The sequence below is a fragment of the Sinomonas terricola genome (assembly GCF_034931225.1).
Taxonomy (GTDB): Bacteria; Actinomycetota; Actinomycetes; order Actinomycetales; family Micrococcaceae; genus Sinomonas; species Sinomonas terricola.
Genome location: NZ_JAYGGQ010000002.1, coordinates 170237 through 227907, shown reverse-complemented (window position 1 = coordinate 227907; position 57671 = coordinate 170237). Strand labels below are relative to the sequence as shown.

Sequence of the window (57671 nt, the reverse complement as noted above, 5' to 3'; positions counted from 1 at the left end):
TCCCGGGGACGAGGGACATGCGCAAGGCGCCCTGAGCTGGGGTGACCTCCGCCCGGGAGTCCGTGCCGCCGTCGTCCGTACTGCCCTCGCCAGAGCCGCGCCGCACGTAGGCGACGGCGGTGACCCGCTGGGGCCTGTCGAAGCTCGAGCGCTTGCGGTTCCGGGCGAAGATCTGCCCCAGTTCGCCCTTCCCCGTGCAGACGAGGACGAGGTCGCTGCGGGTCGCGTAGTCCTCGAGCATCCGGACCGAGACCTTCTCGATCCGGAAGTCCCCGCCGCGGGCCACGAAGTCTTCGATCCATTGGGCGCACTTGACGCGCTGGTCGATCGAGAGGGCGGGCCGGTCGAGCGGCGCGGTCCACGCGATCGGGTCGCGCCCCGAGGCGCCGGCCACGCTGAGTTCCAGTGCTCCGATGCCGACGGCGGCGCGCTGGGCCGCATCGACTCGCACCTCGCGCTGGACGTCGAGGGCGCCAGAGAAGACGCATTGGCTCGAGGTGATGGAACCGGTGCGGATCTGCTCGGCCGAGCGATCGGAGATGAGGGTCACGGCGTAGCCGAGCTCCTGGAGCGCGAGGGCTGTCTGGGCGCCGGCCTCGCCGGCTCCAACGATGGTGATGCTGCGCATTGTCTTTGCTTTCTCGTTCACGCTTGCGGCAGGGCGGCACCCTGAAGGCTGTCGAGATACCGCGCCGCGGAATCCGGATCCATGAACCACTCGAAGAAGTCCGGCGGGAAGTCGAATCCGTTGACGAAGCGGCCGGCAATTTCCGGGACGACGCCCGCGGCCCCGAGGAGATTGAGGACATGCTCGGGCGGAGGCGCGAGCAGCGCATTCGTCCAGCCCGCGACGAATTGGGCGTAATCCCAATAGCGTTCGAACACGGATTGCTGGAATTCGCGGGTATAGGGGAGGTCGCCGTGGGCGACGATGGAATTCAGGTACGACGCCGCGCACTTCGAGGCGTTATTAGAGCCCTGCCCCGTGATCGGGTCATTGAGGACGACGACGTCGGCCATCCCCAGCACCGTCCGACCCGAGGGGAGCGTGGCGAGCGGGCGGCGGATGGTCGGGGCGAAGCGTCCCTGGAGGATGCCGAGGTCGTCGGTCAGGCGGACGTCCGAGCTGCGCTCTGCCTCCCACGGGAGGTAGGTCTTGAGGATCTCGAGGGAGTTCGCCAGGTGCTGCTCCGGTGTGAGGCTCTGCCACGAGTCCATCGGTCCGCCGGGGATGCCCTCGAACACCATGATGTCGCACGGCCCCGAGACAGTGAGCGCGGGGAAGGTGAAGTATTCGCCGACTGCCGGGATGAGATTGAAGGCGACGGCGGAGTACTCGTCCCGCGGGCGCATGCCGTGCACATAAGTGAGGGCGAGGGCGCGCTGGGGCGCGTCGTACGTGCTGCGTTCGGCGTCGCGCTCGAAGAGCCGCGCGATCTCGCCCTTTCCGGCCGCGACGAGAACGAGCTCGCTCTCCTGGGTGTAGCGTTCGAGCTCCTCGACGCCCGCGTCCTCGAACACGAGCTCCCCGCCGCGCTGGACGAAGGCCTCCATGAAGGCGGGGAACTTCACGCGCTGGTCAATCGACTGGGCAGGCCGGTCGAGGCGATGGGCCCAGTCGATGGCCTTCACCCCGGGCGCTTCCGCCGGGGCCACGGTGAAGCCGATGCCGTCGACGGTGGGGGCGTCCGGCCAGAGGTCGAGGCCGAGCTTGGCCTCGTGGGCGAGGGCCTGCCCGAACATGCATTGGCTCGAGGAGACGCGCCCGCCGGCAATCTCCTCGGGGGTGCGATTGCTGACGATCCGGACGGTGTAGCCAGCGTCGAGCAGGCCGACGCCCAGCTGGAGGCCGGACTGACCGGCGCCGACGATGGTGATGGAGCGTTGTGCCATGGGGAATCCTCGTGGTCGATGGGTCGGGGTGTGGGGCTCGTGGAGTCTAGCGGGCGCCGTATCAGCGGCTTGGGGACTTTTGCGATTCTTGCGCGGCGGCAGCTGCGGCGGCTTCGCGCTCGCGGTAATCCGCCCAATGCTGGTGTGCGAGACGACGGGACATCACGGAACTCACCTCCCGTCCGCTGGGACGGCCTGCGCCGCATCTTTCACGAGGAGGGGGATCGCGGGTTCGTTGCGCTCCGGGCCCAGGGCCGAGTACCCGCCGTCGGCCGCCCAATCGGCACCGGTGACGACGGACGCGGCGTCCGAGGCCAGGAAGGCGACGACGGCGCCGACCTCGCTCGGGCGGCCGACCCGCCCGAGCAGGTGGAACGGGGCCGCGACCGAGTCGACGTGGGCGGCGTCGCCACGGCTGAGGGTGTCCATGACCTTGGACCACGTCCAGCCGGGGCTGACCGAGTTGACCCGGATGCCGTCGGAGGCGAAGTCGGCGGCCATGCTCCGCGTGAGCTGCACGAGAGCGGCCTTGCTCGCGGGGTAGAGCCAGCGGCCGGTCTGGGCCACGGAACTCGAGATGGACGTGAAGTTGACGATCGAGCCGTGGCCCGATTCCGTGAGGAGTTCTCGCACCGCCCGGGCGACCATGACGGCGCTCACAACGTTGACGTTGAGCGAGCTCAGCCAGTCCGCCCGGTCAGAGTGCGCGCCGTCGTCGAGATACGAGCACGCAAGGTTCACGAGGACATCGAGGCGACCGTAGTCCTGCCTGAGGGTTTCAGCGAGCGCCGCCAGGGCGCCGTCGTCCGTGATGTCGGTGAGGCGGAATTCCACCGAGGGGTGGAGCGCAGCCTCGCCGCCGCCTTGCGCGTCGATGTCGGCAATCACGACCCTCGCCCCCTCCTCGACGAGAGCGTCGACGACGCCCCGACCGACGAGGGTCGAGCCGCCCGTGACGAGGGCTACGCGGCCTTCCAGAGTTCCCATCTCAACCTTCCTGACATGTGACCTGTGCCATACTTGGCCTAATCACGACGCTACGTGCGCGCTGTCAGACGCTCTATCCGAACCGCGCAGCGGGTGTCCGATTCGCGCAGAGCGGCCCATCTGCGCAGGTGGCTGCACGTGCAAGTGGCAGGAGGCTTGGAGGCCCTTCATGCTTTCCCCCACGCTCCGGTTGCCCCGTCCCGACCAAGTGCTCGACCGGCGATCGACCCTCTCTACGGTCGACGCCGACGAGGCGCAGAAGACGATCGAGGATCTCTTCTGCGCCCATCGCCTCACGCCGCTCGACCCCGGCGGGCGCGTGGATCTCACGCTCCGCTCCGCGACGACGGCTAGCGTTGGCGTCCACCTGCTCGACTACGGGGCCGACGTGCGCATCAGCCCGCGCGCCCTTGAGAACTTCTTCCTCGTGCAGATGCCGCTTCAGGGCAGGGCGACGATGGACTGCGGGAACGAAACCATCAAATCCGACGCGCGCCTCGCGACCCTTCCGCCGATTGACCGCGACTTCTCCATGGTGTGGGAGGCGGGAACGCCGCAGCTGATCCTGTACGCGTCACTTCCGGCCATGGAGGAGGCCGCGCGGCGGCTCTTCGGCGCCGAGCTGGCAGCGGGACTGCGGCTGGGCCACTCGCTGGACCTCAAGAGCCCGTCTGGACAGGCTCTCCTCCGGGCCGCGTTCGAGTTGCACGACGCCCTCAACAGTGCCGATTCCGCGGCCGCGCCCTACGCGCTGAAACTCCTCGAAGAAGCCGTGCTGCAACGCTGGCTGCTCGCAGTCCCAAACAATGTCTCACTCGCCCTGGGCCAATGGGACGGCGGGCAGGCGACGACGGCTGCCGGTTCGGGCACGAACACAGCGTCGAGCGCGGCGACGGCGCGGCTCGTCAAGCGCTTCACCGAGCTTCTCGAACGCCATTCGGCCGAGGACGTCATGGTGTCCGAACTCGCCGAGGCCCTCGGGGTGCCGCTCCGGACGCTGCAGGCGGCCGTCTCGGCCGAGACCGGATCCACGCCGATGGCGCTCCTGCGGACGTCACGGCTTCTGCGTGCTCGCAGGATGCTGCAGGAATGCGAGCCGAACGAGCAGAGCGTCACGATGATTGCGCAGGACTGCGGATTCGCGCATTTGGGTCGCTTCGCGCAGGCCTATTACGCGGCCTTCGGCGAATTGCCGTCGGCGACGCTGCGGAGCTAGAGGCGCACTTCGCGACGCGTTACCTCGTGGTCCTCGTGGTGACCGAGGCGAGGCCTTGGTCCTCAGCGACGGGACGCTTATTTTGTCGGTCCCTTCGGGGAGACTCGTTCCATGATCGTCGAGGAGGTTCTGAGCCCCGTGGAGGGGGACCGCGTTTGCGCGGGGCCGTTGGGCGCGGGGCCGTTGGGCGCGGGGCCGTTGGGCGCGGGGCCGCTGGGCGCGGGGCCGCTGGGCGCGGGGCCGCTGGGCGCGGGGCCGTGGGGTGCCGATCCGTTGGGGGCCGTGGGCTGGGACTTCTACGGGGACCCGTTGGCGCGGCCGGTTGAGCCCCCGGCCGTGGACGCGTCCGTCTTCGAGGCGTTCGACGTTCTGGGCGAGGGGGACCCGGAGGCGGAGTTTCTGTGGGAGGCGGCGCTTGCCCCGGCGGCGATCATGGCACGGGCGCGGGCAGAGCGCGCCGACGGTCTTGTCGCTGAGCTGGAGCGCATCGACGCGGCGCAGGCGCGGCTCGAGGCCCGCAAGGCGATCGCCCTCGCGGCGCTGACCGCGGCCGTGGGGGGCTCCTCGGAGGACCCCGCGCGCAGGCTGGACGCGCCCACGGTGGCCGCGTCGGAGCTGGCCGCGGCCCTGCGGATCTCCCAGCGCACGGCGTCTGCCGCCGTCGCCGAGGCCCTCGCCGTCACCAAGGCTCCCTGGGCGCCGGTGCTGGCGGGAATGTGTTCCGGGGCCCTGCCGCGCCGCCGCGCGGCCGCGATCCTCGACGCCGCCGCTCCCGTCCCGCCGGAACGGCTCGACGAGTTCGCCGCCGAGGCGGCGGCCATCGCCAACCCGCCCGACCCGGAGGGCATCCCCACCCAGGGGGCGCTCAGGCGGCGGCTGCGCCGCCTCGCGGAGAAGCACGCGGGCGAGCCCCTGGAGGTGCGGAAGGAGAGGGCGGCAGCCCACCGGCGGGTCGACCTCGAGCCGGACCACGACGGGATGTGCTGGCTGAGCGCGTACCTGCCGCTCGAGGCCGGGGCTGCCATCGACACCCGGCTGGAGGCCATCGCCCGGTCCCTGCAGGGCCCGGGCGAGGAGCGCACCCTCGGCCAGCTGCGCGCCGACGCCCTCGCGGACCTCCTCGCCGGCACGGAATCCTCCCCGCTCGGGGGCGTGCGCACCGAGCTGATCGTCACCGTCCCGGCCCGCACCCTCACGGGCGGGGCCGACGCCCCGGGGCAGGACGGCGCGGGGCAGGACGGCGCGGGGCAGGACGCCCGGGGGGAGGACGCACCGGGGGAGATCGTGGGGTACGGGCCGATCGACGCCGGCGCGGTGCGGCTCCTGGCCGCCGAGGCCGCGACGTGGTCCCGGCTCTGCGTCGAGCCCGGCACCGGCGCCCCGCTCGCCCTGGGCAGGCGGCGCTACACCCCGACCCCGGCGATGCGCCGCTTCCTCGGGGCCCGCGACCGGACCTGCCGGTTCCCCGGCTGCGACAAGCCGGCGGCCGCCGCCGAGGCGGACCACACCCGGGAATGGTCCGACGGCGGCGCGACAGACACGGGCAACCTCGCCCTGCTGTGCCCGCAGCACCACCGGCTCAAGACCCTCGGGCACTGGGAGGTCCGCCAGGCCGGCACCGCCCCCGCCGACCCCGCAACCACCCGTGTCCCAGACGCCCCCGCCGACCCCGCACCCCCCGACGTGCCCGGCACCCCCAGCGCCCGCACCGCCAGCCGGGGAGCCTCCCCGCCGCCCGGAACCCGCGAGCCGCCCGGGACCCTTGAGTGAACTGCGCCCTCGGGCGCAGATACATCACCTACCCCGAAGGCGACCCACCGCCGCCCTTCTGATCCGCACCTTGCTGTGGGGTCGATGCCCTCCGCCGTCGATCGTCTAACGTTGTCGATCCTCTGGGTTGACGATCGTCTGGGCTGATATCTTCTGGATTGAGGGCCGGGCCTAGTGCCGCGTTCGGCTCAGTGTGGCTGAGGGAGCCTCCCCGAACTTCTCGATGTAGTAGGCGGCGAATCGCCCCAAATGGGAGAACCCTGTTCTGGCCGCGACGGTCGCCACGGTGAGGCGATCGGCGAGCCTTCGGTCGAGCAGAAGCGAGCGCGCGCGGTCGAGGCGCATGTCCCTCAGGAGCTGTGCAGGACTCGTGCCGAGATGCTCGGCGAATGCGGCGTGGAGCTGTCGCGAGCTGACGCCTACCGCGCTCGCGATGTCGTCAACTGAGAGGCTTTCGGCGAGGTGAGCTTGCATGAGGTTCCGGGCAGCAATGAGATAGCCGGGACCTCGCCACAGGGCCTTCGGTGAGCTCTCGAGCGTGTGCGGCGACGGCCCGATTGACGCGGACAAGAGCGGTGCAAGGCCGAGGACCATCGTCGAGAGAAGCGACGATACGAGGGCAGTGACGGTGAGCTCGTCGGGACGCTCCGAGCTGCTGCCCAGCACGCCACAGGCCTCAAGCCACGCCGCCTCCACGAGGCGCGGCGACGCCAACTTCAGCGGTACCTCGGATGCGAGGGCGATGGGCAAGCGCAGGGGCTTCGACAGGAGCCGCTCGACGTAATCCTCGACAACATCGGCCGCCGCGGAACCGACGAGGGCCCCGGCGCGAGGATCGGGCGCCATCTTGGTGCCGTGCCATGAACTGAGGGCGAAGGGCTCGCGGGCGATCCATTGGTGTCCGTTCGAGTGGACTGCCATGGGCCCGAGAGGCAAGACGATGACGACTTGGCGGCCCGACGGAGGGCTGTCCACGATCACGGGCGCGCCGTAGGCTACGTGGACGAGGCCGAGGGGCCCAAGCTGGAGGCCGTCGGCCGTTCCATTGACCGAGTGCCCCTCTCGAAGCGCCAGCTGATGATGCTCATGCGTGAGGGCGTCCACCGCATCCCGGATCTCGCGGGGCGAATGGGTCTCGGCAAGCGGCCTGCCACCCAAGGGCCGGTCCTGGACGGGACCGGCTAGGGGTGGCAGGCCGTCATGCATCAGGATCTCCTCGAGCGTGCTCACCATCATGCTACGAGGCAATCGTGACAAGCGTCACACCGAGCCTTCGTCTCACACTGCGGCAGCAGGGATCTTTGCCGGCACCCGCACGCCTCGTTTCTCGAGCCGCGGGAGGACCTCCTGGGCGAAGTATTCGAGCTCGCCCGCGTAGTCGACGAACGCGAGCGTCATCCCGTCGAAGCCCGCGCGGTACACGCGTTCGATGGCGTCGGCGACGTCGTCGGGAGTACCGAACATCGGAAGGGACCCGTGCCCCGACGCGAATCGCCCGCGCATCGTGGCCAGCATCTCCGGCGTGAAGGACTGTGCATGCAGGCCCTGCAAGCCCATGAGGTAGTCCACTGCCCCCCAGTCCGCGTTCTCCTCGGCGTAGTAGTGGACGAATCCTTCAGCCTCTGCCTGCGTCGGTCGGCACACCACATGGCCCAGCGTGAAGACTCCGACCGATCGCCCGTAGTCCGCCTGTGCATGAGCCCGGAGGCCAGCCGAGATCTCCGCGCCCGTTTCTGCGTCGGGGATGATCGTGAAGACGAAGTCCGAATTCTTGGCCGCGAATTCTCGGCCCTGGCGTGACGAGCCCGCGTTCAAGACCGGGACCCTTCCGTCCAGTGGCTTGGGTTCGGATTCGATGTGCTGCAGCGAGAAGTAGGTGCCGTTGTGATCGAAGATGTCCTTCCGGGACCACGCATCCCGGACCACGTCCCACCACTCCTGGGCGAATTCATAACGTGCGTCATGCTCTTGCGGCATCGAGACGCCCATCGTCTCGTATTCAGGCTGGTTCCATCCGGCCACGATATTGAGTCCGGCACGGCCTCCTCCTCCGATCTGATCCAGAGTGGCCATCGCCTTCGCGATCGCGAGCGGGTGGGTGAACGCCGTGTGGATCGTCGAGAACACTGTGATCCGCTGCGTCGAGGCAAGGAGCCCGGCCGCCCAGACGATGGGGTCGAGAACGTGGCCGTGGAAATTGGTGTCTCCCTTGTAGCCGATCCAGCGCGCGATCGGCAGCAGGAAGTCGATGCCGGCCTCGTCGGCGAGCTGTGCGAGCCGAAGATTGTCCTCCCAGCTCGCGCTCCACCTTTCGGGGATCTTGGTCACCGCGAGCCCGCCGGAGCAGTTCGGGGAGAAGAGGCCGAGCTTGAACCCTTGGCCGTCGAGAATGCTGCGTGTCATGCGAATTCCTCTGTTCTTTCGGGTGGAAATGAGTAGGCGATTCAGCGCATCGTTCAGCGAGGCGAGATACCCGCGACCTCGCCGACGATGATCACGTGATCGCCGCCGTCGTACGTCCTCCACGTGCGGCAGTCGAGCCTGATACGGCCGGCGTCCAGCGCTGGCGTGCCCAGTGGGGTGGAAATCGTGGTCAGCCCCGCGAATTTGTCGGTCCCCCGGGCGGCGAACCGAGGGATGAGGTGCGCATCCTCGTCATCGAGAATGTGGATGGAGAACGACGGCGCCCCGCACCAGGCCTCGAAGCTGCTCGAGTTGCGGTCCACGCACCATGAGACGAGCGGCGGTTCCAAGGAAACCGACGTGAAGCTGTTCGAGACCAGCCCAATCCGCCCGGACGGTTCGGAGCCGGCCGTGATCACGGTGACGCCCGTGTCCCAGTGGCGCATCGCCTGGCGCAGCTCGAGCCCAGTGACCGGAGATTCAAGGATGGATGTGTCCATGGATCCGATGGTGGCGTGGCTCACACGGGCTCGGCTATCCGATTCGCGACCTCTGCAGTCCGAATCCCGCGGCACGGGATGGCATCTAGCCGTGGATCCTTGCGACTGCTATGGTGATCGAACTCATAGACCTCTTGTGACGATCGTCACAATGACGACACGCACCCACCCCCATCTAGGAGTCCCCATGTCACAGCTGACCGGGCTGCTCGCATCGCTCGCCACGGGCGAGGTGCGTGTAGTCGATCTGACCAACACCCTCTCGAGCGAGACCCCGACCCTGCGCCTTCCCGACCCCCTGGCGAACCTCGTCGACTTCAGCCTCGAGGAGGTCTCGGCCTACAACGAGCCCGGGCCCTTCTGGAAGCACCACAACATCAGCACGGGCGAGCACATCGGAACCCACCTCGACGCCCCGGTGCACTGGGTGACGGGCCGGGGCGGGAAGGACGTCTCCCAGATCGAGCCGTCGCGGCTCGTCGGCCCCGCGTGCGTCCTCGACGTGAGCCGCGAGGCGGCCGCCGACCCCGACTTCCTCGTCGACGTCGAGCACATCAAGGCGTGGGAAGCGGAGCACGGGCCGCTCCCCGAGAACGCGTGGCTGCTCGTGCGCACCGGGTGGGATGCGTACGCGCAAGATCGCGAGCGCTTCCTCAACGCTGATGAAACCGGTTCGCACACGCCCGGCTTCACCGTGGAGTGCGCCCGGTGGCTCGCGGACGTGGCGCCGATCTCCGGAGTCGGCGTCGAGACGGTGGGCATCGACGCTGGCCTCGCTGGCGGAATGGACCCCCTGTTCCCGATGCACTACTTCCTCCTCGGTGCCGACAAGTACGGCATCACTTCGCTCCAGAACCTCGGCCAGCTCCCGGCGACAGGCGCCGTCGTCGTCGTCGCGCCGCTGCCGATCGTCGGGGGAACGGGGTCTCCGGCGAGGATCCTGGCCTTCGTCGAGAGGGCCAGCTCATGACCGCCCAGGCGAACGCCCCGGCTCCCAAGACGGCATCTGCGCCTGCGGGGGAGACGGTCGCGCAACTTGTAGGACGCGCGCTTGCCGAGCTGGGCGCGGGGCACTGCTTCGGCGTCGTCGGCTCCGGGAACTTCGACGTGACCAACGCCCTCATCCGCCACGGCGTCCCGTACACCGCCGCCCGGCATGAGGGCGGGGCCGCCACGATGGCGGACGCCTACGCGCGCATGTCCGGGAAGGTCGCACTCCTCTCGGTTCACCAAGGCTGCGGGCTGACCAACGCGACGACCGGAATTGGTGAGGCAGCGAAGTCGCGCACGCCGCTTCTCGTTCTCGCCGCCGAGACGGCGGGCGCGGCGGTCAATTCGAACTTCACCATGGACCAGCCCGGCCTCGCCCGCTCGGTCGGGGCGTTGTCCCACAGGGTCCATTCGGCCGCCTCTGCGGTCGACGACGTCGTCCGCGCGTTCCGTACTGCACAGAACGAGCGCCGCACGGTGGTTCTCAACCTGCCGCTCGACGTCCAGGCCCAGCTCGCCCCGGGCACGAACGACGTCGTCCCCGTCGCCCCGCCTGCCCCGATGCGCCCGGCCGCCTCGGCCGTCGCCGCTTTGGCAGATCTCATCCTTGCCGCCGAACGTCCGGTGTTCGTGGCCGGGCGTGGCGGCCGCGGCGCCCGCGAGGAGATCCTCGCGCTCGCCGATCACGCGGGGGCGCTCGTGGCTACGTCGGCGGTGGCCAATGGCCTCTTCGCGGGAGATCCGTTCGGCCTCGGGATTTCGGGCGGGTTCTCTTCGCCGACGACGGCGGAGCTCATCTCGGACGCGGACCTCATCGTGGGCTTCGGGTGCGCCCTGAACATGTGGACCATGCGGCACGGCACCCTCATCGGCGCGAGCGCCGCCGTCGTCCAGGTCGACCTCGAGGACTCCGCGCTCGGGGCAAACCGGCCCATCACCCTCGGCGTTCTCGGAGACTCCGCCGCGACCGCGGCCGATGCCCTCGCCGAGCTGCAGCGCCGCGGCGCCGTCCCCGTCACCGGGTACCGCACCTCGGAAGTGAGGGCCCGCATCGCCGCGTCCGCGCGCTGGCAGGACGTCGCCACTCCCGACCTCGGCGGCCCCGGCGCCGACGGCGCAGTGCGGATCGACCCGCGCGAGCTCACGCGCAGGATCGACGAGCTCCTGCCCGCCGAGAGGATCGTCGCGGTCGACTCGGGGAACTTCATGGGCTACCCGAGCCAGTACCTGGATGTCCCCGACGAGTTCGGCTTCTGCTTCACCCAGGCATTCCAGTCGATTGGCCTGGGCCTAAGCACGGCGATCGGTTCCGCGCTCGCCCAACCGCGCCGGCTCCCCGTCCTCGGAACCGGTGATGGGGGCTTCCTCATGGGGATCAGCGAGCTCGAGACCGCCGTGCGACTGCGCCTGCCCCTCCTGTGCATCGTGTACAACGACGCCGCCTACGGCGCCGAAGTCCACCACTTCGCCGAGCACGGGCCCGTCGACGTCTCGACGGTGACGTTCCCCGAGACCGACATCGCCGCGATCGCGCGCGGCTACGGCTGCGAAGCTCTCACCGTCCGCACCGTGGAGGACCTCGAGCCGGTGAAGGCCTGGGTGGACTCGCAGCCCGATCGGCCTCTCGTCCTTGATGCCAAGATCGCGTCCGACAGCGGCGCGTGGTGGCTCGCGGAGGCGTTCAAGGGCCACTAGCCGCCGGCGCGCACGGAAAATGCCTCTCCGGTTGGACATCCAACCGGAGAGGCATTGCCGGCCCATCTCGGAGCCTGGGCGAGAGCACGCTATTGGGCGGCAGGTCCGGGAGCCGGTGACCGTCTTTCATTCGTGCTCGGCGGAATGCGGCGTTATCGCTTGGCCTCCGTTTGTTTTCAGAGACGGGGTTGCCGGCATGCTTCGGCTGTTTCGGAGCCCATCGGCCGCATGGGGGTTCTTGAGAATCCTGCGTTCGTGCGCAAGCTTGCGGTTCATCATCTTGCTCGCCCCCAGACCCAGATCTGCTCGGACTTCGTCGGCCATCCTGCCGACAACACCAAACTAGGGCTGCTTGCCGGCCTCGACTCCCGTCCTTTGTCATTACTGGGCAAAGCCTTGTTCGCAGGGCCAAGTCTTGTGGTTCCCAAGCACGAAGCCTTGGATAAGGGGCGAGGGCCGCTGGTCACGTGCCGATGTCAGCGGCGGCCTTCGCGAGCTTCTCGAGGATCCTCTCGGGCCAGGGAGCAGACTCTTCCGTGCCGTGAGGAACGTGCACGGTCACGTAACGGCCCGAGGCCGCGAGCCGTCGCGGCACAGGCAGGTCTTCCCGTTCGAATGCCTCACCCATCACCTCGAACCGGAACGTCATCGACGAACGCCCCACGGATTCGATCTCGAGGACGGTCGTAGCCTCCTGCCCGAAGTACAGCTTTGAGCGGAAGTCCACTTCGTGATGCACGCGCGGCGCGATGCCGAAATACTCCTCAAGAACCCCGAGCCGCTTGAAGAGCCGTGCCTCCGCCGCTTCGACGCTGCGCATGATGAAGGAGTTGTGGTGGTGGCCGGAGGCATCGGTGTCGGCCCATTCCACCGAGCGGGTGACAGTTTCGCGGATGGCACCAGGCTGGAGATCGCTCATCATCATGTCTCCTTTCGTAGCACAGCAGCCCCGGACCCTTCCGGTCCGGGGCTGCTGGTTTCGGCTTGGCTGGAAGCGTCAGGCGTTGACCGGCTCAAGCGCCTCCCGGGACGAGCGCGGGGTCCAGCGGAGATGCGTGGGGAGCTCGTCGCCGTCGGGCTCGCGCAGGAGCGAGAGCCGCGGGCGCACGGCGTCGGTGCGCGACGACGGGGGCTTGCGCCGCCCTGCCCGGAACTGGGCGGCCCACTCTGCACCGGCGCCGCGGTAGTCCTGCTCGGCGGCCGCGTGCAGCGTCCACTGCGGATCGTAGAGGTGCGTCCTGCCCATAGCCACCAGGTCCGCGCGGCCGGCGAGGAGGATCGAGTTGACGTCGTCGTAGCTCGAGATCGCGCCGACCGCGATGACCGCAACCCCACTCTCGGTGCCGACAGACTGGCGGATCCGGTCTGCGAACGGCGTCTGGTATGAGCGGCCGAACGCGGGCTTCTCCTCCTTGGCGATCTGGCCCGAGGAGACGTCGATGGCGGCAGCGCCGTGGGCGATGAAGGCCCGGGCGATCTCGACGGCGTCCTCCGCCGTGTTCCCGTCCGGCAGCCAGTCGACGGCGGAGATGCGCACCGTGACGGGGCGGTCCGCGGGCCAGGCCGCACGTACGGCGTCGAAGACTTCAAGCGGGAAGCGGAGGCGGTTCTCGAGGCTGCCGCCGTACTCGTCCTCGCGCCGGTTGGAGACTGGCGAGAGGAACGAGGAGAGCAGGTAGCCGTGGGCGGCATGGACTTCGAGCAGGTCGAAGCCGGCCTCGGCTCCCCGGCGGGCGGCCGCGGCGAAATCGTCGCGGATCGCGTCCATGCCGGCTCGGTCCAGCTCGGCAGGCACCTGATTGCGCGGCCCGTAGGCGAGCGACGACGGCGCGACGGTCTGCCAGTTGCCCGCTTCGAGGGGCTCGTCAATGCCCTCCCACATGAGCTTGGTCGAGCCCTTGCGGCCGGAGTGGCCGATCTGCAGGCCGATCTTGGCCGTCGAGGACGAGTGGACGAAGTCGACGATCCGTCCCCACGCGTCCTTCTGGCCGTCGGTGTAGAGCCCCGCGCAGCCGGGGGTGATGCGGCCAGTTTCGGACACGCACACCATCTCGGTCATGACCAGGCCGGCCCCGCCAAGGGCCTTCGAGCCGAGGTGCGCGAGGTGGAAGTCTCCGGGGACGCCGTCGACCGCGGAGTACATGTCCATGGAGGAGACGATGATGCGGTTCTTGAGCTCGAGCCCGCCGAGGCGGAACGGCTGGAACATCGCGGGCCGGGCGGCGCCGTCGCCGTTCCCCAGCGCAGCCTGCGAAGCTGCGAACCACGCATCGACGCGCGCGGCGAACTCGGGGTCGCGGAGCCGCAGGTTCTCCTGGGTGATGCGGCGCGAGCGGGTGAGCAGGTTGAAGCAGAACTGCACTGCATCCTGCGCCGTGTACTGGCCGATGTTCTCGAACCACTCGAGCGAGGCCTGTGCGGCGCGCTGCGTGGATTCGACGACGGGACGCCGCTCCGACTCGTACGCGACCAGAGACGCCTCGAGCGTGGGGTGCTCGTGCAGGCAGGCCGCGAGCGCGAGGGCGTCTTCCATTGCGAGCTTCGTGCCCGAGCCGATCGAGAAGTGCGCCGTGTGGGCGGCGTCGCCGAGGAGGACGACGTTGCCGTGCCGCCAGCTCCGGTTGCGGACCGTCGCGAAGTTGATCCACTTCGAGTTGTTCGCGAGGACTTCATGGCCGGCGAGCTCGTCGGCGAAGATCTCGCGGATCTTCGCGATGGCCGCCTCGTCCGAGACGCCCGGCGGGAAGACCGTGCCCTCAGTCGCGTCGAACCCGGCCGCGCGCCACACGTCCTCGTGCATCTCGACGATGAACGTGGAGCCCGAATCGGAGAAGGGGTACCCGTGGATCTGCATCGTGCCCCACTGGGTGTCCTTGACGAAGAACTGAAAGGCCTCGAACACGAGGTCCGTTCCGAGCCACATGTACTTGTTGCGCCGGACGTCGAGGGAGGGGCCGAAGGAATCGGTGTAGCGCGCCCGGACCTGGGAGTTGACACCATCGGAGGCGATGACGAGGTCGTAGTCGCGGGAGAGCTCGTCGACGTCGGGCGCGAGGGTCGAGAAGCGGACGTCGACGCCGAGCTCGGCGGCCCGCCGCTGGAGGAGCTGGAGGAGCTCCTTGCGGCTCATGGCCGCGAAGCCCTGCCCGCCCACCGTGTGCCGCACGCCGTTGAGCGTGATGTCGATGTCCGTCCAGCGCGCGAAGCGCTCCGACATGTACTCCGCGACGACGGTGTCCGCGTTGCCGATGCCGCCGAGCGTCTCGTCGGAGAAGACGACGCCGAAGCCGAACGTGTCCTCGGCCCGGTTCCGTTCCCAGACGGTCACCTCGTGCGACGGGTCGAGCTGCTTCATGAGGGCGGAGAAGTAGAGGCCGCCCGGGCCGCCGCCGATGACTGCGATCTTCACTGTGGTGTTTCCTTTCAGACCTGGGTGCCGTTGGTTTCGGCGGCCTGCTCGCGCAGGCGGAAATGCTGGAGTTTGCCGCTCGGATTCCGCGGAAGGGCTTCGACGAAGCGGACGTCGCGGGGGTACTTGTAGGGCGCGATGCGGGACTTGACGAAGTCCTGGATCTCCTTGCGCTTCGCGTCGTCGCCGTCGACCCCGTCCCGCAGCACGACGAACGCGCACACGACGGTGCCCCGCTCCGAATCCGGCCGCCCGACCACGCCGCACTCGAGCACGTCGGGGTGCTCGTTGACCGCCGCCTCGACCTCGGGGGCGCCGATGTTGTAGCCAGAGGAGACGATCATGTCGTCGGAGCGCGCCTGGTAGTAGAAGTAGCCGTCGGCGTCGCGGTAGAACATGTCGCCGGTGACGTTCCAGCCGTTCACGACGTAGGAGAGCTGGCGCTCGTCCGCGAGGTACCGGCACCCGGTCGGCCCGATGACGGCCAGCCGGCCGAGCTCGCCCGGGGCCGCCTCGTGGCCTGAGCCGTCGAGGATGGTCGCGCGGTACCCGGGCACAGCGCGTCCCGTTGAGCTGGGCCTGATGTCCTCGCCGGCGGCGGAGATGAACACGTGCAGCAGTTCGGTCGCGCCGATGCCGTTGATGAGCATGAGGCCCGTCTCGTCGTGCACGTGATGCCACGTCTCCTGCGCCAGGTGTTCACCCGCGGATACGGCCTTCTTCACCCCCGCGAGGAGGTCTGCGCGGCCCGCCTTGAGGATCGCGCGGTAGGCCGTGGGCGCCGTCGCGAGGATAGTGACGCCGTTGGCGGCGACGAGCTCGGCGAACTGTACCGGCGTCGCCCTCTCGACGAGGAGCGAGGCCGCCCCGAAGCGCAGCGGGAACACCACGAGGGAACCGAGCCCGAACGTGAACGCGAGCGGCGCCGAGCACGCGAACACGTCGTCGGCTGTGGGCCGCAGGATGTGCCGCGCGAACGTGTCCGCGTTGGCGAGGACGTCACGGTGGAAGTGCATCGTGATCTTCGGGACGCCAGTGCTGCCCGACGTCGGCCCGAGCAGCGCGACGTCGTCCGCCGCCGTCGGCACCGCTTCGAAGACCCCGCTCTTCGCCGCGACCCGTGCGGTGAGGTCGTCTGCGCCGTCGCCCCCGAAGCGGACGACGGCGACCTGGCCGCCGTCGCCGCCCAGCGCGGCGAGCGCCGCGTCGAGATCGTCGGCGAAGCGGTGCTCGACGAGGGCCACGGACGGCCGGGTCCGCTCGATGATCGGCACGATCTCCGTCGACCGGAGCGCGAACATCGTCGTCACGGCGACCCCGCCGGCCTTGAGCGTGCCGAGCCAGGCCGCGACGGTCCACGGGTTGTTGGGGGAGCGCAGAAGCACGCGGTTGCCCGGGACGAGGCCGAGGTCCTCGGTGAGCACCTGTGCGACCTGGTTGGCCCGTATCTGGAGCTGGCCGTAGGTCCAGCGCGTCCCGTCCGGGCCGATCAGGGCCGTCCGGTCGGGCCCGAACTGCTCGACCGCCTGGTCGATGAGAGCCGCTCCGGCGTTGAGCCGGTCCGGGTACTGCACTTCGGGGAGGGTGAATTCGAACGTCGGCCACTGGGACTCGGGCGGCAGGTTGTCCCGCGTGAACGAGTCGACGTGTGCTGAGGGGGAGAGGGCCATCGTGGAGAGCCTTTCGTGATGCTGGGTCAGCGCGAGCTGGGTCCGCGGCCCGGGCGGATCATGGCCTCTTGGGCCACGGTCGCGACGAGTCGGCCGTCGGAATCGAAGAAGCGGCCCAGGCCGAGGCCTCGGCCCGACTGGGTGCCGGCGGCCTCCTGGACGTAGAGGAGCCACTCGTCGGCCCGCGCCGGTCGGTGGAACCACATGGCGTGGTCGAGGCTCGCGGTCACGAGGCCGGGGTCGGCCCACGCGTGGCCGAGCGCGCGGAGCGTCGGCTCGATGATCGTGTAGTCGCAGACGTAGGCGAGAGCCGCGGTGTGGACCTGCCCAATGTCGAGTGCCTCCACCGTCGAGCCGGCGCCGCCGACGGCCCCAGCGGGCACGGCCTCCAAGTCCTCGAAGGCCCGTACCCACACCGCCTGCGTCGTGGTCCGCTCGCCCTCGACCTGGACGTAGACCGGGCCGCGCACGTGGCGCATGTCGAACGAGCGGCCGGACGACCAGTACTCCTTGGCCGCCGGGGTGAGCGTGCCTGCCTCGGGCGTGCCGGGTTCGATGTCCGCGAGGTATTCGGCCGAGGTCGGCAGCGTCTCGGGCGCGGGGAGGCCGGCCGGAAGGGCGGGCGTGAGCTCGGCCCCGTCCTCGGGGACCTGGAATGAGGCGAGCGCCGCGTAGACGGGCTTGCCGCCCTGGTAGGCGCGCACTTGACGGGTCGAGTACCCACGCCCGTCGCGCAGGAGCTCGACTTCATACCGGACCTCGGCGCCAATGTCCACGGGACGCATGAAGTACGAGTGCATCGAATGGAGCCGTCGTTCCGCGTCGACGGAGAGCATTGCTGCCGCGGCGGCCTGGGCCACCATGTCCCCGCCGTAGGCCTTGGGCCACGGGCAGTACTGCGTGGTAGCCCTCCACGCGAGGTCGAAGTGCTCGGGTTCGCAGGGCGTCAGCTCGAGCGCGGCGAGCAGCGTCGAGGAGCCCGCCGTCTCCACGGCGGCGGCCGTCTGGGCGGATTCGCCGGTCATGCCCGCTGATAGCCTTCGAGCTCGGAGTCGTCCACGTCCTCGAGGTTGACGACGATGTTCTCGGGGGTGCGCGTCGTGAGCCAGACGAGCTCCTCGGTGACGGACATGTTCGCCTCGACGTGGGGCATGAACGGCGGGACGAAAACCCAGTCGCCGGCAGTCATATCGGTGTAGTCCTTGAAGCCCTCGCCGAAGTAGATCCGGCCGTGTCCGCGCAGCACGTAGCCGCCGGTCTCGGCCTCTCCGTGGTGGTGCGGGAGGGAACGGTAGCCCGGCTTGTTGGAGACCTGGCCGAACCAGATCTTTGTAGCAGGGGTGTGCTGGATCGAGACGCCCGAGACGCGGACGCAGTCGCCGGACTGCATGGTCTGAGTATCCTCGTGCCCTGCGCGGGTGACCACGGGGATCACGCGCCCGTCCGGCTGTGCGTAGATCGAGTTGTCGCCCTCGGTAACGTACGCGAGCTGCTCGTTGGTGGTCATGGTGTCCTCCTGGGATTTCTGGTCAGTTGAAGCGGATGGTGTTCACGAGCTGTCCGAGGCCCTCGGCCCGCACGACGACCGCGTCGCCGTCGGACAAGTACTGCGGGGGCTGCATGCCCGTGCCGACCCCGCCGGGAGTTCCGGTGAGAACGACGTCACCGGCGCGGAGCGCCGTGAACTGGGAGATGTAGGCGAGAAGGCGCGCCGGGCTGAACACGAGGGTCTTCGTGCTGCCATGCTGCCTGCGCACGCCATTGACCTCGCACGTGATCTCGATCCCGTCGTCGGGGTCGATCGAATCGGCGGTCACGAGCACCGGTCCGATCGGCGTCGTGCCGTCGAAGGCCTTGCCCTGGAACCACTGGAGGGTGCGCTTCTGCCAGTCGCGCATCGAGATGTCGTTGGCAAGCATGTACCCGGCGATCGCCGCGCGTGCCTCTTCCTCGTCGGCTCGCCGGAGCTCCGAGCCGACGACGACGGCGAGCTCGGCTTCCCAGTCCACGGCGGCCTGCGCCTGGGTGGGCACCGCGACGTCGTCGGTCGGGCCCGTGAGCGTGTCGGCGAACTTTGCGAAAAGGGTGGGGTATTCGGGGAGGTCGCGCCCCATCTCGAGGATGTGGTCCGCATAGTTGAGCCCGCAGCAGACGACCTTCCCGGGCGTGGGGAGCGGCAGCCCGAGCTCGGCCTCGTCGACCGGAATCCCGCTGCCGACCGGGGCAGCAAGGGCCGTCACAGCTTCCCATGACCAGTCCGGCCGGGCCAGAAGCTCGCTCAGGTCGGCCGCCGCAAGCCCCATCCACTCGTCGCCCCGCCGCACGGCGGCGGCGGTGGACCCATTGGGGGTTCGGATCGTTGCCAACTCCATGGCTCAGCTCCTTTGGGGAGTATATCGCTTTTGTGACGCTCGTCATCTAAACTCAAGTTAGCACGGCCGTGCGGCTGTGACTAGCCCCACTGACGAGGCGCCCGAGAGGGCGAGGAGGATCCCATGGCAAGCACCATGACGCGCAAGGAAACTGTCAATCCCGCAGCGCTGCCGAAGCCTTCTGGCTACGCACACGGAGTGAAGGTGGGCGACGTCGTCTACCTCGGCGGACAGACCGCGCTCGACGCCGACATGCAGATCGTCCCTGGCGGCATCGTGGAACAGTTCCGGCAGGCGTTCTCCAACGTCCTGTCCACGCTCGCCGAGGCCGGCGGCCGGCCAGAGGACCTCGTCGACGTCACGATCTACCTCACCGATGTGGAGGACTACATGGCCCACGGGCGCGAGATCGGTCAGATCTGGCGCGAGTTGGCTGGGCGCGAGTATCCGGCGATGGCCGGCATCGGGATCACGCGCCTTTGGCAGGAGGAAGCCCTGATCGAGATCAAGGGAGTCGCCGTGATCGGCTCAGGCGGGGAAGCCTAGTCGCCGCTCGAGATGGCGAGGGCCCGTTCGGCATGCTGCCGGGCGGGTCCGGCCAGACGCTCGTGGAGCGTCCTGAACAGGTCCTGAGCCACCACGCCGTGCCAGTCCTCAGGCAGATACTCGACAGGCAACCCCGGGTCCAAGTAGGGCAGCCGCCGCCACTGGGTCAGCATCGAGACGTAGTCCGCGAAGGCGTCTGCGTGCTCCTGGGGGGAAGCAGGCTCCGCCGACGCCCAGCGCTCGCCGACTTCGCGGTGGTTCTCAACGAACTCCACGTACATCGATTCGAGTGCCTCAAGGTCCCACCACGAGGCCACGAGCTCGCGCATCGTCGGGCCCGAGCCGTCATCGGCATAGTCGGCGCGGAAGAATTCAACGTAGCCAGCCGCGCCGGCACGGCCCACCTGAGTCCTGGCCTCGGTCTCGAGAAACGCCGGCGCAATCCAGAGTCCGGGCGTGACCGCGCCGAATCCCAGACGCGTGAGGGCGCTGCGGATCTGATGGCGCAGGTTGCGCTGAGACTCTGGCACGGAGAACGCCGCGAGCAGCCACGGGTCTCCGATGCTGGCCCGGCGGGGGGAGAAGATGCGTTCGTCGCCCTCGTGGAAGATCTCTTCGAGGCCGGAGCCGAGCCGGTAGGCGGCGGCCCCGCCCACTCTCACGCTCTCGAGAACCCCGCGCTTCTTGAGCCGCGAGACCGCCGAGCGAACGCCAGCCGATTCGATGCCGAGATCGCCCAAGAGCCGCACGAGCCCCGCAACAGGCAAGGCGCCCTGGTGTTCGCGCCCATATAGGCCGAAAAGGGTCACGAGCAGTTGCTGGTTTCGAGGCGAAGCAGTAGGCGCCTTCGGCTCCCGTTCGGCCGCGATTGACATGCAGCTAGCCTAGCGGCGACCCAGGGAATCCCCTCGAACGCGCGGCCACCTTCCCCCAACCACTGGCCACCTCTCGCCCGGCGCGCGGCCACCTTCCCCCAACCACTGGCCACCTCTCGGCGGCGCGTGGCCACCTCTCGCCCGACCCGTGGCCATCTCGCGACCCAGATTGGCCGAGTCAGATTTCCCCGACGGGGAGCTTCTTCTCCGCCTGGAACTGGTCCTCGGCGCGGCCGTGCGCCCAGTAGCCCGAGAGCGAGAGGTGGTCCCGCGCGAGGCCACGCTCCTTGAACACGGCTCGGAGCTCCTTCATGGCGCCGCGCTCGCCGTGGGCGAAGACGCTCGGCGTCCCGGGGAGCCACTCGGCGGCGGCCACGGCTTCGGCGAGCACGAGGGTTTCCCCGGCCCGCTCGCCTTCGCGTGAGAGCCAGCGAAGCTCGACGCCGGTGGGCGCCGTGAGGTCGAGGGTGTCGGCGCCCGAGCCCACCTCGATGAACGCGATGCCCTTCGCGTCGTCGGGGAGGGCTTCGAGGGCGGCGGCCACGGCCGGAATGGCCGATTCGTCGGCGGCGAAGAGGTGCCAGTCTGCGTCGGGGTTGGGCGAGTAGGCGCCTCCGGGACCTGCGCACACGAGCCGGTCGCCCGGCTTCGCCGACGCCGCCCAAGGCCCGGCGATGCCCTCGTCGCCGTGCACGACGAAGTCGATCGAGAGCTCGCGGGCGTCGACGTCGAACGACCGCACGGTGTAGGTGCGGGTCACGGGCCACTGCTCGCGGGGGAGCGTCTCCTTGATCGCCGCGACGTCGACCGGTCCGTCGGACCACACGCCGTCAGGCAGCGCCGTCGGGAAGGAGATCTTCACGTACTTGTCCGTGAAGCCGTTGTCCGCGAACGCGTCGAAGCCCGGTCCGCCGGCCACCACCCGCACGAGGTGGGGTGTGAGCCACTCAGTCCGCGCCACGACGAGGTCGAGCGTGGGGCGGGGCTTCTTGGCAGGGGCCGTCGTGGTGCCTGTGGTCATGCGGCCCAGCCTACTGGCTCACGCCCAGACGATCGGCTCCGTGTCCTGTGCCCGGAGCAGTTCGTTCACCCGGCTGAACGGGCGCGACCCGAAGAATCCCCGAGAAGCACTGAGCGGCGAGGGGTGCGCGGAGCAGATGGACGGCGTCGCGCCCAAGAGGGGGAGCATAGTCTGCGCGTCCTTTCCCCACAGGATTGCGACGAGCGGGAGGCCGCGTTCGACGACGGCGCGCACCGCGGCCTCCGTGACCTCCTCCCAGCCCGCCCGCCGATGCGCCCCGGGCTGCCCGCACCGCACGGTGAGCACGCGGTTGAGGAGGAGCACTCCCTGTTCCGCCCATCCCGTGAGGTCTCCCGTGCTCGGTGCGCCGCCGACGTCGTCCGCGAGTTCGCGGAAGATGTTGGCGAGGCTCCGCGGCAGGGGTCGCACGTCGGCCGCAACTGAAAAGCTCAGGCCCATCGCGTGCCCCGGCGTCGGATACGGATCCTGGCCGACGACGAGCACTTTGACCCCGGAGAGCGGCTCGCGGAACGCGCGCAGCACCGCGGGCGGGGGAGGGAGGACGACGGCGCCGCCCGCGGCATCCGCTGCGGCCGTGCGGAGCGCGTGGCGCAGCTGCGGTTCGACTGGGGCGAGCGCGGCCGCCCACTCGGGGTGCATGAGCTCGTCGAGGGGCGCGTCCGCCATCTCCGCGAGGCGCGGTGCTTCGTCGGCTGCCGAGGGCGGGACGGCGCTCCCCGCCTCGGGGAGCTCGAAGAGGGGCTCGGCGTCCATCACGCCCCTCAGTCTCCCATGGACGATCCGACCCGCCCTGGCACGCACACAGCGGGGCACAAATGACATCAATGTAGTTCGCTCCTACACTGGTGGGAGCCGTCACGGGATCGATCCACTCGAAGGGAGCGGCCGACATTGGGCGCAGCGGAGGCACACGAGTTCGTCGAGCACCCCGAGCACCGCGCAGCCGCGCCGGGACTCACGGACCGCGAGGAGCAGATGCTCGCGCTCGAGCGCAACTGGTGGAAGTACGCCGGTGCGAAGGAACAGGCCATCCGCGAGCTCTTCGACCTCTCTGCGACTCACTACTACCAGCTCCTCAACGCCCTCATCGATACGGAGGCCGCTCTCGCCCACGATCCGATGCTCGTGAAGAGGTTGCGTAGACTTAGGTCGTCGCGGCAGCGCGCACGGACGGCTCGTCGCCTGGGCGGCAGCGCCTGAGCCTGCCGCGGTCCCCAGCACAGCATCTGACGAGGACCCACGACGATATGAGCAATTTCCCACGCGACGAATTCGACGATGTGACCGAAACGCCGCGGCGCCAAGGCGTGCACCGCGCGAAGGACAGCGTCCAGCCTCCGCGCCGCGGCGTCGCGTGGGTGATCGTCGCAGCGGCGATCGCGGTCGTCGTGGTTGCGGCGGTGCTCTTCATCGTCCCGAAGTACCTCAGCTCGACGGCGGCGAGCCCAGCGCCGGGCAGCCAGACGTCGTCGTCCGCGTCGGCGCCGAGCGCCTCCGGGTCGCCGAGCGCGACCCCGTCGGCGAGCACGACGCCGACGCCCACCCCGACTCCGACCCCCACCGCGGACCACACCCTTCAGGTGGGCGTCTATAACGCGACGACGACGTCCGGCCTCGGCAACCGGGTCGCGACGGCAGCCCGCAACGCGGGCTGGACGGTCGCGGCGATCGGCAACTGGGGCGGGTCGCAGGTCGCGTCCTCGGTCGTGTTCTATCGGGACGCGAGCCAGAAGGCCTCGGCCCAGGCGCTCGCCGCCGACCTCGGCATCGCCAACGTGCAGCAGGCCCAGCAGCTCGGCTATCCGCTCGCGGCGGTCCTCGGTCCGGGGTACGCGGGATAGTGGCCCTCGCCCTCCGACGCCCTCGCGCCGCGGCCGCCGTCGCGGCCGTGATCGCGCTCGCTCTCGCGGGATGCGGCGCCGGGGACTCGGGCAACGCGCGCCTCGCCCAGACCGAGGCCTCGGGCGACGGCGTGCTGCGCATCGGAATGCTGCTCGACAACGCGGGCGGCCAGGCGTACCTCAACGACGCCCAGCGCGCGGCCGTCGAGCTCGCGGTCCGGCAAGCGAATGCGGCGGGCGGCCACAAGGGACGGCCGATCGAGTTCATCGCGCCCACTCCCTCGACGGATACCGCCACGGCGGCGCGCCACCTCGTCGAGGCGAAGGCGGACGTCGTGATCGGGCCGACCGACTCAAGCCACGCGCCCGCGGCCATCGACGTGCTGGACAAGGCCAAGACGGTCCTCATCTCACCCGCGAATCTCGACGACACGCTCTCGTCCTACCCGAGCGGCGGCTACTACTTCCGCACCGCGCCGACCGAGTCCGCCGAAGGCGCGGCACTCGCCGCGCTCGCGAAGGCGGGCGACGCCTCGAGCGTCGCGATCCTGCGCGAGAAGGGCAGATACGGCGCGGCCATCGGCAGCGCGGCGTCGGCTGCGGCGAAGTCCACCGGCCTCGCAGAGAAGGGGAGCGGCGAATTCACGGGGCACGACGCGCGGGCTGCCGCGGCGTCGGCGCTGGCGGCCGGGGCCGACGCCGTCATCATCGTCGCCCGCGACGATCCCCAGGCGGTCCTCGCGCAGGTGCACGACGGCGGCGTGCCGGGCTCGAAGCTCGTGCTCGCGGACGCGCTCGTCGCCCCCTACGGGACGGGACTCGCGAGCAGCGCGCTCGACGGCGCCCGCGGACTGGTTCCGGGTGTCTTCCCGGCCGCGTCCTTCCAAACGGACATGCTCAAGCAGGCTCCGGGCCTGGCCGACATGACTTTCGCCGCCGAGGCGTACGACGCGGCGTCCCTTGCTATCCTCGCCGCGGCCGACGCGCAGGACGACGGCGGCACCTCGATCGCGTCGCACCTCGTCCTGGTCTCGGGCGGGGCGATCGCCCCCTCAGGGCAGAGCACCGCGCCGCAGCGGACGAAATGCACGACGCTCGCGGACTGCCTTTCGCTCGAGGCGAAGGGGACCCACGTTGACTATGACGGCCAGTCGGGGCCGATCGCGTTCGACGCGAGCGGGGACGTCACGACGGCGAATTTCACGGTCTTCAGGTACGGCGCGGAGAACACGGCACGCCCCGCGGGCACCCAGTCCGTCGCCCGCTGACCCACCGTGGCGCTTGCACTCAACCCTGCCGAGTGCTAATGATTGACCTAGCACTCCCACGGTCAGACTGCTAAGTCGAACGGGTCGCGAGTCCCGGCGCGCCGCCGTCGTCCGCGGGAGGAAGGGAACACCACGCTGAAGTGAGGCGTCAGCGGACCGGGAAGTGACCGGGAAGCAGGCGCCGGCCGTCGCGGGCGCTGCAGCGGGTGAGCTCACAACAGACCGTCCCGAAAGGACAGATTGCCGTCATGGCCAAGATCATTGCATTCGACGAGGAGGCCCGCCGCGGCCTCGAGCGCGGCCTCAACCAGCTGGCCGACGCCGTCAAGGTCACCCTCGGCCCGCGCGGCCGCAACGTCGTCCTCGAGAAGAAGTGGGGCGCCCCCACGATCACCAACGATGGCGTGTCCATCGCCAAGGAGATCGAGCTCGACGACCCGTACGAGAAGATCGGCGCGGAGCTCGTCAAGGAGGTCGCCAAGAAGACCGACGACGTCGCGGGCGATGGCACGACCACCGCTACCGTCCTCGCGCAGGCCCTCGTGAAGGAAGGCCTCCGCAACGTCGCCGCCGGCGCCGACCCGCTCTCGCTCAAGCGCGGCATCGAGAAGGCCGTCGACGCTGTCACGGCTGAGCTCCTCGAGTCCGCCAAGGAGATCGAGACCAAGGAGGAGATCGCCGCGACCGCGTCCATCTCCGCCGGCGACACCCAGATCGGCGAGCTCATCTCCGAGGCCCTCGACAAGGTGGGCAAGGAGGGTGTCATCACCGTCGAGGAGTCGAACACGTTCGGCCTTGAGCTCGAGCTCACCGAGGGCATGCGCTTCGACAAGGGTTACCTCTCGGCGTACTTCGTCACCGACGCGGAGCGCCAGGAGACGGTCCTCGAGGACCCGTACATCCTCATCGTCAACTCCAAGATCGGCTCCGTGAAGGACCTCGTCGCGGTCCTCGAGCGCGTCATGCAGGCCAACAAGCCGCTCCTCATCATCGCCGAGGACGTGGAGGGCGAGGCTCTGGCCACGCTCATCGTCAACAAGCTCAAGGGCACGTTCAAGTCCGTCGCCGTCAAGGCCCCGGGCTTCGGCGACCGCCGCAAGGCCATGCTCACCGACATCGCGATCCTCACGGGTGGCCAGGTCATCGCCGAAGAGGTTGGCCTCAAGCTCGAGAACGCGACGCTCGACCTCCTGGGCAAGGCTCGCAAGGTCGTCGTGACGAAGGACGAGACCACGATCGTCGAGGGTGCAGGCGACGCCGAGCAGATCGCCGGCCGCGTCTCGCAGATCCGCGCCGAGATCGAGAACTCCGACTCGGACTACGACCGCGAGAAGCTCCAGGAGCGCCTCGCCAAGCTCGCCGGCGGCGTGGCCGTCATCAAGGCGGGCGCGGCCACCGAGGTCGAGCTCAAGGAGCGCAAGCACCGCATCGAGGACGCCGTCCGCAACGCCAAGGCTGCGGTTGAGGAAGGCATCGTCGCCGGTGGTGGCGTGGCCCTCATCCAGGCCGGCGCCAAGGCGTTCGCGAACCTCACGCTCGAGGGCGACGAGGCCACGGGTGCCAACATCGTGAAGATCGCGATCGAGGCTCCGCTCAAGCAGATCGCGTTCAACGCCGGCCTCGAGCCGGGCGTCGTCGCCGACAAGGTCCGCGGCCTGCCTGCGGGCCACGGCCTCAACGCTGCCACGGGCGTCTACGAGGACCTCCTCGCCGCCGGTGTCAACGACCCGGTCAAGGTCACGCGCTCTGCCCTGCAGAACGCCGCCTCGATCGCCGGCCTCTTCCTCACGACCGAGGCCGTCGTCGCCGACAAGCCCGAGAAGGCCGCTCCGGCCGGCCCGGGTGCCGACGACATGGGCGGCATGGGCGGCTTCTGATCTAGGAGCCGCTGGCGGCCGTCCGGCAAACGCTCGACGGTTCGCCTGACGTAAACGCACGACGGCGGGGTTCCCACTTCGGTGGAGGCCCCGCCGTTCGCGTGCGTGGTGCGAGGGATCGGTGCTCACGCCTCGGGCGTGCCCTGGTGGAACCGGATTCGCCAGCGGCCGTCGGTGCGCTGCCACAGGGAGCAGCGCAGGCACGATCCCTCGGCGCTCTCCGTCCGGTAGAGGACTTGGATGAGGTCAGGCCCGAGCGGCGTCGCTTCGACGAGCTCGAAGGCGACGTTGAGTTCGGGCTCCTGGACGAGCGCGTCCACGATCTCGTCGCGATCCCACAGGCGTCCTGACTGGCCGATCTCGCGGTACTCGGGATGCAGGAGATACGCTAGTTGGCCGAAGTCTCCGCGGGTCTCCGGCTCGAGGAGTTCCTGTTCGAGCTCGACGACGGCCTCGATATCCGCCCGGCCCGGCATGGCGAGGTGGCCGTCGGCGGCCGCGATCGCGCCTTGTGCCAGGTTCATCGATTCGTCCCCGGACCCGGTCAGTTCGCCGAAAAGGTCTTCCTGTACAGCCTCGGCGCTCGGCTGCTCGGCGGGAACCGCGGGCTGCGCGGCGGCGCGCGACGGGAAGCCCGGGCCCTCGACCGGAGCGCCTCCGGCCTGATACGCAGTGGCGCACGCGCGGGCGCGCTCGTCCGCGGCCTCGTTGAGCGAATGGCCGGCATGGCCCTTGACCCATTCGAACGTGTACGTGCGGCCCACGAGCTCGCGGTCGATCTGCTTGAGCAGGTCCGAGTTAAGGACTGGTTTCCCGTCCGCCTTCGTCCACCCGCGCCGCTTCCAGTTCGGCATCCACTTCGTGACGCAGTTGATCACGTACTGGCTGTCGCACAGGATCCGCAGCGGCTCTTCGGGGAGGTGGGCCGTCGATCGGAAGAGGTCGAGCACGGCCATGAGCTCGCCCTGGTTGTTGGTGCCGTGCGGCCAGCCCCCGGCATGCCAGCGGTCCTCGTCGACGTACCACGCCCAGCCCGCGGGGCCGGGGTTTCCGAGGGCAGAGCCGTCTGCGGCGGCGGTGATCGTCATACGATCCATCCTGCCAGAACGGTCCGACAGAGAACGGCCCGACAGGAACGGACGCCCCGCCGATCACGCCGCCGCGCACGCTCTACCGGAACAACATCGCGTTGCGGCCCTCGACGTCCTGATACCCCGCGCTCGCGTGCTGCAGGGAGACCCCGATCGCGTCGAGCGAGGTCTCTACCTGAGCCTCGGCGTGGTTCCATTGCGCGATGACGGCCTGGAAGCTCGCGGCCGCCTCGCCCTGCCAGCACTCCGCGAGGAGCTCGAGGTCGAGGCACAGGCTCCGCGCCTCGGCACGTACCCGTTCGACTGTGGCCGCGACCTTGTGCGCGCTTGCGCTCATCCGTTCGGTATCCGCCTTGAGCACTGCCATGCTGTCCGCCCTTCGTGATCGCAGAGGGCCCCCTGCCCTCCGCTACCACGAGACTAGCCACGGGTCCCACGGCAGCGCGCGGCGCCGTCGTCGTATGTGGACGACTCAGCGGCCCCAGCCCTGTTGAGGGGCATCGACCGCCCTACCGCCGTGAGAAGCGCGGGCTTCCGGCCCCGGTGCGCGCGGCGGCTCGGGGGGCTGGGGAGGCGTTTCGGGGATCGGCTGGAACGGAAGCTCGATGACGAACGTCGCCCCGCCACCGGGCGTCTCGCGATGCCGCACGGTTCCGCCGTGCGCGCCGACGATCGCTGCGACGATGGCGAGGCCGAGCCCGGTGCCGCCCGTTTCGCGCGTGCGCGAGGTGTCGGCACGGTAGAACCGCTCGAAGATCTTCGGGGCGTCCCTTTCCGTGATGCCGGGCCCGTGGTCCCGCAGTTCGAGGACTGACGCATGCCGTCCGGAGTCCGTCGTGACGCCGACGGCCACCTCGAGCGGCGAGCCCGCGGGCGTGTAGCGGAGCGCGTTGCCCACGAGGTTCCCCACGACCTGGCGGAGCCGGCCCTCATCCCCCAAGGCGGGGGCCGCCGTCGCCCGCTGGCCCGCATGGAGCCCTACGAGGCGGACCGTGCGGTCCGGCGCCGCGGCCTGGGCGTCGACGACGGCGTCGTGCCCGAGCGGGAGCAGGTCCACGGGCCGCAGGAGAACGGGCCGCTGCTCGTCGAGGCGTGCGAGCGTGAGGAGGTCCTCGACCATCGTCCCCATCCGCTTCGCCTCGCTCTCGATGCGGCCCATCGCCATGCCGACGTCCTCGGTCGTCGAGAGGGCGCCGTGGCGGTACAGCTCGGAGAAGCCGCGGATCGTCACGAGCGGCGTGCGGAGCTCGTGCGAGGCATCGGAGACGAACCGGCGCATGCGCGCCTCAGATTCCGTGCGATCCCGGAAGGCCCGCTCGATATGGGCGAGCATCGCGTTGAGCGAGGACGAGAGCCGGCCAAGTTCGGTCCCGGGGGCCTCCTCATCGACGCGTTGGGAGAGATCGCCTGCGGCGATGGCCGCGGCCGTCTTCTCGACGCGCCGCAGCGGCCGGAACGCGCGCGTCACGGTCCAGGACGCGACGAAGAAGACGAGGGTGAGCGTGAGCACCCCGACGCCGATCTCGAGCAGCAGCGTGTGGTTCATGGCCTCGTCGACGCTCGTGAGCGGCAGCGCGATGAGCATGGCCGCGCGCTCGCCCGTCGTCGTGATCCGCACAGGGATGGCGATATACCGCCAGTCCGAGTCGCGGTCGGTGCCGTTGGCCTGGAGGATGGTCTGCGTGGCCTGCATCTGCTGTGCCTGATCCGGCGTGAGGCTCGGCACATCCGGGCGCACTTGGCTCGGGCTGGGCGCGGCATAGATCCGGGGCGGCGATCCCGCCGTGTACAGCACGAGCGTGTAGTCGGACGGAAGGAACGGGTTGGGCGTTGTGAGGAGGTTGATGTCCTGGTTCTGGCGCGCGTAGTCGAGGGCGTCCTTGAGCTTTTCGTCGACCTGGGAAACCAAGAACGTGTGCAGCTGGGTGAGCGTGCCCGCGCTCGTGAAGACGATGGCCGCCGTGAGCAGCACCATCATGATGGCGACAAGCTGCGAGCGCAGCGACGCCTTCTTCCAGCGGGCTAGCACGTCAGCGCTTCTCCGCCGTCCTGAGCACGTAGCCAACGCCGCGCTTCGTCTGGATGAGGCTCGGCCCGTTGGCATCGACCTTGCGGCGCAGATAGGAGATGTAGGACTCGACGATCGACGCGTCGCCATTGAAGTCGTACTCCCACACGTGGTCGAGGATTTGGGACTTCGAGAGCACGCGGTTGGGGTTGAGCATCATGTAGCGGAGGAGCTTGAACTCGGTGGGGGAGAGGTCGATCGTCACGCCGCCGCGGCGCACCTCGTGGGCGTCGTCGTCGAGCTCGAGGTCGTCCACGCGGATCACGGCGTCGTCATCGAGCACGGGCTGTGTGCGGCGGAGGACGGCGCGGATGCGCGCGACGACCTCGTCGAGGCTGAACGGCTTCGTGACATAGTCGTCGCCCCCCACGGTGAGTCCCTGCACCTTGTCTTCGGTCTCGTCCTTCGCCGTGAGGAACAGGACGGGAACGTAGCGCCCCGAGGCGCGGAGCTTGCGCGTGACCGTGAAGCCGTCCATGTCCGGCAGCATGACGTCGAGCACCATGAGGTCCGGGGCGTGTTCCTCCGCCGCCGCGAGGGCTTCGCGCCCGTTGGCCGCGGCGACGACCTCGAATCCCGCGAAGCGCAGGGACGTCGAGAGGAGCTCGCGGATGTTGGGCTCGTCGTCGACGACGAGGAGCTTGGCTTCGGGTCCGGTCTTCTTCACCCTCACATGGTGCGCCCAGTTTCTGTGAACTTGCTGGATGCCTTCTGTGAGCGGACGGTGGCGCCTCTGGGTTCACCGTGGCCGTTCCCCGACAAACAGCGTCCCCGGCAGGAGGGGCCGGGGACGCTGTCCTTTCTAGCTGGTACTGCTTGTGGGCTCAGCCGTTGACGATGGTGAAGTTCTCAACGCCGCAGGCAGACGAGGCCGTGAGGTTGTTGCTGTCACCTGAGTAGCTGGACGCCCAGCGCCACGTTCCCGCCGTGGTGGCGTGGAAGGTGGTGTTGGCGGTGCTGTAGGTGCCGTTGCCATTGACCGTCACCGTTTGGGTCAGCGCAGGCGTCCCCGAGCACGTCGAATCGCTCGGAGCGTACAGGTTGAACGTGATCGTCCCGGTCGGGCTGAATCCGGCGGACAACGTGAAGTTGTCGTTCGGGATCAGATCCTGTGCGGTGGCCACGGTCGGCTGCGCCGGGCTGACCACGAGCTGCTCGGACGTGCAGGCGCTTGTGGCGCCGTTGTTGTTCGCGTCACCGCTGTACACCGCCTGCCAGTAGAAGGTGCCGGTGGTGTTGAACGTGATGGCGTTCGAATCGGGCACCACGCCATTGGTGACGTTCAGGGTCCCGGCATCCTGGGCGCCCGCACTACACGTGTTGTTGGTGTAGACGGTGTAGGTCACGGTGCCGCCCGCGGTGGACGATTCTCCGGTGAGGGTCGCCGAATCATGGACCGTGCCGCCGACGGTGATTGTCGTCGCGGAGAGCGTCGTGGCGATCGTGGGACTGTTCGTGTAGTGGTTCGTGTAGGTGCACGTCACGTTTTCGTTGGCAGCCAGGACGATCGACACCGTTTGACCGGTGATCGTCACCCCGCTCGTGATGTCACACGTCAGGGAGACGAAGTTCCACGGTGCTGTCTGGGCGCCTTCCGTCACGCCGTAAGTACCCGTTCCCAGCTTGGTGAATGCCTTGGTTCCATTGTTGACGAGGCTGAAGCTAGCCGGGGTCAGGTTAGACGTCGTGTAGGAGAAGGACTGCGTCCCGGGGACGGGCTCGTTCTGGGTGACCTTCTTGATGGTGATGCTTCCGCAGTTGGCGATGTTGACGGCGATCGGCGCGATGAAGTCCTTGATCTCCGCCGTGAACGACGACGACGACCGGCTCTTCACGAACGCGCTGCCGAAAGCCTCGCACGTCCCAGGGGGGAACACGCCGGCGGCGGTCAGATCAATCGCGGCCTCGCCGAAGAGGCCCACGCCCAGCGTCGGTGACCCGGACTGGAGCGGATCGACCACGGGCACCGTGTTGACGGCTCCTTCGGACGACGACGAGCCGAGGGTCACGTGCTTGCCCCAGCACGGCAGCGCGTTGGCGGAGAAGCACTGGCCCACGGTGTTGCCCGCGGCCGCCGTCAGCCACGTGTTGATGCCCAGCGTCGGGGTGCCGCTGCCGCCGAAGTCGTAGGTGACCAGGAGGTCGCCAGCCGTCCGGTTGAGGGTCACGGGCCCGGTGGTCGATCCGTTGAAGCCCGTGGTCGGGTTCTGGTTGATCTCGAAGTCGAGGTTCGCGTTGCCGATGTTGACCAGGCGTTCCCACCCGAGATAGAGGTACGTGTGGTTGTTGCTTGCCGTCTCGGAGGCCTCGTAGAACCTGGTGAGATCGTTCTTGTTGGGCGGGATCGAGCCCGTTACGACGGTGACCGCGGAGCTATCTTCCTTCGTTCCTTGGCCGAAGGCATTGTCGGTACCGCCTGATGGCTGATCAATGCCGGTGTTGAGGCCGGCCACGTTCGCCCAGTCGGTGTTGCCCGCCGTGTTGACGACGAGGTTGCCGTCGTCGCCTTCGAAGGTGCTGCCGGGGAGCGGTGCGGCAAAGGCGGCCTGTCCTGAAGTGACGCTGGCGATGACGAGTCCGGCAACGGTGAGACACGCACCCCAGCGGGTGCGATGGATGAGTTTCATGGGGATGTCTCTCAAGGCGAGTGCGATTCGCGGAACCCGCGGCGTGTTGCGCCGTCGCGGGCTGGCCCCCAGCAGCCGGTGGGCGTTTGCGGCTCATGGCCGCTGCGCCCTGTGGGCCCGCCCAGCCGGGCCGCGCTCCCCAGTTCCCCGAAGCCGCATTCTCCTCAATGCCACTCGGGCATGATTGTACGGCAGCCGTCACCAAAACGTGATGTACATCACATTCCATTCTGAGAAAGATTCCAAGAGTTGACTCTCAGTCCTTGGCGAGGTCTCCGGCGTCGACAATCCGGTACGCGTACCCCTGCTCGGCGAGGAAGCGCTGGCGCTTCGCGGCAAAGTCCTGGTCGAGCGTGTCGCGCGCGACGAGGGCGTAGAAGCGCGCCGAGCGGCCGTCCGCCTTGGGCCGCAGGAGCCGCCCGAGGCGCTGCGCCTCCTCCTGTCGCGAGCCGAACGAGCCCGAAACCTGGATCGCGACGGACGCCTCGGGCAGGTCGATCGAGAAGTTCGCGACCTTCGAGACCACGAGGCGGTGCAGCTCGCCGGCCCGGAACGCGTCGAAGAGCCGCTGCCGCTCCTTGACGCTCGTCGAGCCTTTGATCACGGGCGCGTCGATCCGCTCGCCGATCTCGTCGAGCTGGTCGATGTACTGCCCGATCACGAGGAGCTGCTCGCCCGCGTGGCGGCGCACGAGCTGCTCGACCACCGCCGTCTTCGTTTCGCTCGAGGCGCACAGGCGGTACTTGTCGGCGTCGTCCGCCATCGCGTACGCCATGCGCTCGTCGCGGGGAAGGTCCACGCGGACCTCGACGCAGTCGGCGGGCGCGATATAGCCCTGCGCCTCGATGTCCTTCCACGGCGCGTCGTAGCGCTTGGGCCCGATGAGCGAGAAGACCTCGCCTTCGCGCCCGTCCTCGCGCACGAGCGTCGCCGTGAGCCCCAGGCGACGGCGCGCCTGAAGGTCCGCCGTCATGCGGAAGATGGGCGCGGGAAGCAGATGAACCTCGTCGTAGACGATGAGCCCCCAGTCGTTCTTGTCGACGAGCTCGAGGTGCGGGTACAGGCCGCCGCGCTTGACGGTGAGCACCTGATAGGTCGCGATGGTGACCGGCCGCACCTCCTTGACGGAGCCGGAATACTCGCCGATCTCATCCTCGGTGAGGCTCGTGCGCTTGAGCAGCTCGTCCTTCCACTGCCGGGCCGCGACCGTGTTCGTGACGAGGATGAGCGTCGTCGTCGACGACTGCGCCATGGCCGCTGCCCCGACGATGGTCTTCCCCGCGCCGCACGGAAGGACGACGACGCCGCTCCCGCCCGCCCAGAAGTTCTCCGCCGCGAGGCGCTGATAGGGGCGCAGGGCCCAGCCCTTTTCCTCGAGCGCGATCGGATGCGGGGTCCCGTCGACATACCCTGCACGGTCGTCGGCGGGCCAGCCGATCCGGAGCAGGGCCTGCTTGAGCTGCCCGCGCTCCGAGGAATGGACGACGACGGTCTCGCCGTCGATGCGCGGGCCGAGCAGGGGTGCGATCTTCTTCGCCCGCATGACCTCCTCGAGGACGGGGTAGTCGTCCGTGCGCATGACGAGGCCGTGCTGCGGATCCTTTTCGAGCCGCAGGCGGCCGTAGCGGGACATCGTCTCCTCGATGTCGATGAGGAGGGCGTGCGGGACGGGGAAGCGCGAATAGGTCAGGAGCGTGTCGAGGACCTTCTCGGCGTCGATCCCCGCGGCCCGCGCGTTCCAGAGCCCGAGGGGCGTGATCCGGTACGTGTGGATGTGTTCGGGTGCGCGCTCGAGTTCGGCAAAGGCCGCGATGGCATGCCGCGCCTCGGTCGACTGCTCGTGGTCGACCTCGAGCAGGATCGTCTTGTCGCTCTGGACGATGAGCGGGCCATCCGACACTGGTTTCTCCTTGTTCGCGGCGCGCCGGCGCGGGTCGCCGCCGGGCTGTGCCGCGTGGGGTCAGGCCAGCTCGACGTCGATGATGCGGTGCACGCTCAGCACGCGCTCGGTCTCCCGTTCGGGGTCGAACACGCGCACGCGCCCCGCCGAGATGGACACGGGACGCAGCTCCTCGACGGTCGAGTTGCCGAGCGCGTCGACGATGTTCAAGCGTACCGCCCGCTTGAGCCTGATGGCCTTCTGGAGCGTCTCGATGCCGAGCATCGGGGCCGCCTCGTCGCCGTTGCCGCCTACCGCGGACTGGTTCCGCAGGACGTTGAGCTGCGCCTCGACGTCGTCCGGGTTCGGGACAGCGGGGTGCGGCACGGGGGTGGGCAGGCCCGGCGCCGCGGACCCCCGCACGCGCCGAAGCCGGATGACCGGCTCGAGCGAGGAGTCGACGGCGGGTGCGTGCCCGAGCTCGCGGAGCACCGTTGCGACTTCTTGCGGCGTCGCGTTGCTCACGACGACGGTCGGCGCGATCTGCGTCAGGCCCAGCTGCTGCACCGCAGGCTCGCGGAGCAGGCCCGCGATGGCGGCTTCGTCGTCGCTCGCGACAAACGAGCCCGCGCGGCCCACGCGGATCCGCCCGTAGCGGGACGCCGTGTCCTCGACCAGGTACGCGAGGGGCTGCGGGACGCCGGTTTCCGCGTGCTGCATGAGGAATTCGGAGATCGACGCCGCGTCCTCGCCCGAGTCGAGGGCGCGCCGGAGGCTCGCGGCCGAGAATCGGTAGATCGTCGCGGGGCCGCGGCCCTCGGCGTCGGCCAGGAGCGCGAGGCGGCGCGCGAGCGCGGGCTCGAGGTAGCCGGGCGCGACGGCGGTGAGGTCGGCCTGGAGCAGGATACGGTCCACGCTGGGCGGGAGGATCTCCTCGAGGAGGGTCCGCACGCCGTCGAAATCGCCGCGCAAGACGGCCGCTCCGACGTGGGTCACCGCATCCGAGCCCGTGAAGCCGATCATCGCGGCCTCGGCGAGCACGCCCTCGAGGAGCCCGCGCAGACGCCGGGCGAGGCGGGGCTGGATCCACTCGAACCGCGCCCGGATGTCCTCTGCTGAGACAACGCACGCCCGGCCATCGGGCGCGTCCGCCTCCGCGGCCAGCTCTGCCGCGACTTCGAGGATCCGGCGCCGCACGGGCGCCGCGTCGGGCCGCTGGCCTTCGCCCGCCAGCGGGGCGAGCTGCGCGCTGCCCTCGGAGGCCATCGCGAGAGCCGGCACGCGCACCGTGTCGAGCCACGCCGTCGCGAGCAGAAGCCATTGGTCGGGGCGGGGGAGGGCGAGCCATTCCTCGGCGGCGGTCGCACGCCATGTCGACGTGTCGACGTCGAGCGTGATGATGCCCGCGGCGGCCGCGAGCTCAAGCGCAAGCACCGTCTGGTCGGCCTCGGCGCGCAGGCCCGACGTGAGGCGCCGCAGCTCGCGCGTGCCCACCCCGCCTGCGCGCAGGGTCTCGATGGGGCGTTCGGCGGCGTCGACCGCGAGGCCGCTCACGAGCCGGAGGAGTTCGCCGATCGCGCCGAGCGCCGCGTTGCGCCGCAGCGCGACGCTCGTGGTCGCCTTGGGCGGCGCGGGCGGCTCGAGCGACAGCTCGGGCACGATCCGGCCTCCGCGCAGCGCGAGGCCCACCGGGCGCGGGAGCTCGACGTGCTCGTCGTCGATCGGCACGAGGAGGCCGTGCGAGAGGAGCCAGTCGACCGGGTTCTCCGTGCGCCGCCCGGGCCGCACGCGCGCCTCGGCGTGCGGCACCGCGCCCACGGGCCAGTTCGTGAACTTCTCGAGGACCTCGCGAGTCCGGCCCGGGGCGCCGTCGAGGGCCTCGGGCAGCCCGGCCCAGCGCTCGAGCGCGTAGGCGGCCGCGATGTGGTGCTCGACCGGCTGCTGCTGTGTCGCGGCGGGAATCGCGTTGACGATCCCCGCGGCGCGCTCGGCGAAGAACGCCGAGACCGACGTGAGCTCGGTGTAGCAGCGGCCCAGGCCCGCGGGGTAGCTTCCGAGCACTTCGCGGACGCGGGCCACGGGCTGGTAGTAGCGGCGGCGGCTGCCCGAGGCCGAGTGGATCGAGTCCGGCGGATCGGCGCGGTAGGTCAGGGCGAGCTGGGAGAGTTCGGCGAGGATCGCATCGAGGTTCCCGAGCGTCGCGTTGCCCACCGCGTGCCGCAGCTCGACGGCGCTTCCGCTTCGGCCCTCGTCCTCGTCCGTCGTGAGGACGAGCGCCTCGAGGACTTCGAGCTGGGGCTTCGAGAGCGTTTCGAGCGCACGCTGGAGGCTCAGCCTCGCGCACGCTCGCGCGGCCAGTGCCGCGAAATCGGGGACGCCGGGCAGGATGAGGTCCGGCCGCGCGGCAAAGAGCCGGCGGAGGGAATCGTTTCCCCGGGCTGCGAGTTCCTCGGCGAGTGCACGGATGGACGACATGCCCTTAGCGTCTCCTCCTCTCGACATACGCCGCGACGAGGGCGGCTCCCATGAGTGCGAACGCGAGCGGCAGGCCATAGAGGACGACGGCGGCCATCCAGCCAGGCGGCGTCTGCCCCACCGCGGCGAGGCCGAGGGCGAGCGCGACCATGGCGATCGAGAAGACCGCGACGGCGGCGCCACCCCATGAGGCGGCGCGGCGGAATGTTGGCGCCATGACACCAAACCTAACAGTGACCGGCGGGTTCGTGGTGGGTTGGCTTGCGGAGGGGGCGTCGGGACAAGTGGGGGTTGTCCCGTGCGGCGTTCGTGGTTAGGCTCCGGGCACAATCGCTTTTGCGCGCGTCGCACCTCCGTGACAGCGCGCCTATTGGGGGGAGGGGCGTTTTGTCGTTTAACCGCACTCTGAAATCGCTGTGTGCCTTGGGGGCCGTCCTGATCGGGACGGCGGGACTTGCTGCGGCAGGGCTTCCTGCGCACGCGGATGCCGGCTTCGAGCGGGCGTCCCAGGTTCTGACGACCGGGAATCGGCCAGTGCAGGTCACCGGCTTGACCGGCTGCGCATACAAGTGCCCGGGCTCGTCGCCGAAGGGCGTGACCAGGCTCCGGCAGCCGGTGTTCTCGGTCTGGGTCTCGGATCCGGGCAGCCAGCCGGGGGCCTCGATCCCGGTCTCGATGACGGTCCAAGACGCCGCCGGGTCAGCCGTGTGGTCCACGAATTCGCCGATCCCCGCGAAGGCAGGCGGGCAGACCGTGAACTGGTCCGGCGGCTCGGACCTCCCCGACGGCGATTATCTCCTCTCCGTTCAGGGGGGCGAGTCGCACAGTGTCCAGTACCGGTTCTCGGTAGACACGACGCCGCCGCCGGCGCCTCTCGTGACGTCGGCGAGTCCGTCCCTCGTGGCTGACGGCTACGGCACGCTCACCGACGCGAACGGCATGGTCGGCGAGACGGCGTACCAGTTCACCATTGGTTCCTCTTCGCGCGACGTGCACGCGTACATCTACTCGGTGGCCATTCCGGGCCTCGTCTCAGCGCCGCCTGGAGACCTCGTCTGCGGCCAGCGCGCGCTCTCGTTCGTCATGGTCTGCCCTGAGGACGGGGCCCCTGTGACCGTGACGGCAGGAGCAGTCGATGACCTGACCCGCCTCCAGGCATGGTCGTTCGACGACGCGGGGAACATCGCAGGGCCTGCCATTGCTGACTTCAGAGTTGGCAATAGGGCGCCGTTTCCGTCGATGGCGATGAACGTGAGCGATGCCGCGTCGGGGGTCTCTCGGACGGGAATCACGGCGTGGTTCGACGGGCCTAGCGGAGAATGTGCCACCGAGGAGCCGAGTGACTTCGCCCCCGAAGGCTTTCAGTACTCGGGCGGATACAGCGTTGGTGAAGGTGGCGCAGCCGTAGACCCGTCACGGTCCTTCACTGCGTCGGTATGGGCCTGTCCGTCGACCACAGCACCCGCTACTGTGCTTGCGCAGACCGACGCATCCGGCACGAACCAGTTCCGCCTCGGCATCGACGCGAGCGGGCGCTGGGCGCTGACGACCCGCTCTGCCGCAGGAGTTGAGAGCACGGTCCGGAGCGTCGCCGGCGCGGCCGCTGGGCAATGGGCCTTCGTCAATGCGGAGTATGACCACCCCAATGGCCAGATGCGCATCTCGGTCTCGGCGGGCAACTCGACGGAGACCTGGGTCGTCTCTGCTGTGGACCCGCTTGCGCCTTCTGGAAGCGGAACCCACGTGTATCTCGGCAAGGCCGGTCCTCACGACCCGCAGGCCTATGACGGCTTGCTCGTGAGGCCCGCGCTGACGCAGGGGCTTCTCGTCCCGATGCAGCTTCAGGTCCTGTGGTGGACTACCGACGTCGTCCAAGCCAACCAAATCCTCTACTGAGTCGCGGGATGCCGAGCGGGAGCCATGGACGGCACGGACGCAGTCCCCTTCTCGCGGTGAAGTCCCGCACGAGCGAACTTCATCGCGAGAGGGGGACTGCGTTCACCGCGCAGGCTCACCCCGAGCACCCCTTCACACCGCGCCACGGCAACGGCGGAACACAGTAACCTAGAGGTGACGGCGCCAGGACCGGCGCCCGCTATTCTCCGCGGACTGCGAGCAGTTCGCCGTGCCAACAGATTGGGGTCAGGGCAGTGCCCACAGGCAAGGTCAAGTTCTTCGACAAGGCGAAGGGCTTCGGGTTCATCGCTGGCGACGACGGCCATGAGGTCTTCCTGCCGGGCAGCGCCGTGCCTGCCGACGCCGGGGAGATCAGGACCGGAACGCGGCTCGAGTATGGCGTCGCGGAGGGCAAGCGCGGCCCGCAGGCACTCGGCGTCCACGTCCTCGAGAAGCTCCCGTCGGTGTCCAAGGCCAAGCGCATGCCCGCCCGCGAACTCGCGCCGATCGTCCAGGACCTCGTGAGCGTCCTCGACAACCTCTCGGGCCAGCTCTCGAGGGGCACGTATCCGGACAAGGCCACGACGATCGCGGCGGCCCTCCGCCGCGTCGCGGACCAACTCGACGCGTAGCATGAACGCCCAAGTCACCTCCCACGACGCATCCCCGCGCTTCTCCCGCCCGGGGGTGCCCGCGTGGCGCGCCGGAAAGCCGGACGCGTTCCTCGCGGGCGCCGTCGACGCCGCGCGCACGGCACTCCTCGAAGCGGTCGACGCCGAGCAGGTGGGCAGTCACGTGGCGGCGAAGAGCGAGGGCGAGCGCCTCGTGACGCATCTCTTCGAGTGCCTCCGCCCGGGCTACCGCGGGTGGCACTGGTTCGTCACCGTGGCACGGGTCTCGCGCTCGAAAGTCGTGACCGTGAGCGAGCTTGGCCTCTTGCCGAGCGAGGACTCGGTCCTCGCACCTGAGTGGGTGCCGTGGTCCGACCGGGTCCGGCCCGAGGACAGCGAAGCGCAGGAGGACGAGCTTGCGGAGGTCGCGGCGGAGGACGACGACGAGGCCGAGGAAGCGGTCGACGACGAGGAAGCGGTCGACGACGACGAGCTCGCCGAGGAGGAGGCCGAGGAGGAGGCCGAGGAAGCCGCCGACGCCGAGGCCGCCGGAATCACCGATATCGACGACGAGATCGACTGACTCATCCTCTATGGGGTGCCCTTCCCCGCAATTGGGCCGCGGGTCCGCAGCACAATAGCGGGGACGCAGCACAGAAGAACCCCCGGTCGGAAGGCCGGGGGTTCTTCTGTGCCAAACAGGTCCGACGAGGGCGTCAGCCGCGGAGCGCGCCCACCACGTAGTCGATGCTCTGCGTGAGCTTCGTGACGTCGTCGGGCTCGATCGCCACGAATGTCGCGATGCGCAGCTGGTTGCGGCCGAGCTTGCGGTACGGCTCGGTGTCCACGATTCCGTTCGCACGGAGGACCTTCGCGACCTGCGCCGCGTCGATGGACTCGTCGAAGTCGATCGTCGCGATGACGTTCGAGCGTTCGGCCGGGTCCGCGACGAACGGCGTCGCGTAGGCCGAGGCCTCGGCCCACGAGTAGACGCGGCTCGCGGAATCCGCCGTGCGCTTCGCGGCCCACGCGAGGCCGCCCTGGGCGTTGAGCCATTCGACCTGGGCGTTGAGGCTCACGAGCGTCGTGAGGCTCGGCGTGTTGTACGTCTGGTTGAGCTTCGAGTTGTCGACTGCGGTCTTGAGGTCGAGGAAGTCGGGGATCCAGCGGCCGGACGCCTTGATCTCTTCGACGCGCTCGAGCGCAGCGGGGGAGAACAGCGCAAGCCACAGGCCGCCGTCGGACGCAAAGTTCTTCTGCGGCGCGAAGTAGTAGACGTCGCTCTGGGAGACATCGACGTCGAGGCCGCCCGCGGCGCTCGTCGCGTCGATGACCACGAGTGAACCCTCGTCGGCGCCGTCAACTCGGCGGACGGGAGCCGCGACGCCCGTCGACGTCTCGTTCTGGGGCCAGGCGTAGACGTCCACGCCGGCCTCCGCGACCGGCTCCGGCCGGGTGCCGGGCTCGGACGTGCGGATGCTCGACGCCTCGAGGAACGGCGCCTTGTCCGTGGCCTTGGCGAACTTCGAGCCGAACTCGCCGAAGGAGAGGTGCTGGGCCTTCGAGCGCACGAGACCGAAGGCGGCGGCGTCCCAGAACGCGGTGGATCCGCCGACGCCGAGGATCACCTCGTAGCCCTCAGGTGCCGCGAAGAACGACGTGAGGCCCTCGCGCACCGAGCCCACGAGGTTCTTGACCGGCGCCTGGCGATGCGAGGTGCCGAGGAGCGACGACCCGGCGGCCGCGATCGCGTCCACCTGCTCTTGGCGGACCTTCGACGGGCCCGCGCCGAAGCGGCCGTCGGCTGGGCGAAGGTCGGCGGGAATGACAAGCTGGTTCGTTTCGCTCACTCAAGGCTCCTTGCGACGTCGAAGGCGGTGCGATCCGCCCCAAAACAGTCTGCCGCAACCGCTCGGCGCCGTGCGAATCGGCCTGCATGCGACGACGGAACGCTACGGCTGGGCGATGGAGCGGAACCCCGCCACGACCCTAATCTGAGCTGTTCAAAATAAGCTAGACTGGCTGTGCGCACCGTGTCCCACGATCTTCTGGCCGCGGAGCCCGCCGAATCGCGTCCGAGGAGCCGTTGACCGCATGACTGATCTCATCGACACCACCGAGATGTACCTCCGCACGATCCTCGAGCTCGAGGAGGAGGGCATCGTGCCCCTGCGCGCGCGCATCGCCGAACGGCTCCGCCACTCAGGCCCGACCGTGTCCCAGACCGTGGCGCGCATGGAGCGCGACGGCCTCGTCGTCGTCACGGGGGACCGCCACCTCGAGCTCACGGACTCGGGCCGCAAGCGCGCGACGGAGGTCATGCGCAAGCACCGTCTCGCGGAGCGCCTGCTCGCGGACGTCATCGGCCTCGACTGGGCATACGTCCACGACGAGGCCTGCCGTTGGGAGCATGTCATGAGCGAGCGCGTCGAGCGACGCCTCTACGAACTGCTCGGCAAGCCGAGCGAATCGCCCTACGGCAACCCGATCCCCGGACTCGAGGCGCTCGGCGGCGTGCCCTCTGAAGGATTCGCCGAGGGCGTCGTGACGCTCGTCGATGCGATGCGTGAGTATGCGCCGGGTTCGCGTGTCGTCGTATGCCGCCTCGCCGAGCCCATCCAGGTCGATCCCGAGCTCCTCGCGCAGCTCGACGAAGGCGGGATCCGGCCTGGGGCGAAGATCGCCCTCGAGCGGGTCGGCGACTACATTTCCGTGCGGACGCCCAAGGTCGACGGCGCGCTCGAACTTCCCGTCGAGGTCGCAGCCCACGTGTTCGTCTCGATCGGCTGACGGCACATTCCTGAACTTCTCACAGGATCGAACATCGGCTTCTCACATTAATTCCGTTCTTTGGATGAATGCGTGATCGGCAAGCTGCGAGACCTGTCTCACTAAAGGTAACGGGAAGATTACGAAACGGCCCCGCCCGACGTATCATGGGGGTGGCGCCCACTGGCGCCGCCGTCTCCGTGCGCCGAGCTCTGCCAGCGGAGCTGGCCGCACCCACCCATGGCAGAGGCGGGGGACCCACCACTCGACCGCGGAAGCGGTCTCGGGGTGAAGCCCCCATGCGTTCGCGCGCGTGCGGGCCGAGTCATTGCTCTCCGACTCGAATCCGACAGCTAACTCCGCAGGCGGAAGAGAGAGGCTACGAGTTTGACTTCACCCGTCCATGGGCGACGGCGCGCGCATGCGCCGTCGTCGGCGCGCCCCGATTCCTCCACCGGCCTGCGACCCCGCGACGCCGCGCGAGCCCAGCGGCGCTCGCTCCGCCAGGCCCCTGCCCGCGACCTCATGCGCGCGGCGACCGCGAGCACCGGCCACAAGCTGGGCGTTGCCCTCGCCGCGACCGGCGTCGTGCTCGCCGTAGGCGTTCAGACGGCGGCGATCGGCACGGCGGTCGCTCCAGTGCCTGAGCCTGCTGCCGCGGCCGAAGCGCTCGTCTCAGCGCCCGCGGACGGCCCCCGTCACGTTCGCCCGGTCCGGCATCGGAATCGCCCAAGACCCCGTTGCCCAAGACCCCGATGGGAAGCTCCAAGGTCTGCTCCGCTCCCAGTCCGCAGGAAGCATTGCGCCCGCCCAGGCCAAGGGCTCGCTCGGTGCGCCGCTCGATACGCTCGTGCAGTCCTCGCCGTTCGGGTACAGAGTGAGCCCGATCGGGGGAGCGCGCGAATTCCACCGGGGCCAGGACTTCGTCGCGCAATGCGGTTCTACAGTGCGGGCTTCCTCGGCCGGCACGGTGACCTTCGCGGGCTGGCACCCCTTCGGCGGAGGCACCCGCGTCGTCATCGATCACGGCAACGGGCTCGAGACCACGTATAACCACCTCTCCTCGTTCAGCGTCTCGGTGGGCCAGAAGGTGGGCCGTGGGGACGCGGTCGCGCTGAGCGGAACCACGGGCGCCTCGACGGGCTGCCACCTCCATTTCGAGGTCATGGTCAACGGCGAGGTCGTCGATCCGGTCGGGTGGCTCTGATCGGAGTCCTCGGATCCGCTGTTTCCGGTTCGTGATGATCTTGGTTTTGGCTGTGATCCGAATGTGACTTTTCGTTCTGCGTCCGCTACGCTCGTTCTTGTTCCAACTCCAACCAAGTTGGAACATCCGGTCGGATTGCCTAGCTCTGCCGCCGACCGGAATCCGTTCGCACAACCGTCTGGCAGGGGCGGGGGAACCAATTCTGGTCCTCCTCACGGAGGGCCTTGGGGTAAAGCAGCCCGGTGTTCGCACCGGGAGGCCGGATACTTCCAGTCCGAACCCGACAGCTCACCTCGCAGGCATTGGGAGAGGCTACCTCTGTGTCGTCACGCAACGTCATTGCGCGTCACCGGGCCGCGCTGGTCCGCAGCAGCTTGATCGCTGCTGTGCAGGCTGCGTCGGGTAACGCAGGCATCGTCAGCCGTCAGGCTGGCGGCCATGCCTCGGTCCTCTCCGACGCCGTCCGCGCCCACCGCATGGACACGTCACAGAAGGCGAAGTCGACCCACACCGAAAGCTCCGCCTTCTACACGCTCCGCTGACCCCTGACCGTGAGGCTCGTGCGGCTTTCCCCCAGTGGCCGCTCCCTCAACCGCGTACCGATACCCCGTGGTGCGCGGCGACGAAAGAGAGAAACACCCGAGATGTCCACTCGCGCTGGAATCGCTCGGCACCGCGCCGAGAACACCTCCTCCATCGCCGTCATTGCCAAGGCTGTGACCGAGAACGCCAGTGGCGTGGGCCGTCAGGCTGCGGTCCTTGCTGCCGCGTCCGGCCTTGTGCTCACGAGCGGCGTTGCCGCGAACGCTGCGGAAATCCCCACGCAGCGTGACGCTTCCGCCCCCACCGCCCTCGAGGTCCAGACGGCCGTCGAGTCCAACGTTGCCGCTGACGCCGGCGCTCAGGTCAGCTTCGAGCGCCCCGCCGTCGAGTCGCAGGCCGCCCCGGCCCCGGTGCAGACCGTCAGCAACACGGTCCGCACGGCATCCACCAACACTGCTGCCGCCCCGGCTGCCGCGAAGCCGGTGGCTTCGAGCGGCATGGGCGCCGCGATCGCCGCTGCCGCGTACGCGCAGCTCGGCGTGCACCAGGACTGCACCGCCCTCGTGACGAACGCGCTCGCCGCGGTCGGCATCTACTACCACGGCTGGCCGGCGGGCTACCTCTCGCTCGGCCGTCAGGTGAGCGCCGCTGAGGCTCAGCCGGGCGACCTCGCCTACTACCAGAACGGCGGCATGGGCATGGCCCACATCGCCGTGTACGTCGGCAACGGCATGGCCGTCCACGGTGGTTGGAACGGCAGCAACACTGTTCTCTACAGCGTGAACGTCGGCTCCGGCCCGGTCTTCATCCGCGTCGGCGGCTGATCAGCCCGCACCAACGCTCAGCGCAGCGCCTCTCCCCTCCGGGAGGGGCGCTGCGTTGTTTCGCGAGGTGTCCGGCGGGTGAATAATCGCGTACACGTTGCGCCGGAGAGACCCTCCGTTCGTGGAACTGCGAAGACGTTCAGTACTCTAAGAGTGTCGATCAGCCCGGCCACGCACAGGGCAGCCGGCCCTGTGCCCCTGACCGGGTGCGGCCGTGAAGAGGAACGCGCATGCGCACACTCGTCTTGAATGCCGGATACGAACCACTGGCGGTTGTCAGCTTCCGCCGGGCGCTCGTGCTTGTCCTCGCCGGGAAGGCGAGCATCGTGGTGGAAGACGACGATCCGGTCGTCGGTCCTCGTGATGTGCTCGGACGCCCGTCCGTCATCCTGCTCAACAGATACATCAGACCCCGCCGCACCCACACTGCGAGCGTCAGCCGACGCGGCGTGCTGCGACGGGACGGGCATCAGTGCGCGTACTGCAGCAAGACAGCCCACACGATCGACCACGTGCTCCCGAAGTCCCGCGGCGGTGCGGACAGCTGGGAGAACCTCGTGGCGTGCTGCCTCCGCTGCAACAACGTCAAGGGCGATCACACGCCGGCCGAGATGGGCTGGAAGCTCCGTTTCACACCTCAGCCGCCCATCGGGACGGTGTGGCAGATCAAGGAACTCGAGAAGCCCGTGGCCCAGTGGAGTCCGTTCCTCGCCCCGGAGTCGGCGGCCTGAACGGAGACACGCCCGGGCGCGGGGCGGCCAGCCTGGCGTTCGATGCCGTCATCCTCGCGGGCGGCCGCTCGAGCCGGCTCGGCGGCTTCCCGAAGCCGCTGCTCGTGTTCGACGGATCGACGCTCCTCGAGCGCGCCCTCGCGGCCGTCGCCGGGGCGGGGCGCGCCGTCGTCGTCGGCCCTCGGGGCGTGGGTACGGGCGGCGGCGTACGCGAGAGCGCGCGGAGCGACGTTCTCTTTGTGCTCGAGGAACCGCGGTTCGGGGGGCCCGTCGCGGCCCTCGGCGCCGGGGTCGCGGCGCTCGGGGCGGGGCGGCCGGCCGCGGGGGCGCCTCCGTGGGTCGCGGTGCTCGCGGTCGACGTGCCGCGCGCCGCGGAAGCTCTCACGCGGCTCACGGCGGAAGCGGCAGAGCATGACGTCGACGCGTTCCTGGCCGAGGACGACGACGGGCGGCTCCAGCCGCTGCTCGGCCTGTATCGCCGTGCTCCCCTCGAGCGGGCCCTCGGGGAACTCGCGTCACATGGGGGTCTCGCGGACCGCCCTGTGAAGCACCTCATTGCTAGGCTGGCTGTGCAGCCCCTGCGGCTTCCCTCGGGTCTCGTGGACGATGTCGACACGTGGCCTGCTGCGGAGCGCTGGGGCATTCGACGCCCGGAGGGTCCGGGCACGCCGAGCACAGCCGAGGAGCCCGAGATGTCCGAGCCAGCCCCCGATTCGGGGAACGCCGCCCAGCCGGCCAGCGCGGAGGGCGGGAAGTCCGACGTCGACGCGGTCCTGCGCGCGTGGAACGACGAGCTCGGCGCGGCGCTCGAACTCGAGGGCCTCGAGGTGGACATCGACGCCGTCCTCGGCCTTGCGGGGGTGGCCGCGCACGCGATCGTCCGCCCGGCCGCACCGCTCACGACCTTCCTCGCCGCCTACGCCGCGGGCTACGCCGCCGGAAGCGGGCAGACCACCGCTAAGGCCGCGATGGAGTCGGCGATCGACGTCGCCCGCCGCCTCGCGAAGTCCCGGGCCGAGCAGGCTGGGACGGGGGAATGACGGGCGGCGCCCCGAGCGCGCCGCACTCCCTGCACCACTCGTGGTCGGAGGCCCGCGCGGCTGCAGCGGCGGCCGGCTCGCGGATCCCGGCGGCCCGCGTTCCGCTCGCGCGGTGCGCCGGGCGCGTCCTCGCCGAGGACCTCCTCGCGTCCTCGCCCATGCCGCATTACTCCTCGTCTGCGATGGACGGCTGGGCCGTGAGCGGGACAGGGCCCTGGATCCTTGTCGAGGCGGGCGAATCGCTCTCGGCCCACCAGGCGAGCCCCATCGTGACCGGCGGCGCGCTGCCTCCGGGGACCCGGGCCGTCCTCCGCCGCGAGCACGGCGAGATCGCGCCGGACGACGACGGCCTTCCTCACCTCCGCCTGAGCCCCGCGGCGCCGCCCGGTGCGCCCTCGGGCGGCGCGGATATCCGGCCCGGCGGCGAGGAGGCCCAGCCCGGAGACCTCCTCCTGCCCGCGGGCACGTTGCTCGGCCCGGCGCAGCTCGCGCTCGCCGCGATCGCAGGCTTCGACGCCCTCCCCGTCGAGGGGCGGCCGCTCGTGCGGCTCGTCCGAACGGGCTCTGAAGTGGTGGAATCGGGGCTGCCCGAGCCGGGCCGCGTGCGTGACGTATTCAGCTTCCTCATCCCGCCGCTCGTTGACGGGTTCGGCGGAGTCCTCGTGGAGGAGCGCAAGATCGGCGACGACCTTGCGGAGTGGCGCGCCGCCCTAGCGGACGACGGCGGCGCCTCGGCAGCGGTGGACACCGCGCCTCGCGCGGCGCTCGCCGAGGGTCCGGCCGACGTCGTCATCACGACGGGCGGAACGGGCAAGGGTGAGTCGGACCATCTGCGCGAGATCGTTGCCGAGCTCGGGGGGCGGCTCGTCGTCGACGGCGTCTCGATGCGGCCGGGCCATCCGACGGTCCTCGCGGAACTCCCGGACGGGCGCTTCTTCGTCGGCCTCCCCGGGAACCCCCTCGCGGCCGTCATGGGCTTCCTCGCCGTCGCGGAGCCGCTGCTCGCGGCGATGTCCGGACGCGCGCCGCTCGCCGCCGTCGAACTTCCCTCCGGCGCCGTCTTCGAACCCGAGCTCAAGCGAACCCGCCTCGTTCCGTTCCGACGTATGTACGGCATGGCGTCGCCGGCTGGCGCGAGCGGCTCCGGCATGCTGCGCGGGCTCGCGCGGGCGGACGGCGTCATGGTGATCCCGCCGCACGGCGTCGAACTCGGCGAGCCCGTCGAGGCGTTCCCGCTGCCGTGGGGCCGGCCGCTCGCCGAGCCTGCCGCCGCGAAGACCCCGGGCAAGCCGAAGCGCCGCACGGTGGCGTCGAAGGAGCCCGTGGACTGGAGCGGCCTCGATGCGTGAGGCCTCGCTCGACCGCGCGATCCCGGGCCGGGCTCGAAATGCCACGCCGCGAGGGGCAGGATGGACCCATGAGTTGTGAGTCAGACGGATCGGGCCGCGCATGAAGGACATCGACGAAGACGCCCTGCGAGTCGGCCATCCCGAGACCTCCGCGGCGGGCCTCACGGCCGTCGCCGTCGCGCTCCAGCGCGGATTCGAGCAGGCCGGGCCCCTCCGCACGGCCCGTTCGCTCGTGCGGATCAACCAGCGGGGCGGCTTCGACTGCCCCGGCTGCGCGTGGCCCGAGCCCAACGGGCATCGCAAAGCCGCCGAGTTCTGCGAGAACGGCGCCAAGGCCGTCGCCGAGGAGGCCACGGTCCACACCGTGACCCCCGAGTGGTGGGACGCGCACCCGATCGAATCCCTCGAGGACAAGACGGACTACTGGCTCAGCAAGCAGGGGCGCATCACCGAGCCGGTCGTGCTCCGCCCAGGCGACGACCGCTATCGCCGCATCTCGTGGGGTGACGCGTTCGACCTCGTTGCCGAGCACGTCAACGCGACGACGCCCGAGCGCTGCGTGTTCTACACGTCCGGCCGCACCGCGAACGAGACGGCGTTCATGTACCAGCTCTTCGCGCGCAGCCTCGGGACCAATAACCTCCCTGACTGCTCGAACATGTGCCACGAGTCGTCCGGCTCGGCGCTGAACCCGACGATCGGCATCGGCAAGGGCACGGTCTCGCTCGAGGACATCCACGACGCGCAGCTCGTGTTCGTCGTCGGCCAGAACCCCGGAACGAACCACCCCCGCATGCTCTCGGCGCTCAAGGAGTGCCGTGATCGCGGCGGGAAGGTCGTCGCCGTCAATCCGCTGCCCGAGGCCGGGCTCCTGCATTTCAAGGATCCCCAGCAGCTCTCGGGCTACGTCGGCGAGGGCGCGACGATCTCGGACGAGTTCCTCCAGATCAAGGTCGGCGGCGACCTCGCCCTGTTCCAGGCGCTCGGCCATCTGCTCCTCGAGGAGGAGCGGCGGGCACCGGGCACCGTCGTCGACCGCGCATTCGTCGACGCGCAGACGGAGGGCTTCGACGCCTACGCCGCGGCTCGCGCGTCGATCGACTGGGACGAGACCGAGCGGGCCACGGGTCTCTCCCGGCTCGAGATCGCGGCGGTCGCGAAACTGCTCGCCGCGTCGAAGGCCACGATCATGTGCTGGGCCCTCGGGCTCACGCAGCAGCCGCATTCGGTGGACACGATCCGCGAAATCGTCAACGTGCTCCTTCTCCAGGGGAACTTCGGGAAGCCGGGCGCGGGCGCATGCCCCGTGCGCGGGCACTCGAACGTGCAGGGCGACCGCACGATGGGCATCTGGGAGAAGCCCCAGGAGGGGTTCCTCGCGGCGCTCGACGCCGAGTTCGGGATCGTCTCGCCGCGCGGGCATGGCTTCGACTCGACCGAGGCCCTGCACGCGTTCGAGCGCGATGAGATTGATGTCTTCGTGGCGCTCGGCGGCAACTTCGCTCAGGCGAATTCGGACACCGAGGCGCTTGAGGCCGGGATGCGGCGGGCGGGCCTCACGGTGCACATCTCGACGAAGCCGAATCGCTCGCACATCGTCCATGGACGGACGTCTCTCATCCTCCCGACGCTCGGCCGCACCGACCGCGACGACAAGCACGCGTCGGGGCGGCAGTTCCTCTCGGTCGAGGACTCGATGTCCATGGTCCACTCGACGCAGGGGCGGCTCGAGCCGGTCTCGGAGCACCTCCTCGCGGAGCCCGTCATCGTGGCCCGCATGGCGGCCGCGGTGCTGGGCGGGGGGCACCCCGTGGACTGGCGCGCGATGGCCGAGGATTACGACGTGATCCGCGAGCACATCTCCCGCGTCATCCCGGGCTTCGAGGATTTCAACGGCCGCGTGCGGCAGAAGAACGGGTTCCAGCTGCCGAACCCGCCGCGGGACACGCGCACGTTCGCCACCGATGTGGGGCGTGCACAGTTCACCGTGAGTCCGCTCGAGTACCTCGAGGCCCCGCCGGGCCACCTCATCCTCCAGACCGTGCGGAGCCACGACCAGTACAACACGACGTTCTACGGCCAGGATGACCGCTACCGGGGCATCTCCGACGGCCGCCGCGTCATCCTCGTGCATCCCGCGGACCTCGAGGACCTCGGCTTCGCGGACCGCGAGCTCGTGGACGTCGTGAGCGTGTTCCGCGGGGAGGAGCGGCGCGCGGATCGCTTCCGTCTCGTCGGCTATCCGACCGCGCGGGGCTGCGCCGCAGCGTACTTCCCCGAGGCGAACGCCCTCGTGCATCGCGACCTCGTGGCGCGCGAGTCCAACACACCGGGCTTCAAGGCCCTCACCGTGCGCTTCGTGCCGCACGCGGGATGACACTCCAGAGGAGGCAGACATGGGCCGGCTGAGCCAGCGCCGCAAGGTGCACAAGTACGTCCTCGACAGCGAACACCGCGTGCGCAACAAGGAAGACGTGCTCGCGGTCGAGGAGCCGTTGGAGATTCGGCTCGCGACGCCAGGCGGGGCTCTCACGTACAGCGTCACAATGCGCACGCCGGGCGACGATTTCGATCTCGTCGCCGGCTTCCTCGTCTCCGAGGGCGTCGTCTGGGAGCCCGGCCAGCTCGTGTCCGAGCGGTTCTGCGGGGGAGAGGACGCGGACGGTCTCCAGACGTTCAATGTCGTGCAGGCACAGCTGCGCCCGGACGTCGCGCTTCCGGAGACGGGCCGCAACGTCTACACGTCGAGCTCGTGCGGGATCTGCGGCACGGACTCGATCGAGTCCGTGCGGCGTGCGGGTCACCACAGCCCGGCCGACGACGGCGTGCGGCTCCTTCCCGAGCTCGTCGCCGGGCTGCCCGCTCGCCTGCGGGAGGCCCAGGCGCTCTTCGAGAAGACCGGGGGCGTCCACGCGGCGGGGCTCTTCCGGGTGGGCGACGGCGGGACCTCGGCCGAGCTCCTGTGCCTGCGGGAGGACGTCGGGCGGCACAATGCGGTGGACAAGGTGGTCGGCTGGGCGCTGCGCTCGGGGCTCCTGCCGCTCGAGGGGACGGTGCTGCAGGTTTCGGGGCGCGCGTCGTTCGAACTCGTGCAGAAGGCCGCGATGGCGGGGATCCCCGTGCTCGCCGCCGTGAGCGCGCCGTCGTCCCTCGCCGTCGAGCTCGCCGAGGAGTCCGGGGTGACCCTCGTGGGCTTCAGCCGCGGGACGGGGTTCAACGTGTACGCGGGGCACGAGCGCCTCCTCTCCTGACCCACGCCTGGCCATATCTTCCCGACGCGTGGCCACCTCCCGCCGACGCGTGGCCACCTCCCGCCGACGCGTGGCCACCTCCCGCCGACGCGTGGCCATTGGCCAAGGGTTGGTCGAGACATGGCCAAGGGTTGGTCGAGACTTGGCCAAGGGTTGGTCGAGACATGGCCAAGGGTTGGTCGAGACTTGGCCAAGGGTTGGTCGAGACATGGCCAAGGGTTGGTCGAGACCTGGCCAAGGGTTAGTCGGAGATGGCCGGGCGCCGGGAAGGCAAGGCTGCTGGCAAACGCTTCCCGTCTCGCGGTACGGAGGAGTAACTTGGTGAGAGCGCATTAGTCAAACGATTTGATCGATCGGAGGATCCGTGCACGACGACCGGCTCATCACCGAGGCCCGCATCGACAGGTTCGTGCGAGACCGCCTCGAACCTGCCGTCTATCGGCGAACCACTCCACTCGTGGTCGAACGCTGGGACGTGCCGGGGGAGCCCGTGCCCGTCACCGAGGCCCTCGCGCAGGAGTACGCTCGTGCGTCCGAGGGCGAGGCCTGGGGGCCGGCATGGGGAACCACTTGGCTGAGGCTCTCGGGAGAAGTCCCCGAAGGATGGGGCGAGGACGGCTTCGCGGTCGAAGCTGTCATCGACCTCGGCTTCACGGGCCAACTCCCGGGGTTCCAGTGCGAGGGGCAGGCCTGGACGGCGGACGGGATTCCCCTCAAGGCCGTGAACCCGCGCAACCGCTACATCCCCCTCGGCGCCCTCGGCGGGGGCCCCGCCGTCGTCTTCTATGTCGAGGCGGCCGCCAACCCGGACATGACGCAGGGCTGGCAGTTCATCCCCACCCGGCAAGGCGATCCGGCGACGGCGAGCCGCGAGCCGCTGTACCGGCTGGGCCGCATTGTGCTCGCCGAGCGGAACGTCGAGGCGTGGGAACTGCTCCAAGATGTCCTGAGCCTCCGCGGCCTCATGCATGAGCTGCCGATGGACCGGCCGCGTCGCTACGACATCCTCCGCGCGCTCGAGCGCCTGTGCGACGTCGTCGACCCGGACGACGTTCCCGGCACGATCGCGGCCGGGCGGGAGGCCGTCAAGGCCGCGCTCGCGGCCCCCGCGAACGCGAGCGCGCTGCGTCTCGTCGCAACCGGGCACGCCCACATCGACTCCGCATGGCTGTGGCCCGTGCGCGAGACGATGCGCAAATGTGCCCGTACGTTCTCCAACGTCGTGTCCCTCATGGACGACGACCCCGAGCTCACGTTCTCGTGCTCCTCGGCGCAGCAGCTCGCGTGGATCCAGGCGGGGTACCCCGAGCTGTTCGAGCGCATCAAGGAGAAGGTCGCGGAGGGCCGCTTCGTTCCCGTCGGCGGGATGTGGGTCGAGGCGGACGGGAACATGCCCGGTGGCGAAGCCATGGCCCGCCAGTTCGTCGAGGGCAAGCGCTTCTTCCTCGAGGAACTCGGCGTCGAATGCGAAGAGTGCTGGCTTCCGGACTCCTTCGGCTACTCCGCCGCGCTCCCGCAGATCGTGCGAGCAGCGGGGGAGCGCTACTTCCTGACCCAGAAGACGTCGTGGAACCAGACGAACCGGATTCCGCACCACAGCTTCCTGTGGGAGGGGCTCGACGGGAGCCGCGTCTTCACGCACTTCCCGCCCGGGGACACCTACAACTCCGAGCTCACGGCCGCCGAGCTCGCGTACACCGAGAAGAACTTCCGCGACAAGGGCCGCTCGAGCATCGGCCTCGTCCCGTTCGGCTACGGCGACGGCGGCGGCGGCCCGACCCGCGAGATGCTCGCCGCGGCCCGCCGGGCGAGGGACCTCGAGGGTTCGCCGCGCGTCGAGCTCGGCGTCCCGCGCGAGTTCTTCGCCGCGGCGGCGGCCGAGTACGCCGACCCGCCCGTGTGGGCCGGGGAGATGTACCTCGAGAAGCATCGCGGAACGTACACATCGCAGGCAGGCACGAAGCGGGGCAACCGGCGCTGCGAGCACCTCCTCCGCGAGGCCGAGCTGTGGTGTGCGACGGCGACGGTCCGCGAGGGCGTCCCGTACCCGGCCGAGGAGCTCAAGCGGATCTGGCGAGTCGTGCTGCTCCAGCAGTTCCACGACATCCTGCCCGGAAGCTCGATCGCGTGGGTGCACCGCGACGCCGAGCGCAACTACGCGGCCGTCGAGCGCGAGCTCGAGGAGATCATTGGGCGGGCCGCGGGCGCCGTGGCCGGCCAGGGCGACGTGGAGCTTGTGCTCAACGCCGCTCCCCATGCGCGGGCGGGGGTGCCGGCGCTGGGGGTCGGCGCCGTCGTCCGTCCTGCGCGGCCCACGACGCGCGCCGAGCTCCGGAATGCGGACGACGGCGCGGCCCACCACTGGGTGCTCGGCAACGGCCTCGTGCGGGCGGAGATCGACGCGCGGGGCCTCCTCGTCTCGCTCCGCGACGCCGCGAGCGGGCGAGAGGCGATTGCCCCCGGCGCCGCCGGGAACCTCCTCGAGCTCCACCGGGACACGCCGAACGAGTGGGACTCGTGGGACCTTGACCCGTTCTATCGGCGGAACGTCACCCAGCTCACGGACGTGGTCTCCGTCGAGGCGGTCGCGGCCCCCGGGGGCGCGGCGGCGGTAGAGGTCCGGCGGTCGTTCGGAGCGTCCACCGTCACGCAGCGGCTTGTCCTCGCGCCGGGCGCCGAGTCGCTCAGGATCGAGACCGCGGTCGACTGGCACGAGCGCGAGAAGCTGCTCAAGCTCGGGTTCCCGCTCGACGTCCGCGCCGAGCGCGCGGCGTCCGAGATCCAGTTCGGCCACGTGTTCCGGCCGATTGCGACGAACACGTCCTGGGACTGGGCGCGCTTCGAAACCTGCGCGCACCGCTGGGTCCACGTGGGGGAGGGATCCTACGGCGTGGCCGTCACCAATTCGTCGACCTATGGGCACGACGTCACGAGGGCCGTGCGCGCCGACGGGGGCACGACGACGACGCTGCGGCTTTCGCTGCTCAAGGCACCCCTGTACCCGGATCCCGAGACGGATCAGGGGCGGCACGAATTCGTGGTCACCGTGCGGCCGAGGGCATCGATCGCCGACGCGGTCGAGGAGGGCTACCGGACGAACCTCGAGCCGCGCATCGTGCGCGGGGCTCGCGCTTCCGAGCCGCTCGTCGTCGTCAACCATCCCGCCGCCGTCGTCGAGGCGGTCAAGCTCGCGGAGGACGGTTCGGGGGATGTCATCGTGCGGCTCTACGAATCCCTCGGCGAACGCGTGTCCGTGGCCGTGTCGCCGCGGTTCGCGGCGGCTGGGGTGGAGTCTGTGGATCTGCTCGAGCGGCCGTTCGCTTCCGAGGACGCCTCAGTGGGCGCGGAGATCGAGCTCGGGGCCGGCGGGACGGCGCTCATGGTGCTCCGGCCGTTCCAGCTCGTGACGCTGCGATTCCGGCGCGAGCGGTGAGCGGGGCCCCCACCCGCAAAGCCCCCTGACATGGCTGAGTGGTGGTCGCCCGGAGGCCACCACCACTCATCCCCCCAATGAAGAACCGCCCATCCCCCTGACAGGTCGTGTTCACACATTCGTGATTCTGGCACAGGGTAATGAAATTGTGAACCTGTTCCTCTAATGTGTGGACTTTTTACGTCCTAGGGATGAGGGTCGCTCATCCTTGAGGCGGACAATGAGCGACGACGCCCACACGAGGGTGAGGCCCGCGAACACGAGCAGGATCGTCCCGTAGTTGAGCAGCTGCGCGACGGCGAGCGCCTCGGGCGGGAGAACCGTGATGACGTTCGTGGCGGCGAGCATGGCGTAGCCCGCGCCAAGCAGCCCGGCGGCGATCCGGAGCGAGGCGCGCCCGCTGGACGCTGCGGCTTTCGCGAGGGACGGAAGGAGCACGATCCCCGTGAACGTGGGATACAGGCGGCCGATCGTCCCGTACGCAGCCGTCCACCAGGCGTTCTGGCCCGCGAACCCGACCTGCGACGGCCCGGGGCCCGCGAGGACGAAAGAGGCCATGAGCGCGGCCGAGCAGGCTGCGAAGGCGCCGAGGCCCCAAGGGCCCGTGAGGATCTTCGTGGCGCGATGGGCGCCGAAGGCCGCCGCGACCCGCTGTGCGAGGAGCAGGGCGAGGCCGAAAAGCGTGAACCTGATGACGAGATTCGCGAAGTTCCGGCCGCCGAGCAGCGCGTCAAGCGCGAGGTAGGGCCCCTGGATGCTCAGCAGGATCGCGATGGCCATGAGCGCGAAGATCGCGAAGAGGGCCCTGCCGCGCCCCCGGATCGCGTCCGAGAGGCGGGCCGCAGCGAGCAGTGCGGCGATGGAGAACGTGGCCCATGCGAGCCACGTCATGCGAGGTGGTCCCAGGCCCTTTGGACCGCTCGGTCCTCGTGCTCCTGGCGCTTGAGCGCCCGGGCGAGGGTCGCGAGCCGCTCGGACGCGAGGAACGCGAGCTCGGCATCGCTCAGCCGTACGAGCGCGTCCTCAACGGCCGACGGCGGCCAGCCCGCCTCGGCCGCGGTCACGAGCCCCGTCACGACGAGCCCATTCCGCAGGCCGACTCCCGCTTCGCGCGCCGTGCGGACCGCGAGCTCGGGCGCGAGCCGATTCGCGCTCAGCTGGGCCGAATAGTTCTGCGGCGCGATCCCAGCGGCCGCGCTCACGCGCTGGCGGAGCTCGCCGTCGTCGATCGCCTCGACCCATTGGCGGACCGCGGAGCCTTCCTCGCCCGCGGCGGCCGCGTGGCCGAGGCCGCCGCCGACCCGCGCGAGGAGTTCGGCGAGGAGGCGCGCGGTGGGAGTCTGGCTCAGGATTTCGGCGTCGGTCGGCGGGGCGACGCTCGCCGCGAGCTCACGGTACGGCTCGAATTCGGCGAGGCCGAGGACGGGATTGCGGCCATAGGCGCGGGCGACGGCGACGACCGTCGACTCTGCCACCTTGCCGCGCACGAGCTGCTGGGCGAGCGTGCTGCGCTTGACGCCCGAAAGGCGGCACACGTCCGCTGTGCTCGCGCCGGGGGCCACTTCGCTGATCCAGTGCCGGAAGGCGACTGCGGAGACGGACATTCGTGCCCTCCCTTCTCGGACGGTGCGGTGGCGGACGGCGTGTTGGTCGCCTTGATTTTACGACCCGGACACAGTGGTCTATGCTGTTTCTAAGCCCGCTGGCTCGCGCACCCCCCAATCGCGAGCCAGCGGGCGTTCACGTTCTGGGCCTGTTGTGGGCCGTTCGGGCTGCTGCCCCGAGGCGTCAGCCCACGGTGAACCCCGGCTCGAATTGTCGGACCCCACGCCTATCCTTACAGGCACGGAAGGCGGTGTGCGCACATGAGCATGGACCGGGCCGCATGGGGCTACATGCACGCGATGGGGAAGGCCAACGAAGGGCCGAATCCCTTCAACAGGGCAACCCTCAAGCGCGTCCTCGCATTCGCGAAACCCTACCGCTGGCGGCTTCTCGTCTTCGTGCTCGTCTCGATCCTCGGCGCCGTCACGTCGGTCGCGACACCCGTCCTCGCAGGGCAGGTCATCGACGCGATCGTGGCCAGATCAGGCCTCGGGCCTGTCGCGTTCCTCGCGGTGCTCATCGCGCTCCTCGCGATCGCCGACGCCGCCATCAGCCTCGTGGCGCGGTGGCTCTCCTCGGTCATCGGCGAGGGCGTCATCCTCGATCTGCGCCGCGCGGTGTTCGACCACGTGCAGAAGATGCCAGTCGCGTTCTTCATGCGCACGCGCACGGGCGCGCTCGTGAGCCGGCTCAACAACGACGTCATCGGGGCGCAGTCGGCGTTCGCGGGGACCCTGAGCGGGATCGTGGGCAACAGTGTCTCGCTCGTCCTGACGGTCGCGGTCATGGTGCAGAAGTCGTGGCTCGTGACGCTCCTCTCCCTGCTCCTCCTGCCGCTGTTCCTGCTTCCGGCCCGGCGGATGGGCCTCAAGATCGCGGCCATGCGCCGCGAGGCCGCAACGTACAACGCGGCCATGGGGAATCAGATGACGGAGCGCTTCTCCGCGCCGGGCGCGACGCTCATCAAGCTCTTCGGGCGCCCTGGGGACGAGTCGGCGGAGTTCGCGCTCAAGGCCAAGGCGGTGCGGGATATCGGCGTGCGGAGCGCCGTGCTCGCCTTCGGATTCCTGACGTCCCTCACGCTCGTGTCGTCGCTTGCGCTCGCGCTCGTCTACGGAGTTGGCGGCTGGCTTGCGGTGAGCGGCTCGATGGCGGCGGGCGACGTCGTCGTCCTCGCCCTCCTGCTGACCAAGCTCTACGCGCCGATCACCTCGCTCTCAAACGCGCGCGTGGACGTCATGAGCGCGCTCGTGAGCTTCGAGCGGGTCTTCGAGGTCCTCGACCTCGTGCCGCTCATCCGGGAGAAGGACGACGCGCGGCCGCTGCCCGGGGGCCCTGTCTCTGTCGAGTTCGACGACGTGCGGTTCTCGTACCCGTCCGCGGACAAGGTCTCGCTCGCGTCCCTCGAGGAGGTCGCCGTGCTCGACGCGCGGGGCGGCGAGGAGGTCCTGCACGGGCTCTCCTTCCGCGTCGAGCCCGGGCAGACGGTCGCGCTCGTCGGCTCGTCGGGAGCCGGCAAGTCGACGACCGCGCAGCTCATCGCGAGGCTCTACGACGTCGACTCGGGCTCGGTGCGCATCGGCGGCACGGACGTGCGCGAGACGACATTCGCCTCGCTCCGCGAGACCGTCGGGATGGTCACGCAGGATGGGCACCTCTTCCACGAGTCGATCGGTTCGAACCTTCGGCTCGCGCGCCCGGGCGCGAGCGACGGCGAGCTGTGGGACGCGCTGCGGCGTGCGCGCCTCGAGTCCATGGTCCGCGCTCTTCCGGACGGGCTCGAGACCGTCGTGGGGGACCGGGGCTACCGGCTTTCCGGCGGCGAGCGGCAGCGGCTCACCATCGCACGGCTCCTGCTCGCCCAGCCGCGCGTCGTCATCCTCGATGAGGCGACCGCATCGCTCGACTCGACCAACGA

Annotated in this window: 49 protein-coding genes and 2 riboswitches (2 of these 51 running past the window's edge); of the genes, 23 read left to right on the top strand and 26 right to left on the bottom strand. The window is 69.7% G+C overall.

Going from position 1 to position 57671, the window contains the following annotated elements:
• The 3 genes from SPF06_RS05675 to SPF06_RS05665 all read right to left on the bottom strand — a co-directional run.
• On the bottom strand, positions 1-628 hold the 5' portion of the coding sequence (locus SPF06_RS05675; protein ID WP_323277990.1) for a flavin reductase. Its footprint begins 1145 nt before the window's first position; 628 of the gene's 1773 nt are visible here — the first part of the coding sequence; it begins with the start codon at positions 626-628; its stop codon lies off the left edge, out of view.
• 17 nt (positions 629-645) lie between these two features.
• Positions 646-1893: a styrene monooxygenase/indole monooxygenase family protein gene (locus SPF06_RS05670; protein WP_323277989.1), complete on the bottom strand. Its 1248-nt coding sequence runs from the start codon at positions 1891-1893 to the stop codon at positions 646-648.
• A 171-nt stretch (positions 1894-2064) separates the two neighbouring features.
• Entirely contained in the window at positions 2065-2880 is an 816-nt protein-coding gene (locus SPF06_RS05665; protein WP_323277988.1) for an SDR family oxidoreductase, read from the bottom strand.
• Between the two features lie 169 nt (positions 2881-3049).
• Between SPF06_RS05665 and SPF06_RS05660 the strand changes: the two genes are divergently transcribed.
• Positions 3050-4096, top strand: coding sequence for an AraC family transcriptional regulator (locus SPF06_RS05660; protein ID WP_323277987.1), 1047 nt, complete (start codon positions 3050-3052; stop codon positions 4094-4096).
• 111 nt (positions 4097-4207) lie between these two features.
• On the top strand, positions 4208-5866 hold the full coding sequence (locus SPF06_RS05655) for an HNH endonuclease signature motif containing protein (RefSeq protein WP_323277986.1): 1659 nt from the start codon (positions 4208-4210) through the stop codon (positions 5864-5866).
• A gap of 171 nt (positions 5867-6037) precedes the next feature.
• Here SPF06_RS05655 and SPF06_RS05650 read toward each other — a convergent pair whose 3' ends face one another.
• Genes SPF06_RS05650 through SPF06_RS05640 form a run of 3 tightly spaced genes read right to left on the bottom strand, consistent with a single transcriptional unit; the run spans position 6038 to position 8769 of the window.
• Positions 6038-7102 carry an AraC family transcriptional regulator gene (locus SPF06_RS05650; protein WP_323277985.1) on the bottom strand — a complete coding sequence of 355 codons (1065 nt, stop codon included), beginning with the start codon at positions 7100-7102 and terminating at the stop codon, positions 6038-6040.
• Between the two features lie 42 nt (positions 7103-7144).
• Positions 7145-8269 (bottom strand): LLM class flavin-dependent oxidoreductase, encoded by a 1125-nt coding sequence (locus SPF06_RS05645; RefSeq protein WP_323277984.1) that lies wholly within the window; start codon positions 8267-8269, stop codon positions 7145-7147.
• Positions 8270-8322: 53 nt separating this feature from the next.
• On the bottom strand, positions 8323-8769 hold the full coding sequence (locus SPF06_RS05640) for a flavin reductase family protein (protein WP_323277983.1): 447 nt from the start codon (positions 8767-8769) through the stop codon (positions 8323-8325).
• A gap of 187 nt (positions 8770-8956) precedes the next feature.
• Between SPF06_RS05640 and SPF06_RS05635 the strand changes: the two genes are divergently transcribed.
• Both SPF06_RS05635 and SPF06_RS05630 read left to right on the top strand, forming a co-directional pair.
• Positions 8957-9739, top strand: a complete 783-nt coding sequence (locus SPF06_RS05635; RefSeq protein ID WP_323277982.1) for a cyclase family protein — start codon at positions 8957-8959, stop codon at positions 9737-9739.
• The gene (locus SPF06_RS05630) at positions 9736-11454 is read left to right on the top strand and encodes a thiamine pyrophosphate-binding protein (protein ID WP_323277981.1); all 1719 of its coding nucleotides are present in this window, start codon (positions 9736-9738) and stop codon (positions 11452-11454) included. The genes SPF06_RS05635 and SPF06_RS05630 overlap by 4 nt, the downstream gene beginning before the upstream one ends.
• A 463-nt stretch (positions 11455-11917) precedes the next feature.
• Here the strand turns inward: SPF06_RS05630 and SPF06_RS05625 are convergent, their stop codons facing one another.
• The 6 genes from SPF06_RS05625 to SPF06_RS05600 all read right to left on the bottom strand — a co-directional run bounded on the left by SPF06_RS05625 (position 11918) and on the right by SPF06_RS05600 (position 18905).
• On the bottom strand, positions 11918-12373 hold the full coding sequence (locus SPF06_RS05625) for an acyl-CoA thioesterase (protein WP_323277980.1): 456 nt from the start codon (positions 12371-12373) through the stop codon (positions 11918-11920).
• 78 nt (positions 12374-12451) lie between these two features.
• Positions 12452-14863 (bottom strand): bifunctional salicylyl-CoA 5-hydroxylase/oxidoreductase, encoded by a 2412-nt coding sequence (locus SPF06_RS05620; RefSeq protein ID WP_323277979.1) that lies wholly within the window; start codon positions 14861-14863, stop codon positions 12452-12454.
• A gap of 14 nt (positions 14864-14877) precedes the next feature.
• Positions 14878-16533: an AMP-binding protein gene (locus tag SPF06_RS05615; RefSeq protein ID WP_323277978.1), complete on the bottom strand. Its 1656-nt coding sequence runs from the start codon at positions 16531-16533 to the stop codon at positions 14878-14880.
• A gap of 26 nt (positions 16534-16559) precedes the next feature.
• Positions 16560-17558 carry an acyl-CoA thioesterase gene (locus SPF06_RS05610; protein ID WP_323277977.1) on the bottom strand — a complete coding sequence of 333 codons (999 nt, stop codon included), beginning with the start codon at positions 17556-17558 and terminating at the stop codon, positions 16560-16562.
• The gene (locus SPF06_RS05605; RefSeq protein WP_323277976.1) at positions 17555-18040 is read right to left on the bottom strand and encodes a cupin domain-containing protein; all 486 of its coding nucleotides are present in this window, start codon (positions 18038-18040) and stop codon (positions 17555-17557) included. Before SPF06_RS05605 ends, SPF06_RS05610 begins: the two co-directional genes overlap by 4 nt.
• Positions 18041-18062: 22 nt before the next feature.
• Positions 18063-18905: a fumarylacetoacetate hydrolase family protein gene (locus SPF06_RS05600; RefSeq protein WP_323277975.1), complete on the bottom strand. Its 843-nt coding sequence runs from the start codon at positions 18903-18905 to the stop codon at positions 18063-18065.
• Positions 18906-19028: 123 nt separating this feature from the next.
• On the opposite strand from SPF06_RS05600, the gene SPF06_RS05595 reads away from it, so the two are divergent.
• The gene (locus SPF06_RS05595; protein WP_323277974.1) at positions 19029-19451 is read left to right on the top strand and encodes a RidA family protein; all 423 of its coding nucleotides are present in this window, start codon (positions 19029-19031) and stop codon (positions 19449-19451) included.
• Here SPF06_RS05595 and SPF06_RS05590 read toward each other — a convergent pair.
• The 3 genes from SPF06_RS05590 to SPF06_RS05580 form a co-directional block, all read right to left on the bottom strand.
• Positions 19448-20326, bottom strand: coding sequence for a PaaX family transcriptional regulator (locus SPF06_RS05590; RefSeq protein WP_323277973.1), 879 nt, complete (start codon positions 20324-20326; stop codon positions 19448-19450). The two genes, SPF06_RS05595 and SPF06_RS05590, sit on opposite strands and share 4 nt — an antisense overlap.
• A 178-nt stretch (positions 20327-20504) precedes the next feature.
• Positions 20505-21347, bottom strand: a complete 843-nt coding sequence (locus tag SPF06_RS05585; RefSeq protein ID WP_323277972.1) for a siderophore-interacting protein — start codon at positions 21345-21347, stop codon at positions 20505-20507.
• Positions 21348-21365: 18 nt separating this feature from the next.
• Complete coding sequence (locus SPF06_RS05580) at positions 21366-22121, bottom strand: uracil-DNA glycosylase (protein ID WP_428985708.1); 756 nt, start codon at positions 22119-22121, stop codon at positions 21366-21368.
• Positions 22122-22259: 138 nt separating this feature from the next.
• Here SPF06_RS05580 and SPF06_RS05575 point away from each other — a divergent pair, with 138 nt between their 5' ends.
• The 4 genes from SPF06_RS05575 (at position 22260) to groL (ending at position 26354) form a co-directional block, all read left to right on the top strand.
• Positions 22260-22568, top strand: coding sequence for a DUF3263 domain-containing protein (locus SPF06_RS05575; protein ID WP_323277971.1), 309 nt, complete (start codon positions 22260-22262; stop codon positions 22566-22568).
• Positions 22569-22615: 47 nt separating this feature from the next.
• Entirely contained in the window at positions 22616-23209 is a 594-nt protein-coding gene (locus SPF06_RS05570; RefSeq protein ID WP_323277970.1) for a LytR C-terminal domain-containing protein, read from the top strand.
• A complete protein-coding gene (locus tag SPF06_RS05565) occupies positions 23209-24477 on the top strand; it encodes an ABC transporter substrate-binding protein (RefSeq protein WP_323277969.1) in 1269 nt (422 codons plus the stop codon). Before SPF06_RS05570 ends, SPF06_RS05565 begins: the two co-directional genes overlap by 1 nt.
• 248 nt (positions 24478-24725) lie before the next feature.
• Complete coding sequence (gene groL, locus SPF06_RS05560) at positions 24726-26354, top strand: chaperonin GroEL (protein WP_323277968.1); 1629 nt, start codon at positions 24726-24728, stop codon at positions 26352-26354.
• Between the two features lie 125 nt (positions 26355-26479).
• On the opposite strand, the gene SPF06_RS05555 is transcribed toward groL, so the two are convergent.
• From SPF06_RS05555 to SPF06_RS05520, 8 genes are all read right to left on the bottom strand, one after another.
• Entirely contained in the window at positions 26480-27442 is a 963-nt protein-coding gene (locus SPF06_RS05555; RefSeq protein WP_323277967.1) for a ribonuclease HI family protein, read from the bottom strand.
• Positions 27443-27524: 82 nt separating this feature from the next.
• A complete protein-coding gene (locus tag SPF06_RS05550; RefSeq protein ID WP_323277966.1) occupies positions 27525-27812 on the bottom strand; it encodes a WXG100 family type VII secretion target in 288 nt (95 codons plus the stop codon).
• Between the two features lie 105 nt (positions 27813-27917).
• Positions 27918-29474: a sensor histidine kinase gene (locus tag SPF06_RS05545; protein ID WP_323277965.1), complete on the bottom strand. Its 1557-nt coding sequence runs from the start codon at positions 29472-29474 to the stop codon at positions 27918-27920.
• Position 29475: 1 nt separating this feature from the next.
• Positions 29476-30180 (bottom strand): response regulator transcription factor, encoded by a 705-nt coding sequence (locus tag SPF06_RS05540; protein WP_323277964.1) that lies wholly within the window; start codon positions 30178-30180, stop codon positions 29476-29478.
• Positions 30181-30337: 157 nt separating this feature from the next.
• A complete protein-coding gene (locus SPF06_RS05535) occupies positions 30338-32140 on the bottom strand; it encodes a hypothetical protein (protein WP_323277963.1) in 1803 nt (600 codons plus the stop codon).
• A gap of 256 nt (positions 32141-32396) precedes the next feature.
• Positions 32397-34040: a DNA repair helicase XPB gene (locus SPF06_RS05530; protein ID WP_323277962.1), complete on the bottom strand. Its 1644-nt coding sequence runs from the start codon at positions 34038-34040 to the stop codon at positions 32397-32399.
• Between the two features lie 60 nt (positions 34041-34100).
• On the bottom strand, positions 34101-36494 hold the full coding sequence (locus SPF06_RS05525) for a helicase-associated domain-containing protein (protein ID WP_323277961.1): 2394 nt from the start codon (positions 36492-36494) through the stop codon (positions 34101-34103).
• Positions 36495-36498: 4 nt separating this feature from the next.
• Positions 36499-36711, bottom strand: coding sequence for a hypothetical protein (locus SPF06_RS05520; RefSeq protein ID WP_323277960.1), 213 nt, complete (start codon positions 36709-36711; stop codon positions 36499-36501).
• A gap of 377 nt (positions 36712-37088) precedes the next feature.
• Here SPF06_RS05520 and SPF06_RS05515 point away from each other — a divergent pair, with 377 nt between their 5' ends.
• From SPF06_RS05515 to SPF06_RS05505, 3 genes are all read left to right on the top strand, one after another.
• On the top strand, positions 37089-38390 hold the full coding sequence (locus SPF06_RS05515) for a LamG-like jellyroll fold domain-containing protein (protein ID WP_323277959.1): 1302 nt from the start codon (positions 37089-37091) through the stop codon (positions 38388-38390).
• Between the two features lie 254 nt (positions 38391-38644).
• On the top strand, positions 38645-39022 hold the full coding sequence (locus tag SPF06_RS05510) for a cold-shock protein (protein ID WP_323277958.1): 378 nt from the start codon (positions 38645-38647) through the stop codon (positions 39020-39022).
• Between the two features lies 1 nt (position 39023).
• On the top strand, positions 39024-39584 hold the full coding sequence (locus SPF06_RS05505; RefSeq protein ID WP_323277957.1) for a DUF3027 domain-containing protein: 561 nt from the start codon (positions 39024-39026) through the stop codon (positions 39582-39584).
• A 133-nt stretch (positions 39585-39717) separates the two neighbouring features.
• Here SPF06_RS05505 and serC read toward each other — a convergent pair whose 3' ends face one another.
• On the bottom strand, positions 39718-40851 hold the full coding sequence (gene serC, locus SPF06_RS05500; RefSeq protein ID WP_323277956.1) for a phosphoserine transaminase: 1134 nt from the start codon (positions 40849-40851) through the stop codon (positions 39718-39720).
• Positions 40852-41095: 244 nt separating this feature from the next.
• Between serC and SPF06_RS05495 the strand changes: the two genes are divergently transcribed.
• From SPF06_RS05495 to SPF06_RS05450, 10 genes are all read left to right on the top strand, one after another.
• A complete protein-coding gene (locus SPF06_RS05495; protein WP_323277955.1) occupies positions 41096-41791 on the top strand; it encodes an iron-dependent transcriptional repressor DtxR in 696 nt (231 codons plus the stop codon).
• Between the two features lie 195 nt (positions 41792-41986).
• Positions 41987-42153: riboswitch (cyclic di-AMP (ydaO/yuaA leader) on the top strand.
• A gap of 467 nt (positions 42154-42620) precedes the next feature.
• Positions 42621-42977 carry a M23 family metallopeptidase gene (locus SPF06_RS22090; protein ID WP_428985707.1) on the top strand — a complete coding sequence of 119 codons (357 nt, stop codon included), beginning with the start codon at positions 42621-42623 and terminating at the stop codon, positions 42975-42977.
• Between the two features lie 157 nt (positions 42978-43134).
• A riboswitch (cyclic di-AMP (ydaO/yuaA leader) is annotated at positions 43135-43293 on the top strand.
• 4 nt (positions 43294-43297) lie between these two features.
• A complete protein-coding gene (locus SPF06_RS05485; RefSeq protein ID WP_323277954.1) occupies positions 43298-43519 on the top strand; it encodes a hypothetical protein in 222 nt (73 codons plus the stop codon).
• Positions 43520-43621: 102 nt separating this feature from the next.
• Positions 43622-44344, top strand: coding sequence for an NlpC/P60 family protein (locus SPF06_RS05480; RefSeq protein ID WP_323277953.1), 723 nt, complete (start codon positions 43622-43624; stop codon positions 44342-44344).
• 230 nt (positions 44345-44574) lie between these two features.
• On the top strand, positions 44575-45075 hold the full coding sequence (locus SPF06_RS05475; protein ID WP_323277952.1) for an HNH endonuclease: 501 nt from the start codon (positions 44575-44577) through the stop codon (positions 45073-45075).
• Positions 45039-46115: an NTP transferase domain-containing protein gene (locus tag SPF06_RS05470; RefSeq protein WP_323277951.1), complete on the top strand. Its 1077-nt coding sequence runs from the start codon at positions 45039-45041 to the stop codon at positions 46113-46115. Before SPF06_RS05475 ends, SPF06_RS05470 begins: the two co-directional genes overlap by 37 nt.
• Positions 46112-47464 (top strand): molybdopterin molybdotransferase MoeA, encoded by a 1353-nt coding sequence (locus SPF06_RS05465; RefSeq protein WP_323277950.1) that lies wholly within the window; start codon positions 46112-46114, stop codon positions 47462-47464. The genes SPF06_RS05470 and SPF06_RS05465 overlap by 4 nt, the downstream gene beginning before the upstream one ends.
• 100 nt (positions 47465-47564) lie before the next feature.
• Complete coding sequence (locus SPF06_RS05460) at positions 47565-49841, top strand: FdhF/YdeP family oxidoreductase (RefSeq protein WP_323277949.1); 2277 nt, start codon at positions 47565-47567, stop codon at positions 49839-49841.
• A gap of 19 nt (positions 49842-49860) precedes the next feature.
• The gene (fdhD, locus tag SPF06_RS05455; protein ID WP_323277948.1) at positions 49861-50715 is read left to right on the top strand and encodes a formate dehydrogenase accessory sulfurtransferase FdhD; all 855 of its coding nucleotides are present in this window, start codon (positions 49861-49863) and stop codon (positions 50713-50715) included.
• A gap of 364 nt (positions 50716-51079) precedes the next feature.
• Positions 51080-54148, top strand: coding sequence for an alpha-mannosidase (locus SPF06_RS05450; RefSeq protein ID WP_323277947.1), 3069 nt, complete (start codon positions 51080-51082; stop codon positions 54146-54148).
• A gap of 162 nt (positions 54149-54310) precedes the next feature.
• On the opposite strand, the gene SPF06_RS05445 is transcribed toward SPF06_RS05450, so the two are convergent.
• Positions 54311-55039 (bottom strand): hypothetical protein, encoded by a 729-nt coding sequence (locus tag SPF06_RS05445; RefSeq protein ID WP_323277946.1) that lies wholly within the window; start codon positions 55037-55039, stop codon positions 54311-54313.
• Positions 55036-55752: a hypothetical protein gene (locus tag SPF06_RS05440; protein WP_323277945.1), complete on the bottom strand. Its 717-nt coding sequence runs from the start codon at positions 55750-55752 to the stop codon at positions 55036-55038. Before SPF06_RS05440 ends, SPF06_RS05445 begins: the two co-directional genes overlap by 4 nt.
• Before the next feature lie 261 nt (positions 55753-56013).
• Between SPF06_RS05440 and SPF06_RS05435 the strand changes: the two genes are divergently transcribed.
• A protein-coding gene (locus tag SPF06_RS05435) for an ABC transporter ATP-binding protein (protein WP_323277944.1) crosses the window boundary here: on the top strand, positions 56014-57671 show its 5' portion. The gene runs 244 nt beyond the window's last position; 1658 of the gene's 1902 nt are visible here — the first part of the coding sequence; the start codon lies at positions 56014-56016; the stop codon falls past the right edge of the window.

Coding starts and splice junctions, on each gene's coding strand:
- SPF06_RS05550 (WP_323277966.1), bottom strand. CDS start 27,812: ATGGCAGTGCTCAAGGCGGATACCGAACGGATGAGCGCAAGCGCGCAC.
- groL (WP_323277968.1), top strand. CDS start 24,726: ATGGCCAAGATCATTGCATTCGACGAGGAGGCCCGCCGCGGCCTCGAG.
- SPF06_RS05585 (WP_323277972.1), bottom strand. CDS start 21,347: ATGACCACAGGCACCACGACGGCCCCTGCCAAGAAGCCCCGCCCCACG.
- SPF06_RS05610 (WP_323277977.1), bottom strand. CDS start 17,558: ATGACCGGCGAATCCGCCCAGACGGCCGCCGCCGTGGAGACGGCGGGC.
- SPF06_RS05535 (WP_323277963.1), bottom strand. CDS start 32,140: ATGAAACTCATCCATCGCACCCGCTGGGGTGCGTGTCTCACCGTTGCC.
- SPF06_RS05650 (WP_323277985.1), bottom strand. CDS start 7,102: ATGATGGTGAGCACGCTCGAGGAGATCCTGATGCATGACGGCCTGCCA.
- SPF06_RS05525 (WP_323277961.1), bottom strand. CDS start 36,494: ATGTCGTCCATCCGTGCACTCGCCGAGGAACTCGCAGCCCGGGGAAAC.
- SPF06_RS05440 (WP_323277945.1), bottom strand. CDS start 55,752: ATGTCCGTCTCCGCAGTCGCCTTCCGGCACTGGATCAGCGAAGTGGCC.
- SPF06_RS05445 (WP_323277946.1), bottom strand. CDS start 55,039: ATGACGTGGCTCGCATGGGCCACGTTCTCCATCGCCGCACTGCTCGCT.
- SPF06_RS05605 (WP_323277976.1), bottom strand. CDS start 18,040: ATGACCACCAACGAGCAGCTCGCGTACGTTACCGAGGGCGACAACTCG.
- SPF06_RS05475 (WP_323277952.1), top strand. CDS start 44,575: ATGCGCACACTCGTCTTGAATGCCGGATACGAACCACTGGCGGTTGTC.
- SPF06_RS05460 (WP_323277949.1), top strand. CDS start 47,565: ATGAAGGACATCGACGAAGACGCCCTGCGAGTCGGCCATCCCGAGACC.
- SPF06_RS05495 (WP_323277955.1), top strand. CDS start 41,096: ATGACTGATCTCATCGACACCACCGAGATGTACCTCCGCACGATCCTC.
- SPF06_RS05590 (WP_323277973.1), bottom strand. CDS start 20,326: ATGTCAATCGCGGCCGAACGGGAGCCGAAGGCGCCTACTGCTTCGCCT.
- SPF06_RS05520 (WP_323277960.1), bottom strand. CDS start 36,711: ATGGCGCCAACATTCCGCCGCGCCGCCTCATGGGGTGGCGCCGCCGTC.
- SPF06_RS05580 (WP_428985708.1), bottom strand. CDS start 22,121: ATGGACGCCGAGCCCCTCTTCGAGCTCCCCGAGGCGGGGAGCGCCGTC.
- fdhD (WP_323277948.1), top strand. CDS start 49,861: ATGGGCCGGCTGAGCCAGCGCCGCAAGGTGCACAAGTACGTCCTCGAC.
- SPF06_RS05645 (WP_323277984.1), bottom strand. CDS start 8,269: ATGACACGCAGCATTCTCGACGGCCAAGGGTTCAAGCTCGGCCTCTTC.
- SPF06_RS05505 (WP_323277957.1), top strand. CDS start 39,024: ATGAACGCCCAAGTCACCTCCCACGACGCATCCCCGCGCTTCTCCCGC.
- SPF06_RS05480 (WP_323277953.1), top strand. CDS start 43,622: ATGTCCACTCGCGCTGGAATCGCTCGGCACCGCGCCGAGAACACCTCC.
- SPF06_RS05615 (WP_323277978.1), bottom strand. CDS start 16,533: ATGGCCCTCTCCCCCTCAGCACACGTCGACTCGTTCACGCGGGACAAC.
- SPF06_RS05655 (WP_323277986.1), top strand. CDS start 4,208: ATGATCGTCGAGGAGGTTCTGAGCCCCGTGGAGGGGGACCGCGTTTGC.
- SPF06_RS05595 (WP_323277974.1), top strand. CDS start 19,029: ATGGCAAGCACCATGACGCGCAAGGAAACTGTCAATCCCGCAGCGCTG.
- SPF06_RS05635 (WP_323277982.1), top strand. CDS start 8,957: ATGTCACAGCTGACCGGGCTGCTCGCATCGCTCGCCACGGGCGAGGTG.
- SPF06_RS05570 (WP_323277970.1), top strand. CDS start 22,616: ATGAGCAATTTCCCACGCGACGAATTCGACGATGTGACCGAAACGCCG.
- SPF06_RS05625 (WP_323277980.1), bottom strand. CDS start 12,373: ATGAGCGATCTCCAGCCTGGTGCCATCCGCGAAACTGTCACCCGCTCG.
- SPF06_RS05600 (WP_323277975.1), bottom strand. CDS start 18,905: ATGGAGTTGGCAACGATCCGAACCCCCAATGGGTCCACCGCCGCCGCC.
- SPF06_RS05465 (WP_323277950.1), top strand. CDS start 46,112: ATGACGGGCGGCGCCCCGAGCGCGCCGCACTCCCTGCACCACTCGTGG.
- SPF06_RS05640 (WP_323277983.1), bottom strand. CDS start 8,769: ATGGACACATCCATCCTTGAATCTCCGGTCACTGGGCTCGAGCTGCGC.
- SPF06_RS05660 (WP_323277987.1), top strand. CDS start 3,050: ATGCTTTCCCCCACGCTCCGGTTGCCCCGTCCCGACCAAGTGCTCGAC.
- SPF06_RS05665 (WP_323277988.1), bottom strand. CDS start 2,880: ATGGGAACTCTGGAAGGCCGCGTAGCCCTCGTCACGGGCGGCTCGACC.
- SPF06_RS05555 (WP_323277967.1), bottom strand. CDS start 27,442: ATGACGATCACCGCCGCCGCAGACGGCTCTGCCCTCGGAAACCCCGGC.
- SPF06_RS05630 (WP_323277981.1), top strand. CDS start 9,736: ATGACCGCCCAGGCGAACGCCCCGGCTCCCAAGACGGCATCTGCGCCT.
- SPF06_RS05670 (WP_323277989.1), bottom strand. CDS start 1,893: ATGGCACAACGCTCCATCACCATCGTCGGCGCCGGTCAGTCCGGCCTC.